Genomic DNA, 57,671 nt, shown 5'->3' with positions numbered 1-57,671 from the left:
TTGTATCAAAAAGTGTTTTGATAGCAGCTTTGTCTAAGAATTCATATCCATCTGCATTGTCTTTGAGAAGGTCAGACCAAGGAAATGTTTTTGAAGATTTGATATTTCCTTCGAATGGGACAAATGTTTGGTTTCCAGCAGATGCAGAAGGAGCACCAGAAGATTGATAAGAAGTTGTGATATAGGCTTCATTTGTTGGATTCGCAACAAGGGCATTTCTTGCTACATTCAATCCATCTGCCGTCCCATTGTATTGTGTGGCTGGCCTTGCATCGATAATCTGTTGTTTGGCGGTTAATCCTGAAAGATTTGCATTCCCATTCGTTTTAGCTATCTCGTAAATATCTTCTAATCCAAGCGTAAGGACCGTGTTATCGACTCGCAGTTGTTTCACTGAAAATCCAGCATTCCGTTCTAGGTTGATACCAGATCGAGATGTAGAAAGCGGAATCCCCGCACCAGTTGCCTTTTTGTTCAGGTTCCCATTGAGGATGGCAAGATTTTTGATATCGGCTCCCCAATATCGTAACCAATATATTGCTCGTGTTACATCTTGTACAGCACCTGCTCCCACTGCTTTCGCTGGATAAGCGCCACCGGAAATTCCATTCCCTGTTCCGACAGTAAAAACAACTAAGTCTTTCGATAGATTGATTCCAAATGATTTTAACCAATCATCCACAAACTGTCCATTGGCTTGGTAACGAACTGAATTAGAAAAGAGTCCAGTATCCCTTGTTTGGTTGAATCGAAATCCTCCATTTGGCAAATCAGTAGTTTTATAATCATCTAATAGGTATACATAGACACCTTGGTTTGGATTTTCTGCGATATAGGGAGAGGTTGCACCTCCAGCAACACGATCAGCTGCATCGGTTTGTAAGATGATGAGGTTTCCTGTGATATGGCTCGGTCTGTTTGCCGGCCAGTTATTCACAAATCGTGCTAAAGTTTGAGGAGTGATGAGCCCCCAATTGTTTTGATTGTAGTCTGCTGCCGATTCGTTTACCAAATCGCTTGCTGTACTAACTTTAATTTGGTTGGCCGCAAATAGCAGTAAACCTGCCAGTAATGTATTATTGTCTTCTTTCTTTTCTGCACAAGCTATGGAGAAGGAAAGTAGGAGGAATGTTGTGATGGAACGGATCCATTTTTGAATCATGGAGTTCTCCTTATTTTTGATTCTTAGGGATGATTTCGTAATCACGAACGGAAAGGGGAAGTTGTTTCTGCTATAGCAGAACATAAATCCGCTAAAATGGAGTAAACCATTGGAAAACAAGTCAGGATTTTGGAAATCGCTTAGGTTCTTTGGATATGGACCCGGTTTTCTAGGGGAATCGCAGGAATTTAGTTTAGATTAATTTTGGTTAGGTGATGTTAGAATCATGTCAAAGGTTTCAAGAGGAAAATAATCTATTTAGACTTGCCAAAAATTCCGACAATTTCATTTTAAAAAAACGCTAGGCGTACATATATACCTAGCGGAAAACGATTTAACACTTGCCCCACTGTACACAGTGGCCTGGAGGATATAAAATGGCAGATTTCGATAAAATTAAGTCAATCATCGTAGAACAACTTGGCGTTGACGAGTCAGAAGTAACACCTGAAGCTCACTTCATCAATGATCTTGGTGCTGACTCTCTTGATACAGTTGAGCTAGTAATGGCTCTTGAAGAAGAGTTTGGTGTGGAAATTTCTGACGAAGACGCAGAAAAAATCCAAACCGTAGGCGATGTAATTAAATTCATCGATAAACTTAAGGGGTAATTCCCAATCCAAAAACCGGGTTCCCCGAATAGAGGAACCCGGATCTTTGTACCTTGTCCGATTTAATTCGTATCAAACTCCCTCCCGAAAGAATTTCCACTCTCAAAGAACTTCAATCCCTCACTAAAACAAAATTTAAGGAAATTTCTCTTCTTCACCTAGCATTTGTTCATAGGTCTTTTGCCAACGAAGACTCAGATCGTTATTTATCTGATAATGAACGTTTAGAGTTTTTAGGGGACTCAGTCCTCGGAATCCTCGCTGCAGAATTTTTATATAAGTCCTTACCCAAGGGAAAAGAAGGAAAACTTGCTAAATTAAAAAGCAAAATGGTTTCTGCTCCAGCCATAGCCAAATTAGCCCGCTCATATAGGTTCACTGAGTATTTACTCCTCGGCAAAGGCGAAAGAGAGAAGGGAGAGGCCAATCTCAATCTCCAAGCAGACTGCTTTGAAGCCTTTCTTGGTGCTTTGTATTTGGACCAAGGGTTAGAGAGCTGTCGCACTTTTCTTACGCCTCATTTTCAAATGATGGAAAAGGCTGTTGAGGATGCAGAGGAAACAAAAGATTATAAAACCATTTTGCAGGAATTTTGCCAAAAGAAATGGAAAAAATTACCCGAATATTCTGTTATGAAAGAAGAGGGTCCTGATCACAACAAAGAGTTTCTGGTTTCTGTTGTTTGCGAAAAACATTTCCAAACAAATGGAGAAGGCAAAAATAAACGTCGGGCAGAACAGATGGCAGCGAAAGCCGCTTTACGTTTTTTAAAAATACTATGATCGATTTTCTATTAAAATCTAAATCGATGAGAGTTCGAGTTGCGGCTCTCATTCAAGATCCCAAGGGCAAAATTTTGCTTGTACAACAGCAAAAAAAACAATCTGGGTATTGGTTACTTCCTGGTGGTGGAATTGAATTTGGAGAGTCAGGAGAAGAAGCTCTCAAACGAGAACTAAACGAAGAACTGTCTCTAGAAGTGAGTAAAATCGATTTTTTATTTTTAAATGAATCCATTGATCCAAATAAAAAACGCCACCTCATTCAAATTGTATTTTTGACAAAGGTCAAAGATCTGTTACCCGTTCTCAATCCGAAAGAAAAAGCCATTTCTGGATTTGGTTATTTTACAACCAAAGAAATTTTGTCTATGGACATTCGTCCTGATATAAAACATTACTTCCGCGCAAAAACTTCAAATAAACCTAGATATATTTCCAGCCCATGGGTGAATGAACCATGAAGTTGTCAGAACGGGAAATTGTAGGACAGGGGTTTCGTTACCCGATTGAGTTACACGAAGACTTCCAAGGCCTTTCTGAAAATTTAAATTCTCTACCCAAAGTTTCTAAAATTTATGTACTTACAAGTCGTGAAATTGCGGGAATTTATGAAAAATACATTACCAAAGAATTAAAGTCTTTAAACGTACCTTTTTCTTTTATATATCTGAAACCAGGTGAAAAAAACAAACACATTGATCGAGTGAAAAAAGTTTACAACCAACTCATTGAAACCGATGCAGATCGAAGAGCCGTTATCATTGCATTTGGTGGTGGAGTTGTAGGCGATTTTGCAGGTTTTATTGCGGCAACCTACCAAAGGGGCGTACGATTTGTTCAGGTTCCAACAACTCTACTTGCATGTGTTGATTCTTCTGTTGGTGGGAAAGTGGCAGTGAATGTGGATTCGGGAAAAAATATGGTGGGTGCATTTTACCAACCAGAATTTGTTTTTGCCCCATTATTTACACTTTCTACTTTACCTGAAAAGGAATGGAGTTGTGGTCTTGCAGAAATTGCAAAACATTCATTCCTAGATGGTGGAGAATTTTTTGAAAAAATATCAAATTCAAATCGATCCGAATACTCCCCTGAATCATCAATTCTCCGTTATGCGATAGAAGAATCCGTTCGAGTAAAATCAGGGATTGTTGGCCAAGATGAGAAGGAATCTGGATTACGTGCTGTTTTGAATTTAGGCCATACCACTGGTCATGCCATTGAATCATTAACACAATACAAAAAATATTCCCACGGGGAGGCTGTTTCAGTCGGTCTTGTTACAGCATTATTGTTATCCAAAGAGTTAGTTGGATTTTCAGAATCAAATTTTCAAAAGGCAATCACCCTTATGAAAAAACTGGAACTTCCCACTCGTTTAGAGGAAAAACCAGAAGAAATTTTGAAACATATGGAACATGATAAAAAAAAGGAAGGTAGTTCCTTGAAGTTTGTTCTCTTAGAGGATTTCGGAAAACCTAAATTTGGCGTTCCTGTGGAAAGAAAATTGATCCTCGAAATTTTAAAACGCCAAAAAGGAAAATTATAGAATGGGTAGGGGAAGCCTAAAAGAATTCTATTTGGATTTGAATCCATTAACTTTACTCCGAAGCACTAACCGTGATTTTGCGGAAACCATGATATTGTTTGGGTACATGGTCGTTGTTGCAATATTTTGTTATAAAGTTACAATGATTCTTGTGGAGAGGATCAAACCCGCTCCTGACGCAGTCCATGAATACAATCGTAGAAAAGTAGCTCGTATGGGTTTCCTTTTGGTTTTTGGGATTGCATACCTACCAATAGTTTTCTCCAGTTTGTCTTTGTTGCCAACAGTACTTGGTCTTGCAGGTGCCGGGATTGTCATTTCATTGAAAGAAGTATGGTTGAATATGGTCGGTTGGTTTATGATCATGGGTGCCAATGGATTTAAGGTGGGAGACCGGATAGAACTTGATAATATCAAGGGTGATGTTGTTAATATTGGTTTTTTTAAGTTCACTTTATTAGAAATTGCATCGGATCCAAGGTTTGAACAATCAACAAACCGTCTCATTCACTTTCCCAATTATAACATAGTCTTATACCGATTCTTTATCGTTTCAGAGACTATGGATTTTGTTTGGGATGAATTTAAAGTGTATTTGGAGTTAAACTCCAATTGGGAAAAAGCAGAAAAAATTTGTTCTCAAATTCTTCATGAAGAATTGGTTTTGGCACCAGAATTAGTAGAATCAAAAATTAGAGAGATGTCTAAAAACTATCTGGTAAGACTTGGCAAAACAACTCCCATCGTATATACTTCTTTAGAACCAGAAGGAACCATCCTTATGTGTTTACGTTATTTAACACCAATTAGGTCAAAGCGTCTGAATCGAATTCTTATCTCTAAAGAAATTCTAACAAAGTTCAAAAATGAAAATGACATCCACATCCACACACATTAAAGACAGTTCGATTTGGATCTATGTATCCTTATCTATGATTCTAGTTTCCAGTTTATTCTTTGGATCTTGTAAAGCAACAATCACAATGCCTGGTTCGATTCCCGAAAATGCTAACTATGAGAAAAAAACGAATCTCTACCAATTGGCTGAAAATGGATTTTATCGCGAATGGTATGAAAATGGGAAGCTGATTACCGAGGTGCCGATCAATCCTTCGGGTGAACTAAACGGATACGGGAAAAAGTTAAATTATCTAACTGGGATTACCATCTTGGAAGGTAACCTGATCAATGGGGATAGGGATGGTCTTTGGAAGTTTTATTTTTCTGACGGGAAGTTATACATCGAACAAAATTATAAAGCGGGAAATCGCAAAAAACAATTATGGATTCGGTCAGCAGAACTCGGAAATGAAACTGGCTCTTATCACCGTTACTTTCGGAATGGCAGGTTGAATGAAAAGGGATTTTTTGATGGTGGGCTTCGTACGGGAGATTGGGTTCGTTATTATCCAGATACAAAAGTAGAAGAAAAGGGAAGTTACGAAAACGATAAGAAGGTGGGTGAATGGTTTTATTACTATCCTACTGGCGTAAAGGAGGCCTCAGAAACCTACTCTAACGAAGGAGAATTGATTTCAAGGTCTACATACTATCCAAATGGAAATGTTTGGTGTATCGTGAAAACAGGAAAGGAACCTGAGTGCCATTAGGCACTCAAAACTCAGTAGCTTTTCCGAATAAACCCAAATGATTTTGGATCAGATCTATATTAAAAAGTAACAAACTGAACAAAAACGTTACGAAGAAAACAATAAGAATGGTGCTAAATATAGATAGAAATCCGTTCCTTAGAAAACGAAACTGTAAATAAGCAAAACTAACTGCTAAGTTTTTCCAATTGCTACTGTTTGGTTCTCCACCCACTTTTTTGTAATTGAAGATATAAAATAAAGATAAAATCCCAAGTAAGAAGAAAATGAAATAACTGAATTCAGTTACATAGTGTTTTTGTAATAAAAACAGTGGGATATAAATCAAATTTCCAATTAGGATTCCAATTAAGATGATGATGGCCACATGAAACACTGGAGCAAAAATTGATCCTGTTTTTGTGTTACTTGGTGATCTTCCTTCTTCTTCCAAAGAGGATGAAAACTGTAAGGATTGAAATCCTTCCGCCAATTCTTTGTTTTTCAAAATCAATCGGTAGGAAATAATACTAATTCCGTATGTGAAAATTAAAAATACAAAATAGAAATAAGATAAAATTTCCATTTGTATTGCCAGGTTAAGTTGATAAAAAACTTTTGGGGCCAAAACCAAAAAGGAAACTGGATAAAACACATTTGCTAATGTTTTATGAAACCATGCTCTGTATGCATAGGAAACAGCAGTAGAAAATGCTAATAACAAATAGAACAAAGAAAGTCCGAGTAATAACTTTTGCCCAACTAAGACTCGTTTGATATTTTCTTTAGTATCTTCTTGTTCCGTATCTACGGGAAGTTCCCTTGATTCCAGCTCAACCAAAAAAGATTCTAAATAGGAGATTCGATTCAGGACTCCATTTTCAGCGACTACTTGTGGTTTCATCGATTCCATGGCTGCTTCTGAAGATTCAGTAGCGATATAGTCAGGAAACTGAACCGTGTAATCAACAAAAAGGGAATGGATAAGAATGATGGCAATAAATGCCGAAGTAATGATCGGGAGGCGTTGTTTTAGTTTTTCCATAGAAATTTATAAAATCACAAAAATAGTCATCATACCAATCGCAAGGACAATTAACATAATGATATAAGGCATTAAATGAAAACTTTCATCTGCAGAAAGTTTTTTGCTCTGTTTTGCTTTTGTTACAGCAGCAGTGGGGGAAGCAACAGAACTCATGATATTGGCGGCACCTTGTTGTGCATCCGTCGTTTTGATTTTTACAGAGTTCTCTTCTTCAATGATTTTGCCATAAATTTGTTCATTGATTTTGATGACTACTTCCGAAAAATTTTTGTTATTTGATATATTTACAATTTTTGCAGGAACTTGTTTGATTGCTCCGGATTCTTCTTTAAGTTCCAAACTTCCAATGATTGAATCGGTGATTGGATCACCAGGCACCAAACGAATGTATACATTGTCACCTGCTTTCAGTTCAACGAGCGGAACCCCATTGACCGGGGAAAGTTGGAATTTGAATTGAACAATTTGTTTGTCCGCAGGTATTAAAAACCCAGAAGCTTGTGGAACAGGTGTTGGAGGAGGGGCTTCTTTTTTTGCAATTTCCTCCTCATCCACGGTTGTCTTTGTCATTTCGCTAGGATCGATGAGTTCAAAATGGATTTCTACCTTTGGTTCCGAGTTTCCCGAGGTTCTTTTGTGAATTTCGCTAAAAACAAAGTCCAAACGATCTGTTAGATTGTGATCCATGTAGTGAAGGATCTCTTCCAAAAAACTTTCAGAGCCAAATTTGGTTTTAATGAGTTCTTGGAGTGACTTGGTAACGTTTTTCTGTTGTTCCCCTTTGTAAATGACCCGCTGCATCCGGTTATAAAAGTCCTGAAATGTGGACCGAACAGGCAAAAGGGACAGTGGGCTTGTACACGAAACTCCCTCAAACTTCACCGATTTGGTTTCAACCGGGTCAATGACAGCAGCAATCATGGTGTAAACCATATTGGCTTCGTCTCGAAGGTTTACTTTGACAGAATAATAGTTTGGTGTCTCAGGCATAAGGTTCTTTTTTGACAGTATCCATCTTTAGAAGAAAGCTGTCAAAAAGATTAGGTCATCATGGGAATCGTCTCTTTAATCACAATCCGTTACATCCGAGGGTCCAGAGTACTAGGATTTCTCTCCATCAAATCCAGGCTGTCGTTTATTGTTATGGCAGTGGGAGTGGGACTCCTAGTAGTAGTCCTCTCCATTTTCAACGGATTTCAAAAACAAGTAAAGGAATCTCTTTGGCAAGGGGGTCCTCATATCACCATTGAGAACTCATATGGGTCTGGGGCGATCTACGATTTTGAAAAGGTCATCGCTCACCTTAAGGATGACCCAAAACTTGCAGAGTCTTTTGTTTCTGTTGAAGGAAATATCACAAGCCATGGTCTCATCCAAAGTAATAACAACTTTAACCCAATCATGATTCGTGCGGTTCCAATCGATTCAGTAGAAAAATTGGTTGAAAATGGATTACCAAATTTCCCGCGGATCTTGCAGTACGATCGCGACGCCATCCAATCCATCAACACTCAGAAATTGGTTGTGGTGGGAAAAGAAATGAGTGCTATTTACGGATATGGGCTTGGACGTGAAATCACGATGGCAGTTCCCGGTGGTAGATTTACTGTGGAACGTGGAGTCCAAGTCAACGTACAAACCTTTCGTTTGACCGGACTTTTTAAAACTGGTTATTATAATTATGATTCTAAGTTTGTGTTTTTATCTCTCCCACAAGCCCAAGAATTTTTTAAAATGAAAGGTGCAGTCAACCAGGTAGCCATTAAGGTTCGATCCTTAGATGATTTAAAACTCACCAAACATAGAATCTTATCTAGGTTAAACGAAGACAACTGGAACAAAAAAATTCAAGATGAAACTTCATGGTCTGTTCGAACCATTGCTGAGGAACAAGAAAACTTTCTTGCTGCACTTCGTTTGGAAAAAACAATCATCTCCATCATTGTATTTCTTTTTATTGTTCTTGCCGCACTTGGGATGGTAGCAACGGTTCATTCACTCATTCGAGCCAAAAGAAGATCCATTGGAACCTTGAAGGCACTTGGTCTTGCTTCTAATGATATACTTTTAATTTTTACTTTAAATGCTATGATTGTTGGAATACTATCATCGCTCGTAGGTGGGATGGCGGGAATTTTTATAGCCACTAAATTAGAAGTGATCATTAACGTAATTTCTGAGATCATTAATGGCATTGGTGGATTACTCAATCCTGGGGATTGGGATCCTGTGGAACTTGTACCAAAAGATATTTATTATTTTGATCATATCCCTGTGGATATTGATATTTCTTTTATCTTTATGGTGACAACGGCAGCGACCATTCTCTCTGGACTTGCTGGTTATTTCCCTGCCCGTATGGCTGCGAATTTAAACCCTGTGGATACAATACGAAATGACTGATATGAATTTAAAACCAACTGTTTCTGTTCGCAAATTAGAAAAATACTACCAGGTTGTCGATAAAAGATACCATATCATTTCCGGCCTAAATTTTGAAGTATTACCTGGGGAAATTGTATCCGTTGAAGGAGCTTCAGGTGTGGGGAAGTCCACACTTCTCAATATCCTCGGCGCTATGGATTCGTTTGACGACGGTGAGGTGGAAGTATGTGGAGTGAGTCTTAAGAACCTAAACGAAAAACAAAGAGAAAGTTTTCGTGCCGAAAAAATTTCTTTTATCTTCCAACAACACCTTCTATTACCTGATTTTACGGCCTTAGAAAATGTAATGATGCCATTACTCATCGCTAGGATGAATCCAAATTTGGCAAAACAACAAGCCACTGAAATTTTGAAAAAGGTTGGTCTTGGTGAAAGGACAGAAAGTTTCCCATCCCAACTTTCTGGAGGAGAAAGTGCTAGAGTCGGTGTGGCAAGAGCACTTGTCGGAAGAAGGCAACTGATTTTAGCAGATGAACCAACAGGGAACCTTGACCGAGATAATTCACGTCATTTGATGGATCTAATCAAAGAACTGCAGAATGAATTTAAATTTTCTTTGATTCTTGTGACTCATGACTTAGAGCTTGCCTCTATGGCTCATAAAAGAAATCGGATTGTATCTGGACAACTAACTCCCGTTACGTAAAATGATTTATTGTCGTTTTTGCGGAACCAAAGAAGTTCAGTTTCGTAAAAGCGGCAAGTTTGGTTGTGTCCACTGTGCCCAAGTTTTTGAATTCAAAAAACCAAAACAGATCAAAATCATTCCAGAAAACCGAATTCTAGTTTTAGAAAATTTTGTAAAAGAAAATAGAAATCATATTAATTTATTGTCATTACGGACGCGCATTACAAGAAATCTAAACTCAAATTTGTTTCCATTTTATGATCCCTTAATTGAAAAGTCAAAACAACTGTTAGTTGATTTTGGGATGGGTCCATTTCTAATCCCCAAGTATGAACAAGAGAATGAAAACCAGGAAAAAATAACTAATTGGGAATTTGGTTTTTATTTAGGATCGGAAGACCATATACGTCTCGAATCAATCAGAATGCCCTCTCTTAAAAATTTCCCAATTTCTCTCTTTGAAAAAAAAAGGAAAATTTCGATCTTACGATTTTTATTCCAAAAATCTCATTGGGCCTACCTTCCGGAATTGGGATTTGTTTCCTCCTGTCCCACGAATCTGGGTTTGGGGAGGCGAGATTCGATCCTTTTGGAAATTGATTCTGATGTCAGTTTTGCATTTTTTTCAATTTTACAAACATTGTCTGAATTTGGTATAGAATTTGCTCCTTCCACCGATCATAGATTTAGGAACATCGGAAAAGACCGGGTCCTGATCGTAAAAATCTCGTGGAAGAACGCTCTGGCGGTCCAAAAACGTCAGTTTTACAAAATTCTTGGTTTACTAGGCTCGTATTAAACCGGTACGGTCATGTTGGGAACAAAGAACGTTCGTCTAATTAACAAAGGCAGGGTGCGGCATGTTGGAATTCACAAAAAGAGCAAAAAGAGTCATCAACGAAATCGCCCAAGATGAGGCAAAACGTTTGGGTTCCGATTTTATCGGTCCTGAGCACATTCTACTTGGGCTTCTCCGGGAGGAGGACTCTGTCGCGATTAAGATTCTTACGAATCTAAATATCAATTTAAACGAACTTCGCAAAGAAGTCGAAAAAAGAACTCGTGAGGGTTCTGGTGCCTTGCTTTTGGATGTAAGCCAAGGCCAAGACAAATACCAAAAAATGATCGAAGTTTCTAAAGAGGAAGCAAAACGCCTCAAACATAACTATGTAGGAACCGAACACATTCTACTGGCATTACTACGCGATAACAATAATATCGCAGGTGGATCGTTATCATCTTTCAGTGTAAATTATAACGTCATTAAGTCAGAGATTTTGCGTCTTTTGGGAGCGCCACCATCGGGTGCTGTGGGCGGAACGACTGGTACACAAGGTACCACTCAAGGCCAAACCCAACAACAAACCACACCTAGACAGGAAAAGAGTAAAACTCCTATTTTGGATGAGTTTGCAAGGGATCTAACACAACTCGCACGTGAGAAAAAATTAGATCCCGTGATTGGTCGCTCGAAAGAAATCGAACGTGTCATTCAAATCCTTTCACGTAAAACTAAAAACAACCCAGTTCTCGTGGGAGAATCAGGTGTTGGTAAAACAGCAATTGTCGAGGGTCTTGCCCAGGCCGTAATTGAAAAGTTGGTTCCCGATTTACTTTTCGATAAACGAGTGTTATCTCTTGATTTGGCAAGTCTCATTGCGGGAACGAAATACCGTGGAGAATTTGAAGAACGATTGAAAAAAATTATGAAAGAAATCGTTACTTCACAAAACATCATCATCTTTATCGATGAGTTGCACACTTTGATTGGTGCGGGTGCGGCAGAAGGTGCTGTGGATGCAGCAAACATCTTAAAACCAGCTCTGGCTCGTGGGGAACTACAATGTATCGGTGCAACCACCAATAACGAATACCGTAAATACATCGAAAAAGATTCTGCACTGGAACGTCGATTCCAAATGGTGAAAGTTCTAGAACCTTCTGTGGATGACGCAGTTCTTATCTTGGATGGTTTGAAAAAAGCATACGAAGCTCACCATAAGGTTCGTTATACGGAAAAAGCCATTGAACAAGCAGTGAAGTTATCTCACCGTTATATCAACGATCGTTTTTTACCAGACAAAGCTATCGATATCATTGATGAAGCAGGTGCGAAAGCTCGTCTTGCAAATTGCCAACGTCCTAACGAAATCAAAGAAATCGAAGAGGAAATCAAAGCACTTTCTGTTAAAAAAGAAGATTTGGTTCGTAGTCAAGAGTATGAAAAGGCAGCGGCTGTTCGCGATGAAGTGAATCGTAAAAAAGGACAGTTGGAAGAAAAAACCAAACAATGGCAAGAACGTATGGAAGGTTATGCCGTCTCCATTGAAGAAGAAGATATCCTATCTGTTGTAAGTCTTTGGACTGGAATTCCATTGAAAAAAATGGAGGAGTCTGAAAACACAAAACTTCTCAATTTGGAAGAAGACATTAAAACTCGAATTGTTGGCCAAACTGATGCCATCGAAAAAGTGGCACGTGCCGTCAGACGATCTCGCACTGGACTAAAAAGCGAAAAACGCCCTACTGGATCGTTTATTTTCCTTGGACCAACAGGTGTAGGAAAAACGGAACTTGCGAAAGCACTCGCAGAACAACTGTTTGGATCTGAAGACAATATGCTCCGCATTGATATGTCGGAATATATGGAACCTCATGCAGTATCCCGTTTGATTGGTGCTCCTCCAGGTTATGTAGGATATGATGATGGCGGCCAACTCACAGAATTTGTCCGAAGAAAACCATATAGTTTGGTTTTACTCGACGAAATTGAAAAGGCACACCATGACCTTTTTAATATCTTACTGCAAATTATGGAAGAAGGGAACTTAACAGACACAAAAGGTCGTAAGGTAAATTTCCGTGATACAATCATCATCATGACTTCGAACATCGCAGCGAAAGAAATTTCGAAAGGTGGTCGATTGGGTTTTGAAGATTTTGCAGAAGAAAGAGAAACTTACAAAGCTGAACAAGCCCGTGAACAGTTAAAAAAACATTTTAATCCAGAATTCCTCAACCGTGTTGATGAAGTGGTTTACTTTGCGCCTCTCAAAAAAGAAGAAATTGTAAACATTGTGGATATCATGTTGAAAGACTTTAACAAACGTTTGACTGAAAAGAAAGTCATCGTGGATCTTTCATTAGCCGCAAAAGAACATTTTGCTACTATTGGTTACGACCAAAACTATGGAGCACGTCCACTCCGACGTGTATTCCAAAGAGAATTGGAAGACTATATGGCAGTGCAGTCTTTGAAAGGTGTTTATGACAACCCAACAAAGATCTTAGTTGATTTTGCAGAAGGTAAACTAGTGTATTCCGAATCTCCTTGGTCTGAATATAAAGAACCTCCTAAAAAAGATGATGGATCTTCCCCAAATACTGAGGAAAAAGATTTGGCTCTCGTTTAGAGAGCCTTTCGGAAAGGCGAACGGAAATGGCTATCCTCATTCCCCTCGTCTTTCTGTTTTCTTATTTTTTCATCCGCAAAATTTGGTTCCAACTCCGAAAAATACGTACTGTGGGCACCATTGAACGAATCGAATTAGGATTCATTCGTCCCAATCTCATCCTCCCTGAAGTCAAAATTTACTATAAATACTACTTCCAGTCGGGCCTTTATTTTGGATCAGGTTATCTCAATCTTTCCGATTTTCTGCCTAACCAAGAATTTCATGTCCATATGGGTCCTGGAGAAAATCCGATTCTTTATGTTTCCGATTCCGAAATCGTCACGGAGGAACATATCGAACATTACTTGCTTTCCAAGGGGGGAAGCGTTTTCCTATACCTGGACCCCATCGAACCTTACCATTCTAGGATTGATTCGGTCAATTTGAACTCCATTACAGTTCCATCGGACCTTTTATGAAACATTTGATTCACATTTTTGCTGTTACTTGCCTTCTCGTAACATCCCTTCACTCTCAAGAAAAAGAACAAGTTGGATCGGCTTATTTTCAAGCTGTGGATGAATATAAGGTTAAAAATTATAACAAGTCAATTGAACTTGTCAAAAGCCTTCTAACCGATGGTAAATCATCTTATGAATTCTATGCATTACTTGCCTTTAACTATGATAAGTTGAACGACTTTGAAAATTCTTATAAAAACATTTTGGAAGCAAGAAAACGCAAACCTGACGATGAAGACCTTCTACAAGCAAGTATTGCGATTCTAACACGTCATAAAAAATGGAAACCGGCGATCGAACTGGCTGAAAAAACAATACCATTGTATCCTCAAAATCCTGAGGTTAGGTATCTCTATGCATTGGCACTTTCAGAAAAAGGTGCATCCAAAACAGCTCTTTCACAAATTGAAAAAGCAAAAGCAGGTAGTCCGAATGACTTTCGGATGTTAGAGTTAGAAGGGAAAATCTATTATAACTTAAAAAATTATGATAAAGCAGATGTAAGCTTAAGATGGGCATCTTCTATCAATCAAAATTCTGCTGAAATCTGGAATAACTTGGCTTTAGTTCAAGAATCATTATATAAAACAAATAAAAAGTTGGGGAAAAAATCCCAAGCAAACACCTATTTGACGGAAGCAAAGGAATGTATCCAAAAAGCCTCTGGTCTCAATGGGGAAAGTAATACGATCAAAGAAAATTCTAAACGGATTGTAGCACTAAACGAACTGTGAAAATAAAATTTCATACTCTTGGCTGTCGGTTGAATTTTTTTGAAACCGATGGTATGTATTCTGTATTAAAAGACAAAGGGTTTTCTCTGGCGGAAGCACAAGAAGAAGCCAAGTATATTGTAGTTAATACTTGTACCGTGACCAATAAAGCGGATGTAAAGAATCGAAATATCATTCGTAATGCAATTCGCACAAATCCCGGTGCCAAAGTATACGTAACTGGTTGTTATGCGGAAACCGATAAAGAAATTTTACAAAATATCCCCGGAGTTTTCGGTGTTTTTGGGAATTCAGAAAAAAGTGCTCTTCCATATAAAATTTTAGAAGATTGGGAAGGGAAAGATAGTTATCCAGAAAAAACACTCGATCGTTTTGCTTATTCCGATGTTCTACCAGAAGGTCATACTCGTTCTTATCTAAAAATTCAAGACGGATGTAATAGGAAATGTTCTTATTGCAAAATCCCTGCCGCTCGTGGAGTCGGAGTTAGTCGAAATTATAATGATGTTTTGGATCAAGTGCGATACCTACAAGACAATGGGGTTGGAGAAATTCAATTAACGGGAGTTAATTTAGGTTGGTATAGGCTAGAGAATGGTGAAAAAGGTTTTCTAAATCTATTGGAAGATATTTTGAAAATTTTAGAATATTCGAGAATTCGACTTTCCTCCATTGAACCACCAGACGTTGGATCAGGATTACTTGATTTGATGAAACATCCAAGGTTTTGTAAATTTTTGCATGTTCCCATCCAGAGTGGAAGTCGAAAGGTTTTAAAAGATATGCGTAGGACCTACCATCCGGATGCTTTTCGCACAAGAATCGAACTCGCAAAAGAAAAACTTCCCAACTTGTTTCTCGGTACCGATGTGATCGTTGGATTTCCATCGGAAACGGAATTGGAGTTTCAAGAAACAAAGGATTTGTTGGTAGAACTTGGATTTGCAAAGTTACACGTGTTCCCTTATTCGGTCCGGAAAGGAACTACAGCTGAATCTTTTGGAGATCCCATTCCTGGTGATGAAAAAAAACGCAGAGTATTAGATTTAATGTCTCTTAGTTCCACTCTACATACCAAATATGCAGAATCCGTCATCGGTAAAAGCTATGAAGCCATTCTTGAAAGTGATGGTAGGCTCGTGACCGATAATTATTTGAAGGGTAGATTACAAGATTCTTCGATTTTTCACACACTACAAAAAGGTCAGTTCGTAGATGTTAGGTGTCTAGAATACAAACCTGCCAAAGACAAAGAAGGTGAGTTTGTTTTTGGTTTGTCCCTCTAGTTTTTTGTAGAAAAAGAATTTTCAAAAACTTTCGATCATTGACTATTGGGTCATCATGGATCGAAAAAAGTTATCTATTATTGCTTTCACCTTTGTAATCGTTCTAATCGTTACATCTTACTTTTTTTTTAGAAATTCTCAATCCAATCGTTTAAAAATAGAAAGGGGTTCTCTTGTGGAAGCGGTCTATGCTTTGGGAACTGTGAAACCTGTCGAAAGTTTTAGTTTGAAATTTGGTATAGCCGCTTCTGTAAGAGAAATTTTCGTGGAAGAAGGGCAAACGGTTACAAAGGGTCAGGCACTCCTTACAAATGATTCTGGAATCACATTTCGTTCCCCATTTACCGGCACCTTAACCAAGTTAAATGTGGCTAAAAATGAAACTGCGATGCCAGGGCTTCCTCTTTTAGAAATCCAGAATTTAAAAGAAGTCTATATATCTGTTTCCTTGGACCAAGAATCGGCATTACGAGTGAAACCAGGCCAGATCGTCCAACTTAGTTTTGAATCCATTCGAGGGAATGTATATAAAGGAAAGGTCGAACGAATTTATCCATCCAATGGTCAGTTTTTAGTGCGCATTGAACCTCATGAACTTCCACAAGGAATTTTACCGGATATGACAACAGATGTTGCCATTGAAGTTTCATCGAAAGAAAACGTCATCTTGGTCCCGTTAGTTGCTGTGGATCGAGGAAAATTAATTCGTTTTCGTGATGGGAAACGCGATAAAATAGAAATTCGAATAGGGGCAATCAATTCTGAATTTGGTGAACTCATCCAAGGAGATCTGAAAGAAGGCGACGAAGTATTGGTTAAAAACTAATATGTTATTCCTTGCGATTCGACAAATCCTTTCAAGACCACAACAATCGATTTTGACTTTGATTGGGATCGTACTTGGTACTGCGGGTTACATTGTATTTTCAGGAATTATGTTAGGATTCCAAGCTGTCATTACTGATCAATTGGTGAACTCGGATGGACAAATTAAAATTTCTCCCAAAGACGAACTCATTACGGAGAGAACTTTTGAAGATGTGTTTTTTCAAAACAAAACTGTTCGTTGGTTATCACCTCCTTCGGGAAGGACTGATAATTCCCGTTTAACGAATGTTCTTGGGTGGATGGACAAACTTTCGAATGACCATAGAGTTGTATCTTTTGTTCCACAGTTGACAAAAGAAGTGATTTTTGTGAATGGAAAAGCAACAGCACCGGCACGGTTTGTAGGAATTGATCCAAATATCCAACCCAAAGTTACCAATTTGAGTGATTATATTGTAGAGGGGAAACTCTCGGATTTGTCAAGGGGGACTTCTCTTGCCATCATGGGTGAAGGAGTTCTGAATAAACTGGGTGCAAAAATTGGTGATACAATTTCTGTGTATATTCCTGGAACGGATTTAATTCCTGTTAAGGTAGTTGGAATTTTAAGTACCGGAAACAGATTAGTTGATGATGTAACAGTTTATTCTTCTTTATCATCCGTACAAAGTATCACCAAATCCAGTGGAGAAATTTCGCAAATCATTGTAAAAATTAAGGATATCCGGATGGCCGCCGCCATTGCTGAGGACTTTCGCTACTTTAGCAAAGATAAGGTAGAAAGTTGGGACGAAGTAAACGCCAGTATTTTACAGGTGTTTAAAACCCAGGATATCGTCAGGAACTCAACGACATTTACTATCATTCTTGTTGTTGCATTTGGAATTTATAATATTCTAAATATGGTTGTGAACCAAAAGAAAAAGGAAGTAGCGATTCTTCGCTCTATTGGGTTTGATGAAAAAGATACGATCCAACTGTTTATTTTCCAAGGTTTGTTTCTGGGAACACTTGGTGCAATCATAGGAATTTTTGTTGGAATACTTGGGTGTTATTATATTGATGGAATTCCCATTGGAGATCCAAAACACAATTCGAAAGCACTCATGAAAACTATGATGATTTCTTGGGACTGGATGATTTATGTGAAAGGATTCTTTATAGCAGTCCTCAGTGCATCCATTGCAAGTTATATACCTGCACGTATGGCAAGTCGTCTTTCTCCTGTAGATATCATTCGTGGGGCAACTTAAATGTTAGGAATCGAAGCCAATCATATTTTTAAATCATTTGGTGAGCCACCTCAAGATGTGTTGAAAGATGTGTCTTTAGAAATTGGTGTGGGAGATTTTGTTGCACTGACTGGAAAATCTGGGTCAGGAAAATCTACTTTGCTTTATATTGTGAGTGGTCTTGATAACCCAACGAGAGGAGATGTCAAACTGAATGGAAGTTCCCTTGTAGGTATGGGAAGTAAAGAAATTCATACTTTGAGAAACCAATCGATTGGTTTTGTATTTCAATTTCACTATTTACTTCCCGAACTCACTGGACTTGAAAACATAACCATGCCAGCGAGAAAAACTGGATCACATAAATTGATCGAAGAATATGCTCTACATTTAATGGAGAATTTTTCAGTTTTACATTGTAAGGATAAGTTTCCAAGCCAAATGTCTGGTGGGGAAGGCCAGCGTGTTGCCATCGCACGTGCACTTGTACAAAAACCAAAATTTCTTTTTGCTGATGAACCAACTGGAAATTTAGATACGACTAATGGTGATAAGGTGATGGAAATTTTCAAAAAGATCAATCAAGTGGATGGAACCACAATTTTGTTTGTCACTCATGATCCCGATTACGCGGGTCTTGCCAGTCGTCGCGTTCATATGGTTGACGGTAAAATTGCAGAAATTTCTTGAAAATTCCGCTATATTAGTTTAATTCCGATTCTATAGCAGATATTTTCCAAAAAAAATGATGTGTTCGAACGTTCATCGCCAAACTTGGTAGAAGTATGTTTGAACACTTTGAAACTGACGCCATCCGCATCCAAACCAAAAGAACCGGGGAAAAAGAACATTCCACCCCGCTATTTTTAACTTCCAGTTTTGTTTTTGATGGTGCAGAACATGCGAGGGCGCTTTTTGCAGAAGAAGTTACAGGTAACCAATACACTAGGTTTTCCAATCCCAATACCACAGAGTTAATTGATAAAATGTGTTCTTTGGAACATACAGAAGATGGAATTGCCACTGCTTCGGGAATGTCTGCGGTTTTTACTTCAGTATTTGGTCTGGTTAAAGCTGGAGATCACATTGTATCTGCTCGGGCTATCTTTGGATCCACACATCAAATTTTTGCAAACATATTACCTCGATTTGGTGTGACCACTACTTATGTTGACATCAACAAACCAGAGTTATGGGAATCAGCATTCCAAGAAAATACAAAAATTGTTTACATTGAAACACCTTCCAATCCAGGACTTGATATAGTAGATTTAGTATGGGTTGCGGCGTTATGTAAAAAGAAAAAAGCAATTCTCATTGTTGATAATTGTTTTTGTTCTCCATATATCCAAAGACCCGCTGATTTTGGAGCCGACATTGTAATCCACTCTGCAACAAAATATTTGGACGGTCAAGGTAGAGTGATTGCTGGTATCATTTTAGGAAAAAAAGAATATATCCAACCAATTCGATATATGGCAAGAAATACTGGCCCATCCTTATCTCCAATGAATGCATGGATTATCTCAAAAAGTTTAGAAACTCTTGCGGTAAGAATGGATAGACATTCTGAAAACGCAATGAAGTTGGCCGAATTTTTAGAACAATCAGCCGATGTTGAATTAGTTAGGTATCCTTTTTTGCCAAATGATCCTGGTTATGCGATTGCCAAAAAACAAATGAAATCAGGTGGAGGAATTGTTTCTTTTGTCATTAAAGGCGGAGTGGAAAGAGCAAGAAAATTTTTAGATTCTTTAAAGTGGTTTTCTCTTACGGCAAACTTAGGAGATACAAGAACCACTGTGACTCATCCAACATCAACGACTCATTCAAAACTAACGGAAGCAGAAAGGCAAGCAGTAGGAATTTTGCCAGGGCTCATCCGAGTGTCTGTTGGATTAGAACATATTGATGATATCATTGCGGAAGTGAAACAGGCACTCGCCAATTCAAAGTAAACAATAGGTAACGAGAGTTCTTTTTTTCAAGGAGGGACTCTTCTAATATTTTTTTCGAATGTTTGGAGAGTAAATTTTTTTTTGAAGTTAACTGTTCTTCGAAACTTCGAATGTACTGTTCATCAGGATTTACTTCAATTTCCCAAAGGAATTCTTGGATTGAATGGTCTCTTGGTTTGTATTCAAATTGAACCAAAAGACTTCCATTCGGTTTGATCCTTGTATCAAAATATTCTTCATTTAAATCTGTATTTACAAATCTCCCTATCATTGACTCATCTAAAAGAATCCGAGTGTTTTGGTTTGTAATCGCATAAAAACGTAAATAGATCTTTGGAACCACATACGTTGGAAACATGTGACCAACCCCGACGGATTTGAGTTCGGCTTTGACAGAATAAGTTCCATCTTTCTCTGTGATTTGCCAATGAGGTAATACAGAGTTTTGCACAAAAGTTTTATCATGGATTCCTTTCCAGGAATGTTCCCGGTTAGGCATATGACAGTTTTGACACTGGACTCCATTTTTTGCAAATTGACTATTTTCCCATTCGGAATATACCTCCATCAGCTTTTTCCCGTTTAAAATCACTCCGTCTTTTTTACTTTCATGGCAGGACTTACAAAAATTTGAAGATTCAAATTCAGTTTTCACCACATATCCGTTATGTGGAAGTTTATCATTCGGTTTACTGTTGTTTGTGGCTAAGTTTGTTTTTGGTGGTGGGCCAAATCGAACTTGGTTACGGATATGACAAGAGGCACAAATGATTGATGGGTTTTTGATTCCATCGGGAAAGTTATGGATTTTTGAATTTAAAATCTCTTTAGTTTGGTATCCATTGGAAAGTTCTGCCTTGGTCTCAGGGAGAGGAGAGTGACAATGAAAACAGGAATTGTATTCTTTCTGAGGTAATATTTCTTTTTGCCATAACAATCCTTTTCCAATAGATTTTGCGTGAAAACTTTTTTCCCAATTTTGAAATTGTTTTGTATGACAAGTGCCACAAGCGTTTGGAACCATATTTTTTTCTAAAGGAGAAAAGTGAGAAGGAGGAATTCCTTGTGTTTGAATGGGATGATTCCAGTGTGATTCGATAAAATTCGAATCGGAACAACTTACGAACATTGTGGTCAATAGAAAAATGTTCGTAAGTTGGAAGTTTAAAAATCTCATACCTATCCGTAAATAATAGGAATTGGATTATCCTCCGCAAGCATTTCCACCACCACCGGAAGGAGCTCCACCGCCACCGCCAGAAGATCCACCGGATGATGAACCACGTAAAAATGCTTTGTCTTCTGTTCTCAATTTATTTGCAGTCTTTGAATACTGTCTTGAAATATCGAGTTGGAAATTGGGAACATTGTTGTCTGCATTTGCTGTATTATTCTCCGAAAGAGTGACAATGTCTGTCCTCCAATAAGAAGCCGGTTGTGTGATGGCACTGGGGCTTGAACCTGACGCAGGAGTTCGTAGGCCGAGAGCACCAAATTGTTTCCATCCACCTTCATACAATCTTGTTGGTTTTCCAAGTATTTGGTGTAATACAAACCAAACAAGAGATCCTTTTGTTGCATCTTCCCCATAAACATAAATTTGTTTGTTCGTTTGGTATCCTGTATTGTTCAGATATGTTTGGAGTTGTGCGAAGGATTTGAATTGAAATGTAGTTCCGTCATACAAATCAGTAGGAACTAAATTAGAGGCAGACTTAACTCGTCCTTCATAAGTAACCACGCAAGTATTCGTAACAAAGGTTGAATTTGTTTTAGCTGTACAGTTTGTATACTTTGATCCAGATGCAGTTGAGTTGGTAGTTCCTGTATAAGAAGCATTTGGTCGACCATCAATGATGAAAAAACCTTCAGACGGAATAGGGTCAACTTCTTCTAAGTTGGTGTTTCCGTTTTTAATTGCATGGATTAAATCTCCGATTGTCAGTTGCAAAACAGTTTGATCGCGATAAAGTGTTTTGATACTCCCTGCACGATTACTATTTGCGTAGGTATAGGATGGAGTTGTAAATATACTACTTGCCGCTGTTAAATCCGCAATGGAACCATTAAGGATGGCCAACCTTTCTTTTGGGAACCCCCAATATAGTAAGGAATAATAAGCAAAAGTTGCAGATGAAAGATTTGTTAGAGAAGACGTATCTTGTGCAAATACTATATAGTCTATTGCTGGATCAATTCCGTATATTGCAAAAAAATCAGATATTTTTTTTCCTTTTGGGACTACTCCATCAATTGCTAAAACACCATCATCTCTCGTGTCTGTCAGTAACTCAGGCAAATTTGCAATTGGATATGCATATGTTTGTTTTCCATCAAAGAAAACATAACGTCCACTCGCTCCAGAAGTTTGAATTTGAAAAACAACCAAATTCCCTGAAACTCCAGTAGGCCGGTTATTGCTCCAGTTTGATAAAAAACGAGAGAACTTAGTTGAGGTAATGATTCCGCTGTCATTTAAATTAAAATCAGAATTGGATAAAGTCGCAAGCTCTGATGGCAAATACACTCGAAATAAAAATGGAGTCAGATCAAGTTTCAAACTCTGTGGTAAAAACAGATATTCTGGTTGACCGTTGCAACCAAGAATTTGGAAAAATAAAACAGTGAGTATTGTTAAGTATTTAAGTTTCATAGGTAACCTCAAAGATTGTATGGAAGTGTTGCAGCAAAACCCACAGTTTTTAATCTCGCTGTGTTGTAGCCCGCAATCGTTTCAGAATAAAACAATGTATAAAAATTTCCAAAACTGTCTGAATAACTCAGACCAACTTCGGCGTTATGGAAATCTTCCTTTCTTCCCCATGCAGGCCGTTCATTCTGTACGTAAAGATCATAAGGGTTGATTCCATAGATTGATGGTTGAGGGTAACGGACCATATTCAACGGAGGTTGTTGTCTTGGATCTGCATAAGCATAACCACCTTGTCCCACTTGGCCACGTAAACCAACCGTCAAAAACAGAGATTCAAAGAATCGTTTATAAATAGCGGAGTAGTAAAGTATATCATCGGGCACTGGATTTTCTCTTTTCCTATAGGAAAATTCACCTAATGATCCAAGTCCCCAAACTCCAAAATCTTTTGCTAAGTATAAATTTACCTCACCGCCACTTGCACCATCTCCGAGAGATTGTGGGTTACGATCATAATCTCCGCGTTTGATACCGCCTATACGAAGAGATATAGTAGGCATCCATCTATATTTTGAATCGAATTCGTCTAGAATTTTATAACGGAGACCAAATCTTGTATCCATAAATCCGTATTTATCTGGAACATCTGGTGTTTGTTGTAAACCTAAATACCTGTTAAAAACTCTATGGCGTCCAAGTTTACCAAATCCTAAAGTTAGATCTGCTGTAAGTCGATCTGTGATTCCGTATTCCAATGCTAAATTTGCAACCGACAAACGAACGTTATCATCATACTTGGCTTTTTGTCCCGCTAAAAAAGCACTATCGTATTCGGAGTGAATAAAAACTGGACGAACCCAAAGTTGCCTCTCATATGGTGCCCATGCTTGTTGGGCATAGATACTTGAAGTGGCAAAGAATATTAAAAATGAAACAAATTTTATAATATTAAAGAAAGATTTCATAACTTACTCCTTCTTTTTTTCTGGAAGTTTCACATTGAATCTAACTTGAACAAAATATTCGAGCGCCTGAAGTTGTTCTTCTGTAAGTTTTCCCGAAAAGTCAGGTAGATTGACTCTTCTTTTTTCAGTGTTTGGTAAACTTCCCTGTAAGTATTCCAAACGTTCTTCCTGTTCAACTAACTTAACGTTTGCTTGTTTTTCTAAAGTAATGTCTTGATTGTAAACGGCTTTTCCGAGGTGGTATTTTTCTCTATCCTGGCCTTGAGGAATATTAGCAATTCCTCCTCCACCAATTCCTCCGGATGCACTTACGGATGTGATTAGTATCAACTGAATTGATATAAGTTTTAATAAATTCTTCATATAACTTTCCCTGTTGTATCGATTTATATATTTTGCTTCGAGGGATAATGGAACATCCCCCGAACTTTGTTTTTCTATGTTTGTATTAGCGTTTGTAAGCTTTGTCTTCTTCTACAATCTTTCTTGAAGTTGTTGCGAAGGTATTAAGATTTGTCGGAAGACTTGGATCAACATCGCCTGCTACGTTATAGGTGATCACTTCAGATAATTCTGGAACATCAGTTCGGAATGGAGAATCCGAAGGTAATTTTGGAGCAGGTCCACCACCTGTCAAACTACCCCATTCAATCCAACTTCCATCATAGTAGGTAGAAGGATATCCTAGGATGGCAACGTAAGAAAATCCAGTCACCTGCGATCTGTTATTTGTTCGGCAAAGCTGAATAGCAGTTTGTCCAACTTGGTAACCTTTGGAATCGTAATATGCTTTTAGAGTAGCTTTTGGCAAAAAGCGAAATTCTGTGTCGAGTAAATCAGTCCACTTTACTTCTTTTGCACCTTTAATTCTTCCTTCAAAACCTACATATTTTCCTGCAACTTCAGAAGCGGTACTTTTAATCACACCGTTGTATTCATTGCTTGTTCCTGATGATGACCGTGCATCAGAAATAAACACGCTAGAAGTAAGCCCGGCAACAGTGACATTGTTAGGTGCCTTTACAGCTTTGATTACATCTTCCAAAGGCAACATAAGAATTGTATTGTCTACTCTTAGCGATTTGACAGAGTAACGGTTTGTAAAACCTGGAGGTGTATTGGTAGTGGAACTGAAAGGAACAAAATTTCCATCAGTGACTGCAAGCCGAGGGAGTGTGCCATTAAGGAAAGCTAAGTTTTTAGCATCAAATCCCCAGTAACGGAACGTATAAAATCCACGCAGTGTTCCCTGCACATGGCTATTAGCGTTGGCAGAAGAAACAAAAACAACTAAGTCATTGATTGGATCGATTCCATAACGATTCAAAATCGAATCAACTTTTGTTCCGTTTGCAATAATGGAAACTGTATCGCTAAGTCCACTATTCCTTTTTTGACTAAATCCATCACCGCCATCAAGGGCACTTGCTCCGTCAGCAAACGTAAAGCTATAGACAACGACATTGTCTCCGTTTCCGGCAATGTATTCTTTACCAGAAGTGGCGCTGGGCCCGTTTTGTAAGATTACTAATTTACCATTGATTCCTGCGGGTTTGGTTCCAGCCCAATTGTTTACCCACTTACCTAAAGTAGACGGTGTGATGAGACCATACTCATTTAGATTGTAATCGTCGTTTGATTCTTTGGCTAACTCGGCCGCAGTGTTCACCTTAATTCCAGAAGAAAGGGCTAGGGCTGCTAAGAGTAAACTTTCAGCATTGTTATTTTTATTGGCTCCACCGCAGGCTCCGATGAACCCCGCGGTAATAAGAGCAATCAGTTTGGAAACTAGATTGGTTTTCATTTGTAAATCCTTAGATTGTATTCCTGTTTTTCCTTTGTAGGGGTTGCACCAGAGGCAAAAACATGGTAAGGACAGCTAAAAAAAATGTGAGAAAAGCAAAAACTGTAAATCTTATATATTGAACATAAAGTCTTTTATAACGTATAATATATTCTCGGGATGTACAGTCTTTTGATTGTGGCGCTTTTGGGAAAATTGGAAAGTCAGTGGGCTCCTATTGAGATTCTATCTTGTTTTTTTGGAAGCGATCCAAAGAAATTTGGACTCTTCTTGGAAATCATTTTCGATCGATTCCAATTCCGAAATTGGAAAGAAAGCACTATCGGATGTTTCTAATAATAACTCTTTTGTTTTAAGTTTGATTTTCGATTGGCCACTGACTTGGTAGATTTTGATATCGAATGCGGTAGGCAAATGTCCAAATTGTGTGACCTTTCCCGTTGTTAGTTTCCATTCAACAATGCTCAAGCGGTCTCTTTCTTCCTGGTAAAAAATACGAGATTCTGCTGTATTTTTCGGAGAAATCCAACGCCTTCCTTCGTTTGATCCGATGAACCTGGGGGATTGGGCAAATAAATCTGGTATCATTTCACCAATAGGAATTCGTAATGACTTGGACAATTTCCATAAGATTCCAATGCTTGGAGTGGTTTTTCCCGATTCGATCAGTCCTAGCATTCCTCGACTTACAGTTGATAGCTGTGAAAGTTTTTCCATAGATAAACCTAATTCCAGCCTTCGCCTTTTTAAGGTTTCTCCTAATACAACTGTCAGCACTTCATCTACATTTCGTTCGTTTTCTGTTGTGGCCGAAAAACTATCTATTTCTGTTTCCATACCCAATACTTCCCTTTGGGGATATGTTTGATATATTGGATAGTTTGTAAAGTAAAATGAATATTTGTTTGAAATACAGTGCTAGACAAAACAGTGAAACAGTGGCTTCCATGAGGAGGATTTGGTCCGGAATTTCGTAGAAATAGGTAAATTCTAACCCCAACCGGATTTTCGTTAGATACGATAACTGTGGAATTGCGATCAAAACCCATGGGAGGATGGTTCGGGAAGGGTTGGTGACCAAAATAGGAACAAGAATTAAAAAATACCAAGGGTTGTTTACGGGAAGCAAACAAAGGAATAAATAACTATATAAAAAGTAGAATTCATAATGGAGGATAATTTGTTTGAACTTTTGGAATCGATTTTTTTTCTCTAAGGCAATCAGAACATAAACTGTCATCGTAAGTAACTGTAATAAAAATGGAAAAACCTTTAAGTCTACCGTTCCAAATAATTTCCAGAATGGTTCATAGAATTGATTAAATTTAAAATATGCGCCAAACTTAAGTAAATTGGAAACTCCAAAATCGAAAGTATTCGGAAATAGAATGTAGTAGATTAAATAAAAAACAAAAAATCCAATACAAAAAGTAAGTATAATTTGTATCCATGTGACAAGATTTTTTTTCCATTCCTTAAACTCAAATGATGAAATTAAAAAAAGTGTATAGAGTAATGAAAATATTTTAATGTGGACACCTAAACCTAAAACAAAACTTGCGAGGTATTGTTTTTTTTCTTTTATCAATTGAAAAGAAACTAAAGACAACGATATTACTAAAACCTCAAAATGATAATTTACATAAACTTCTTTGATTAGGATTGGAAAAGTCCAATACAATAGCATTGGTTTGGTGAACTTTCCTTTCGAAAAAAATAAAAAACTAAAAGTTTCTAGAAAGAGATAACTAAATTTTAAAAAAAATCCAGAAAAATCAACGGAAAATAAGGCAAAAAATAACAAAACAAAAGGACTATAGATAGTGGTCCAATCAGGATGATTGATTTGAGATAATACTTCTATTTCGTTCTCAGAAATATTCGGATTTTGAAAATGAGTTAGAGGAGTGGTTTCGTAAGGTGATTCTCCATTTCGAATGAGATTTCCTTCCCATAAATACCGCGACCAATCGTCTTCCCAAATGGGAGAAAGAAACATACACAGGATTCTGATTGCGAATCCAAAAACAAAAATTAAAAGAGACTGGTTTCTAAAAAATTTTTTAGGTAAGGTTACCATCCCAAAAAAGGAAATGGTAACCAATAAAAACAATGAGAAAAGAAACCATTGTAACAATGTTTTTTACAAACTTATTTATTGAAGTTTAGGTTATTACATCGTTCACAAATTTCCACTGGAATCACACCCAGCTTCATCAATAATCCGAATGCAAAACAACCAGCGCACCAACCTAAAAAGGATTCCAGTGATGCAAAAAAAACGAGTGTCGCAAGAGTGATTTGGTAAGCCAAGGAATAACCCAAACTATAAAATACAATCGCACTAAGACTAAATAAAAATCCAATCAATTGCGCAAATCGTTTTGGCGGCCCCGCCGTTCCCACAAAAGAAATGCCTAGCCATGGCACTAAGTATCTAGAAGTGAAAAAAGCAAAAGGTTCAAACTTGGGTCCATAGCTGAGTCTTAATAGAAAACCTAATAATAGGAGTCCAAGTACATATACATTGGGAAATAAGATGGAAAAAACACCTAGGAATACGACTGTTGAAGCAACAATCCTTGTGACATTTTCATTGACCACGTCCGGATAGTATCCAATTTTCATATTGCCCTCCATTTGCATCCAAAGTACGGAGAGGGTAGTTATGGACAAGGAAAATTCGCTTTATTGGATGAAATATTTATTTTATTGACGAAATTTCGTCTTAGAAGAGAAAGATTTTAAAAAACAGGAGGGTATCTTCGTGAAAGTACTACGTGGCTACGGGATTTATCTATTTTCTTTGTCTCTACTTTGGGCTTTTTGGCTCCAACTCAGCGCAGGACCCAAAGCACAACCGCAAGAAATCAAAGACACTCCTTGGTTTATTTCAAAAGAATCTTCAATTCCATTCTCTAAGTATACAATCCTTGACACTCGGTCTTCCATTCACCGGTGGAAAGATAAGGTTCCTGGTTCTAAAGTCATCACCTGGGAGGAACTATCTAGAACGGATGCTCCGCATAAAGGCGAATTGTTAGAATTAAAATTGGTTCGTAAAAAAATAAATGATCTTGGAATCAAAACAAATGACAATATACTTGTATTAGGTGATGGTGCAAGCGGATGGGGTGAAGAAGGGCGAATTGTTTGGAGTTTACGGGAGACAGGTTTCTCACAAGCCTACTGGTTAGAGGGAGGATTTGATACTTACCAAAAAGAAATTCTAAAGAAAACAGATACGAAACCTAAAGATAACCAAGAATTAACAACAGAAACATCAAAAAGAAATTCAAACCAAACGTACCTGATTCAAAAAGAAGAAATTGTAAAAGGATTACCATTAAAAAAGTACCAAATCCTTGATACTCGGGAGCCAAGAGAATATTCGGGAGCCACTCCATATGGGGAAACCAGAGGAGGTCATATCCCTGGTGCAAAGTCTCTGTTTTACCAAGAATTATTTGATGCCAAGGGAAATATTAAATCGAAAGAAGAAGTGGATTTATATTTAAAACGTTTGGGAATCCAAAAAGAAAAACCTGTTGTGGCTTATTGTACGGGAGGGATTCGTTCTGCTTTTGTCGTTGGAATTCTTCGTACGTATGGTTATAATGCTTACAACTATGCGGGTTCTATGTGGGAATGGTCTTACGATCCGAAACTACCTTTGGAAATTGGAAATTGAAACGAAATATTTACATCTCTTTTTTTCTTTTTCTTGTTTTAAGTGCATTTGTTTTTATTTATCTCAACCAAAGAGAAATCCCCATTGAACAGGTGTTTCCTGGAAGAGTTTGGGCTAAACCAATTGAAAATCTTCCTGATTTAAAAGCGGTTGGAGCTCCCACTGCCAAAAATTGTGGAAGCTGTCATGTCGAAATTTATGAAGAATGGAAACGCTCTACCCATGCCAACGCTCTTTCTGATATTCAATTTCAGTCTGAATTAGCAAAACCAAGTTCGCCAAAATGGGTCTGTTTGAATTGCCATATTCCTATCCAAAACCAAAGGGAAACGATCATCACTGGACTAAAAAATGGAGATTATTTCCGACCAATAGAAATTGCAAATCCCAGTTTTAACCCAGAAATGAAAGAAGAGGGAGTTACATGTGCCACTTGCCATGTACGTACGGATTCTGAAACAAATCAGAGTTATGTGATTGGAGGGACAGGTGGAACCTCACCTCCTCATCCTGTAAAAATTGATCGTCAACAATTATTAAGTCGTTGTTATGATTGTCACAACGAGACGTATAAATTAAATGAATCACTTGTTTGTTCCTTCCAAACTGGCACTGAGTTAAACGCAACTAAGTCAAAAGAATCTTGTTCTTCTTGTCACCAGCCTGAAGTTCGCCGGTCTTTCGTAAAACCATCCTTACACAAACCAATACGAACTTCACACAAACATGGATTTATTGGAGGAGGAGTTCCTAAATCTTTTGACTTGTATTCTGATCAAATTCGATTAGGTTACAAACCTGGATTAGCTCTTTCAAACATAAAAATAGAAAACAATTCTGTCGAGTTGATTCTAACTAATGTTAATGCAGGTCATCATGTCACTACGGGAGATCCTGAAAGATTTTATCGACTTACACTTGTTGGTCTAGATAAAACTGGTAAAACAATTTTAAAAGAGGAAACCACTATAGGTCAAGAATGGTCTTGGTCTCCTTCGGCAAAAAAAGTCAGTGATTCTCGGATTCCATCTGGAAAAGAATTTGTTTGGAAATTTAGTCAGACTAATCCTTCTATAGAAACTTATCTTTTCCAGGCAGTTCATGTTCGTTTAAAAGATAAAACATCTGACTATATGATACTATCCTCAGGGTACCTTTCCTCCCCTTATAAAGAAAAAGTCGAAAACATAAAAGATTTGTATCCTCATAGTTCCATTGTCATTGAATCAACTTACCAATTGAAAACCAAATTCAGAAAAGATACTCCATTAGAAGAATTATTTCGAAGGAATCAGCAGAGAAAGGGTGAATAAAGTTCTTTGTATCATACCAGCAAGGGACGAAGAAGAGGGCATATCACGTGCGTTAAATGGTCTTATTTCAGGTTCGGGATTAGATAAATCTCAGTTTATCGTTGTAAACAATGCTTCCAAGGACAAAACGCCGGAGATTGTGAAACAATTGGGTTTATTGTTACTGGATTGCCCGGAAATTGGATACGGAAATGCCTGTTTGGTGGCAATAAATTGGATCAAAAATTTAGAACAGGAACCTAAATACATTTTATTTTGTGATGCCGATGGTTCTGATGATCCCTCTGACATTCAAAAATTAATACGAGTGATTGAGGAATCAAATGCAGATTTAGTGATTGGTTCCAGAACCATTGGAACTGTTGAAATAGGGGCATTGTCTCCAATTCAAATCTTTGGAAATGCTCTTACTTGTTTTTTGATATTCTTGTTTTTTCGACTCAAATTTACCGATATGGGTCCACTTAGGATTGTAAAATATTCTGCTTTTCAAAAATTACAGATGCAAGATCCAACTTGGGGATGGAATATTGAAATGCATGTAAAGGCTTTGCAATTGGGTTTCGATGTTCGTGAAATTTCTGTGAATTATCGAAAACGATTTGCAGGTATTTCAAAAATTTCGGGAACCTTTTCTATGTCTTTTCGTGTTGGTATTAAAATTTTATACACTTTTTTTCGGTTGTTAGTTTTTCGTGCCCATTAGTCGCCAAATATTAAAAATTCTATTGTTTTTGATTTATCCAATCCTTCTATATGTTTCGGTTCATTTTGGAAATCGAAATGATTTCGGTGTTATCTTTGCAGTGGCTTTTGTTTTGCCTTTGTATTTTTATTTTTTATCAGACATTGTCTCTTTATTTGGGAATCGATTTTTACTTTTTTGGTCGTATGGAATTTTTTTGCGAGTTGTTGTGATTGGTTCTCCGGCAGTATGGAGTGACGATATCTACCGATATTTATTTGATGCAAAACTTTTATTGAATGGTATCTCTCCTTATCATCATACTCCCAGAGAAATTATGGGATTGCATAATACATCCAATCTCGGATTAGATTTTTTGTTTCTGAAAATGAATAGTCCCGATTATTATTCCGTATATCCTTTGTTATTGCAGTGTTTTTTTTCATTAGGAACCTTGGTTGGTTCGTTATTTGCAAATAGTTTGGTTGGCGTACAAATTATGTTTGTTCTGTTTGAATGTATTAATTTGTGTTTTATTCGAAAGTTATACCCGGATAACAATAATAAAACGTATTGGTTGTATTTTGGAAATCCGCTCGTGATCATTGAAGGTGTTTCACAAATGCACCCAGAAATATTACTTGTCACTGGATGTTTATTTTTATTGGTTATAAAGATTTATCGTTTTGATTTGTTTTCTTTTTTTCTTTTAACACAATTGAAATTTAATGTTTTTTTATTTGCCTTAGGTTTTCGAGGAGATAAAAAAGATAGGACCATCTTACTTCTTCTGATCATTTTTTCTCTTTTGATTTGGAAGATAACTGTGTTTTCTGAATTTATGTTGCAAGGAAGTGCAGGGATTGGACTTTTTTTTCATTCCTTTCGATTTGCTGGAATTTTAGAACCTTTTTTCTACTTCATTCTTTCTTTATTCCGGGTTGAGTATTTGTCAGGGGTCATATCTTTTTCCGTTCTTGGATTAACGATCGTTTATCTACTCAAACAAAATTTTTTCAAGAAGTTCACCCTGGTTCATGTGTTTTTGATACTTTATTCAATGTTTCTTTTGTTTTCCCCAGTGGTTCATCCTTGGTATTGGATTCTATGGGTATTTTTTTTGGTGGGAAACAACAAAGCAGAGTGGATTGTTTCAATCATTGCCTTTTTAGCATTTTTATCTTACGGATTGTATGTATATTATAGTTTTGTTTACATCCATTGGATGATTTCAATTTTGATTTTAGGGTTTTATGGATACAAACAAATTAATCATCTTCGCAAAACAACCTGAGTTAGGAAAAGTAAAAACACGTTTAGCCGTTAGTATTGGCGATTCCAAAACATTACAAATTTATTTTGAACTTCTTGAAATTACAAAAAAGGTAACATCCGTTTTTGAAGCAGAAAAAATAGTATATTGGGATCATTTACATCTTAAAAATTCTTTGAGATTTGAATTTGGGTATGCAACGAAAGTCCAAGCGGAAGGAGATCTTGGATTTAAAATGAAAGTTGCCTTTCAGAATGAATTTCAAAATAAGTTAGGAAAGATTGTGATTATTGGAACCGACTGTCCTTTCTTGACAAAAGAAATTTTTGAAAAAGCCTACTCGGCTTTGGATGAATCTGATTTTGTAATTGGTCCCGCAACGGATGGTGGCTATTATCTTTTGGGAATGAAAGAATTTTATCCCTTTGTTTTTAATTCTATTCCCTGGAGCACAAATGAGGTTTTAACTCTAACTCTACAATCCATACAAAAAAACAAAAAAACTGTCACTTTATTATCAGAACTAAATGATATTGATGATATCGATGACCTTAAAAATTGGAATGAGTCTTATTAAGGAAGGGCTTGGATTTTTATCTCTACTCGCCTGTTGAGTGCTTGGTGTTCTTTCGTTTTGTTAGGTGATTTTGAATTCCCATAAAACAATCTTCTGATTTGGTTTGGTTCCACAAAATGAATCAAAAAGAAACGTTCCACTTCTAACGACCTTTTTTCGCTAATGGAAATATCATCCTTGGCGGTTTTTCCTTCATTTGCGTGCGCATAAATATATACTTCATAATTTCGATTTTGATTTAGATAATCTGCTGCTATTTGTAGCCGAACTAAATCTGATTTGGATATTTTTGAAGAATGATTGGAAAAGTAGATTGTAAATGACTTTTCATCAACAGCCTGATCTGTCTTTTGATATGGGTTTTCAAAGACAAATCCATCTTGCGCTACTAAACTCTCCGTGAATAAACAATATTGAACGGTGTAAGTTAACAAAAGCAAACGAATGCTTTTCTTTAAAAGTAGATGTCGCATAGTCTAATCATCGGATAGTTTGAAAATTATCAATATGATAGATTTTAAAAATGTGATTGAAATATGTCCCTTCCAATTATTTTTCAAGTGTAAGGTGTTTGAATGAAACTAAAGGAATTAGCTGAACAATTAGGTGCAAGTTTCACCGGCTCTGGTGATTTAGAGATCAATGGAATCAAAGATTTGGAGCACCATACTCCTGTAGATCCCAATAGTATATATTACGTAGCATCCAAAAAATATTTAGCAAAACATAAAAAAGCATCGGACGTAAAAGTGGCTTTAACTGTCGACTCACTTGCTTCACAATTTCCTAATGCAATCATTATCCCTGAAGAAGGTTCTAAAGTAAAATTCATTCAAGTTGTATCTTTGTTTGAAAAAAAACCAAAATACACTTCTTTTATTTCTCAAAAAGCCAGCATCCATCCTTCCGCCAAACTGGGAAAAGATGTAACAATTATGGATTTTGCCGTGATCCAAGAGAATGTAGTCATTGGAGACAAAGCAGTCATTTACCCTAATGTAGTTTTGGAACCAAATGTAGAAATCGGAGACGAGACGATTTTAAAATCGGGAGTTGTTGTTTATTACAACTGTAAGCTAGGAAAAAGAAATTTGATCCATTCTAATACTGTCATTGGTGCCGATGGATTTGGTTTTTATGACTATGCAGGAGTGCGATACAAAGTCCCTCAGATTGGAAATGTCGTCATTGGTGACGAAGTGGAAATGGGTGCTCATTGTACTGTGGATAGAGCAGCTCTTGAATCCACCACCATCGGGAATTTTACAAAATTTGATGACCATGTCCATGTCGGTCACAATTGCCGTGTCGGTAATTATGTTTATATCGCAGGTGCCACTGTCCTTGCAGGTTCTGTCACCATCGAAGATGGATGTTTTCTTGCCGGGCAGTCTGCTGTTGCCGAACACCTAACAATGAAAAAAGGTTCGATTCTTATGGGACTTTCAGGTTTAACGGAAGATTCTAAAGAAAAAACAGCTTACTTTGGAATTCCTGCAAGGCCAGCCTTGGAAATGCATAGAATTCACAGTTCTTTACCTGCTTTACCTGAAATTGCGAAGGATTATTCAAAACGAAAAAAATTGGAGTCTTAAAGACTTCTTCTTTTATTTTTTAGATTCTAAGATCCATTGTTTCCAGACATCTGGAACAAATCCGATGGTGGCACGTTTCCCATCGCGAACGATTGGTGTTTTGAAGAGAAGGGGGTTTGTAAGTAGAGCCTCTTCTTTATCGTATAACATGTATTTTAGATTTTTGTCTTCGTAAACTTTGGATTCCGTATCAATCAAGTCATCTAAACTCACACTGCCTAAAATGGAGCGAAGTTCCCCTTTGCTCATTTCTTTTTCTTGTAAGTTGATAAACTGAAAAGTCACACGACGTTCTTGGAAGAACAACTGTGCCTTCTTAGTTTCTTTGCATTTTTTTGTTCCGAAGATTTGGAGATTCATCCAAAAATAGACTTTTTGAAATCTTCTAAAAGAGGTTCTGGACCCGACAACATCAATTCGATTTGGTCTTTGTCCAAATCATACATGACATGTGCTTGTAGGTATAAAGTGAATTCTTCTGCAGAAACTTTTTTGGCATCGAAGTTTTCTTTTAGAAAGTTATACCAAGCAGCAAGGATGACTTTTTGGTGAGCCAGTTCTTTGATACCAATGGTAATGATTTTAGAAGGTTTCATGTAATTTTGTTAAAATTGATACTTTAAGCAATGGATCGTCAATCTAAAAACCTTTGGAAGACTGAAAAATAAAGAATCCATGAACCCGTGTTCATATCTAATCTTCGAAAAGTTTGTGCAGTGCTCACAGTGGCATCAAGGATTCGAGTGTCATCAATCACTCCTACTTTCCCATCTGCCCGAATATAGAAGCTTGAGGTTTCTCCATTATAATTCCCGCTGAACTTATCAATGGCGACATGGTGGTATCCAAGACCAATTTGAAAAAAAGTATTGTCGTATAACCGGTGATTGATGGCTGTTTCTGCTCGATAAGCAAGCCCACTCCCTCGAAGTCTACCTTTTTGATTGAAGTATTGGGTATCGGGTGCAAGTTCACCTACAGAATATCCTCTTATGTTCCAATCGGCAGAGGTAAATCCAATTCCCAAACCATTTTCCCATTCCCAATTTCGAAAGATGGGCATTGTAAAGTAATACATTCCGAGAACATGGTAGGAGTAAATTTCAGACCTTAGTTTCGTATAATAGAGGTCGCTTGTAACTTCGGTTAGGTGAAGCATCTGCCAATCATTTCTTCCTACAACAAATCCAACCCTTGACCTTGAGTCTAAAAGAAAACGAACAAAACCTTCATACAAATTGGTGGATTTTCCTCCGCTCAAACTGACATCAGAAAACACCAATGGATTGAAGGTGGAAGAGAACTGTTTTAGGTCACCATCAAACCGACCAGGAATTCTTTCTCCAGCACCATAACGCATCCCCACTTCGATCCCAGAGGGTTCGGCGACCAAGTTGCCGAGGACAAGAGAAGAAATCATAAAAACCAGAAGCGAAAGGATCACAATACATCTTGACATAACAATTTCATCCAATTTCGTGAGGAAGAACCAATATGGAAACACTCTTTCAAAACGGATCTACGTTTAATCTGATTTTAGGATCGGACATTCTCAGCCCCTATTTTTACCTCATACTGATTGCTTCAGTGTATTTGAGCTTTCGGTTGGGCTTTCCACAAATTCGTTTTCTATTCCTTGCTCTAAAAATTCTTACGGGCAATATGGATTTCAAAGGTTCCAAGGGACAATTGGTTCATTCACAAGCCTTTTTTGCTGGAATTGGTTCATCCTTACTTGCCGGTTCCGTCATCGGAACCGCTCTGGCCATCGCCTATGGTGGAATTGGCGTTCTTTTTTGGATTTGGGTCATGAGTTTACTTGTGATGCCCATTCGTTTTGTATCCTCAACCCTTGCCGTCAAATTCAGAAACCAACTTCCGAGTGGTCGTTACCTTTCGGGACCAATGTATTTTATCGAAAAGGCATTGCGGGCAAAATGGCTTGCTGTGGCCTTTTCTCTTGCAAGTTTAGTAACAGTACTTTTGTTTGGTGGAATTTTTCCTTATGTGGGACTGACATACATCACCAAAGAAGGTTTGAGTTTATCCGGTTTGTCAGGACCCATTTCCATTTCAGTAATTTTACTCTTCATAGTAATAGGTGGCGTTAGGCGAGTGGGGCGTGCTGCTTCCATCCTTGCACCGATTGGAATCATCCTTTTTATTTTTGGTTATGTGTCATTGTTCTCAGGCGGAATGGTTTCCTTTTTTGGATTTTTGTCCGATGTCACGAAGGAAGCTTTTTCCATCAAGGCTTTACAAGGTGGAGGTGCATTTGGAATTTTACGGGGGCTTTCTGTCTCCTTAAGTACTTTCTTTTTGTCGACCGAAACTGCAGTGGGAAAATCATCAGGAATCGCTGGTGTGGTTCGGACTGATTATGCCGCAAAACAAGGGTTAGTGAGTATGCTTGCTTCCTTCTTTGAAGGTTTTGTTATGGCAACACTCGTTGGTTTTGTTTTGTATTCTTATGGTGCAGTCAATTTAGAAACAATCCTTTCTTTCCCCGATCGGATTTTGGAACACAAGGATTCGATCCCAGCTATTTTATTTTTTATTTCCTTTCTTTGTTTTGGTATTCTGAGCCTCGCTGGTTGGTTTTATAGTGGAGAACAAAATGCATTTTATGTATTTGGTGAAAAGTTTTCCAATTTTTTTCGAATGTTGTTTATTGGATCAACTCTCGGTTTTGCTTATCTTTATGTAAAATATGGAATCGAAGTTTTTATTTTTGTTATGCACTGGGGTTACATTGCGGCAGTCATCACCAGTGTGCCTTTGTTAGTTTCTCTAATGTTACTTGGTAAATCTGCCAATTTTGAATTAAAAAAATACCTTTCTGAATCAGGTGCTCGTTACGAAATTTTCAAAGACATTTACCTTTTGTTTTTGACCTTACTACCTAAAAACCTGATTTCCAAACTGTTTGGATACTTCTCCATGTTTAAGATGCCAAGATTTATGATGATTCCCATCTTAAAGGCATTTGCAAAGGCATACAAAATTAATTTGAGCGAAGCAGAACTTGAGATTAAAGAATACGCATCTCTCAATCAATTTTTTACTCGTGCCCTTCGTGCAGAAGCTAGGATCATTGATTCAGCTGCCAACGCCGTGGTTTCTCCTACAGATTCTAAAATCACAAGTTTTGGTAATATCAGTCAATCAACTATCATCCAAGCAAAAGGGATTGATTACTCCGTAAAAGAATTGTTAGGTTCCGAAAAGTATTATCCATTTTTCACAAATGGTAAATACATCACCTTTTATTTATCTCCGCAAGATTATCACCGCATCCATAGTCCTTTTGCTGGGCAAATTTTAGGATACTATTATGAACCAGGGAAACTTTTCCCTGTGAACGATTTAGCGGTTCTCAATATCCGAGGGCTTTTTCCAAAAAACGAAAGGCTCATCACTTTCTTACAAACGGAATACGGCAAAATAGCTGTTATCAAAGTTGGTGCGTCTAACGTTGGTAAAATTCGTGTTACGTATGACAATAAAATTGTAACAAACAACTGGATTCGTTTTGCAAAGGAACACCATTACAAAGACGTATCGATCATGATTGAGAAAGGGTCGGAACTCGGACGTTTTGAAATGGGATCCACAGTCATTCTTGTATTCGAAAATGACACCATAGACTTGACAAACATAACCCTCGGTGACAAAATTCAGTATGGAACTACCGTTGGAAATTTTCGTTCCAAAACGACAAAACTCCCGGTGAAACCTTAAAAATGTCGAATTCGCAGCTTGCCACCTTCCCGAAAGAAATTTCCTTCGATGATGATTCGCTTTATATCGAATGGAAGGATGGCCATGGGTCAAAGTATTCCCTTCTTGACCTGCGTAAAAAATGCCCTTGTGCCACTTGTCGGGGTGGGCATGGTGGGAAAGTCGGAGATGCCACTGGACATATCCAGTCCATCAAACTGCTTTCTTGGACTAAAGTGGGTCGTTATGCGATTTCCATAGTTTGGAGTGACTACCACAACACGGGAATTTACTCGTATGACAACCTCCGTGCCTATTCGGATGGATTTGCCAGCGCATTCGACTGATCTTTTTACTTTTTGTCAATTCGGAAAAAAACTGAGTGACAAAAAGATTCATATTATGTCTCATTATCCTAAGTTTTCCGGAGATATAAGGGTATGGGTGAAGGTTCACTCTCACAAGACGAGATAGACGCATTACTACAAGGTGCGGATGATACATTCGACCTCTCTTCCTTAAGTGGCGCCGCAAGTTCGTCATCGGACAACCTATCTCCAATTGACCGCGACATTATTTCTGATGTGATCGGCTCTGCATTCCAGGTGGCGGGGAACACACTTGGCACGATCTTGGCAAAAAACACTCGTTTTATGAACCCTGCCACCGAATCGAGCTCCTCAGCTGACATTCAAAAGGAACTTGGAACAAAATCCGTTAGTTTATTCTCCACCATTAGCGGAAGTTTGGCGGGACGAGTTTGCCTCATTATGGCGCAAGAAAACGCTGCAAAAATTGCTGGTGTGATGATGGGTGGAATGACTCCTCCAGGCCAACTAGACAATGCACAACTCCAAACTTTAAAAGATTCCTTGTCACCAATTCTTGGAACTGTGACAGCACAAATCGGAATGAAACTTGGTGGCACCATGTCCGGTAGCCCACCAGAGATTGCGTTGGTGAATTCAGGCCGTGATTTACAACTACCAGATGACAGCAATTTGGTGAAAACCTCTCTCAGTTTGAATATTGATGGAGTAGGTTCTTTTAAAGTATATTATGTAATCGCATTGTCTATGGCAAATTCCGTTTTGGATATCCAAAAGGGTGGTGGCCAAAAACAACAACAACAGTCCGGCGGAATGAACGTCAACATGCAACCCAATATGGGAATGGGTGGCGGCCAAGGGTCTGTTGGAATCAAAGGTGTTAATTTTCCATCTCTTGCGACAGCAGGTGGTGGCCCGGGACAAACAAACCTCAACCTCCTCATGGATGTGCAAATGGCACTAACAGTGGAACTTGGAAGAACCAAAATGTACATCAAAGATATTTTGGGTTTGGGTGAAGGTTCCATCATCGAACTAGATAAGTTAGCTGGTGAGCCAGTGGATTTACTTGTAAACGGCAAACTCATCGCGAAAGGTGAGGTTGTGGTCATCGATGAAAACTTTGGGGTTCGTGTTACCGATATTGTAAGTCCAACCGATAGACTCAAAGGCGAAAAATGATTCGTAAAACCGAGAGGCCACAAAAACGAAAGGGGCAAGTTATGTACTTTTGCCTGATTCTCGTATTTTTTGTTTCTCCTCTTTTTTCTCAAAATGCAGAAACTAAGGAATTGGACCAAATCCTTCGCCAGGAATTGGGTGATTCCAAATCTAAACCTGCCGATGCCAATAATTCAAATTCTCCACCTAGGTTTGAAGGACCATCTAACACTAACAAAACGAATGTGGGAGAGGTTCCTAGAGGGAACGAAGAAACTAATCTAATCCAAGAGCGATATGCAGAAAATCCGGATGATTCCCCTTCTGCCACTTGGATTTTACTAAAAATTTTATTTATTTTAAGTATTTTAGTGGGTGCAGGATATTTTCTCATCTTGCAAATGCAAAAAACAAAGTCGGCAAAATATCCTGTCAAAGGGTTTATGAAAGTTTTGTCTAGTTTGTCACTTTCTGCTACACAATCAGTTCAAATTGTCGAAGTGGGCGGTCGTACGCTTGTGTTAGGTGTCGCTGATGGATCTGTGAGTTTACTCACTGAAGTGACAGCACCCGACGAAAAATCACAAATTCAAAAAATGAAAGAGGAAGCGGACCCGTACGTTCCTAATTTTTTGGAAACTGTCCTCGAAAGTTTACAAAGCAAAGCACAAAGAAAAATTCGCATCAACCCTTCGAAGATGGAAAGTTTGGAATTTGATGGGGCAGCAGAGATCCAAAGGAAAGCGAAAGAAGGACTGGAGCGCCTACGCAAACACCGTGAATTGTTGGAAGGAGGGGAGTCGTGAAATTCCGTTTTTTATCCTTCCTTAAGAGACATAAATCAATTATTTTTCTCATTGGGATTCTGTTTCTAATCACTGCGGGTGGGTTTACTGGGCTTATGGCCCAAGATAAAGGAACAAGAATTCCTATTCCGAATTTATCGTTTAATGTAAATGAGGCGAAAGGTCCAAAAGAAACAAGTTTGTCTCTGATGATCCTTTTCCTTGTGACCATTCTTTCGTTGGCACCGGCAATTGTGATGAGTGTCACTTCGTTTACGAAGGTGGTGATTGTGTTTGATTTTGTGAGACGAGCACTTTCTTTACAAAACTTACCACCAAACCAAGTGATGATGGGTCTTGCCCTTTTTGTTACTTTTTTTATTATGGCACCTACCATTGGTAAGGTGAATGATGAAGCCCTCCAACCATACTTAAATGGAAAAATTGACCAAACGGCGATGATGGAAGGATCTATGAAACATCTTCGCCAATTTATGATTCGCCAATTGGGAAAAGATGGAACAAAGGATGTTGCTTTGTTTCTGAAAATTGGGAAAGTTCAAAATGTAAAATCCTTTGAAGATGTACCTTCCTATGTTTTGGTTCCCGCTTTTATGTTAAGTGAAATCAAAAAGGCTTTTATTATTGGTATTTATATCTTCATTCCGTTTATCGTGATCGATTTGATTGTTGCATCTGCACTTCTTGCTATGGGTTTTATGATGTTGCCGCCGGTGATGATTTCACTGCCACTAAAACTGATTCTCTTTATTCTGATTGATGGATGGAACTTGCTTGTTTTAGAGCTTGTAAGGAGTTACAAATGACAGAAGTCGATGTAGTCAATTTACTCCGAGAAGCATTCATAGTCACATTAAAAATATCTAGTCCCATCCTGATTACTGCACTTGTAGTCGGACTAATTGTTGGTATCCTGCAAACAACTACCTCTATCCAAGAACCAACTATAGCTTTTGTACCAAAACTTGTTTCTATTTTTGCCGTGATTGTTTTTTTTTCGGCATGGATGGTTCGAGTGATGACAGACTATACTCGTGAAATTTTTTTTATGATAGAAAAGATATGATATGGAACCATTTGTTTTACACTTTCAATCTTTTCTCTTTGTCTTAGTTCGACTGCTCGGACTTTTCCTTGTTGCACCTTTTTTCTCATCAGAATCGATCAATTTTTCACTTCGAATGATCTTTTCTTTTATGGTTTCGCTGATTGTTTATCCTGTTGTAGCAACGTATATGCCACCTGTCCCCGGCCATATGGTCAATTTCGGGATTCTGATAATATCGGAAATGTTAGTTGGTGTGTTTATTGGATTTCTCGTCTCACTTGTGTTTGCTGCCTTCCAAATGGCAGGGGAATTTTTTAACAACCAAATTGGATTTGGATATACGGAGATTTTAGATCCAGTCACACAAAATTCACTCCCTGCCATTGGTACTATGAAAAACTTAATGGCAACAGCTCTCTTTCTTGTTATTGGTGCCCACCGGTTTCTCATTGAAACACTGGCATATTCCTTTGAAAAAATTAAAATCATTTCTTTCACTGGGAAGGTAAATGCTGGTTTGTATCGTTTGATGGAAGAAGCCATTGGTGCTATGTTTGTGGTGGCTTTTAAAATTGCATTACCTGTGATGGGAATTTTGTTTTTGGTTTCACTTGCAGAAGGCCTAATGGGGAAAGCAGCACAACAAATGAATGTGATGTCCATGTCTTTCCCACTCAAAGTATTTATTGGAACTCTTACTCTCATTGCAACTCTAACTTTTATTGCAACACAAATGGTACAAGGGATTCAAATTTCTATGGATAAGGCGAGTTTACTCATTCGGGAGTGGCCAAACCTATGAAAGATTGTATTAAAAATGTATTGGGTAATGAAAAGATCGAATTTTTTTCTTGGGTCAGATCATTGTTTGGTGGATTAGAAATTTTTTCTATCAATTCAAAACCTGAGTCGCATATAAAAACTCTGTCAACTTCCGCTTTTTTTTCCACTGGATACTATGAAATCCAACTCCAACTCTTTGCTGCTGCTGACGAAGGGAGAACGGAACCACCAAGTGAACGTCGTAGGCGAGAAGAAAAAGAGAAAGGGAATGTACCTAAATCAAACGAAGTTGCTTCTACTTTGGTTCTGTTAGGTGGAACTGGCGTATTGTTTATTCTAGGTGATACATTTATTAGAAATACTGCAATTTTTATCAAAAAATACCTGCCTATGGGAATGAAACTAGACCGGTTTGGGGCTGAAGAGTTCCGGGTGATTCTCTCTGGTGTATCCCGTGATTTTTTTAACCTGCTTTGGCCTGTTCTTGCGATTACTCTTGTCTTTGCAGTTGTTGGAAATGTGGTTCAAGTTGGGTTTATGTTTTCACCGAGAGCTTTGTCTTTTCGTTTTGACCGTATCACACCTAACTTTAAACGTGTATTGCCGAATCGCCAAACATTGTTTAATTTAGTGAAGTCGCTCGCAAAAGTAGTGTTAATCGGAGTGATTAGTTATATTTTAATTTCCGGAGATTTTCTAAAAGTCCTTTTGACGGGAAATATGGGTATGATGCAGGCAATTTCCCTTATCACCTATTCTGGATTTAAGATTATGATGGCGGTAGGACTTTTGCTTTTGGGGATTGCCGTTGCTGATTTCTTTTTTCAAAAGTCTGAATTTGAAGAATCATTAAAACAAACGCCTTCGGAAGCGAAACGTGAAATGAAAGAAGATTCAGGGGATCCTGTGATGAAAAATCGTAGGATGCAACTCGCACGTGACATGATGCAGGGGAATATGCTTCGTGAAGTTCCAAAGGCTGACGTTGTCATAACCAACCCCACACATTATTCAGTAGCACTATCCTATGAAATGGGAAGGGATTCTGCACCTCGTGTGATTGCGAAAGGAGAGAATCGCCTAGCATTAGAAATACGAAGGATCGCTCGCGAAAATGATGTTCCGATCGTTGAAAGCCCTAAACAAGCACGCCTTTTATATGCGCAAGTGGAAGTGGGAGAAGAAATCCCGCAAGAGTTCTTTCAAGCAGTGGTGCAAATCCTTATCACTCTTGAGAAGTTTAAAAAAAAAGTAGGAATGGCATAAGCAAATGAACTTTAGAGATATACTCAAACAATCCGATTTGATATTAGGAGTGGGAACACTTCTGATTTTGGGAATGTTGATTGTCCCGCTGCCGGGCTTTGTCTTAGACATTCTCATTGTTGTGAGTATTGGACTCGGGCTCCTGATCCTCATGACTGCTTTGTCAGTAACGGAACCCAGTGAATTTTCGATTTTTCCTAGTATCCTACTGATCACCACGTTATTTCGATTAGCACTAAACGTATCAACAACAAGACAAATTTTATCCAAAGGCCCTGCAATGAATTCCAGTGTCATTGAAGCATTTGGAACCTTTGTGGTGGGTGGAGAATCGGGACTTGGTAAGTATGTTGTTGGTCTGATTATCTTTATTATTCTTACCATTGTACAGGTGTTAGTCATCACAAAAGGTGCGACACGGATCTCGGAAGTGGCAGCAAGGTTTACACTCGATGGATTACCACAAAAACAAATGTCCATTGATATGGAACTTAATAGTGGTGCGATCACTGAAGCAGAGGCAAAGGTAAAACGAAAAAAAGTCCAACGTGAAGTTGATTTTTATGGGGCTATGGATGGAGCATCGAAGTTCGTACAAGGGGATGTAAGAGCGGGATTAATCATCACCGCTATCAACTTACTCGGTGGAATATTGATTGGTTCCACAATTCGTGGAGAGTCCTTTCTTGCTTCGATAGAAACGTATGGAAAGTTTACGATTGGGGATGGACTTGTTTCGCAAATCCCAGGATTACTATCGACAACTGCAACCGGTATCATTGTCACACGTTCGAGTTCAGAAAAAAAACTCACAGTGGAAATCAAAGATCAACTTTTTGGAAACGCAAAAACTCTGTATGTGGTTTCAGGAGCCCTTGGTCTTTCTAGTTTGATCCCTGGACTGCCATTTTTCTCACTACTCTTTTTAGCGGGAGCCATTGGTTATTTGGGATATTCTATTGAACAAGTGGCAAAAGAAGAAATCAAAAAAATTGAAAACGTTGCCCAGGAAAAAGTCCAAGAAAAAAAACCAGAGAATTATATCAAAGAAATTTCTGTCGAAGCCATTCAGGTGGAACTTGGCCGCGATTTACTGCCGTTAGTTGACGCTTCGTCAGGTGGACATTTACTGGAGCAAATTGCGAACACACGCAAAAAATTTGCAATCGATTTTGGACTCGTGATCCCAGCCATTCGAATCATAGACAATTTAGAAATCCCTCACGATAATTATAGTATTCGAATCAATGGAGTGGTTGTTGGACAATCTGCAGTGCGAGCAGACCGTTTGATGGCTATGAACAATACAGCACGTAATTTGGAAGCCATTGTGGGTGAACCTTTTACGGAGCCAGCCTTTGGATTGAAAGCCACTTGGATTGATCCAAATGATAAAATTGAAGTAGAGAACAAAGGTTATTCGGTCGTGGATCCATCTACGGTCATCATCACTCATTTAAAAGAACTGATTTCTAATTATGCTTCGCAACTCCTTGGAAGAGAAGAGGTGAAAGCCCTTCTTGAACATTTACGTCAAACTCATCCCACTCTTGTGGGAGAATTGGATTACGATAAACAAGGTCGCCTTGGGATCATCCAACAAACCTTGCAGAATCTTTTGGCAGAAGGATTGTCGATTAAAAACCTTCCAAAAATTATGGATGCCATTGCAAATCATCTTCCACGAACCAACAATCCTTTTGATTTAGCAGAACATGTTAGACAAGCATTATCTCGCCAAATCATCAATGACTTCCTTTCACCAGATGGAAAGTTACATGTGGTCACCATTGATCCACGGATCATTGATCGTATGAATAAAAGTATCACTCTAGATGAAACGGATGGAAGTAAACTCATCATCCTGCCTCATGATGTTCGTGTGAGAATTTTGGAATCGGTATATAACGAATTACAAAAGGCTTTGGATGAGAACAGGTTCCTGATCTTTGTGGTTTCTAGATACCTAAGACAAGCCTTTGCATTCTTTTTGACAAAGGAACTACCCCCCAGGAACTTTGCAGTAATTGCTTCTGAAGAAATCCATAGAGGGGTTCCCACAGAAATCGCTTCTGTTTTAAGCCTTCCATCCAGAGAGGAACACCCGCAAGAAGCATAGGAGAATTTTTTTGACAAGTCCCGTTCCATCGTACCGCATTTCTGTTGCCCCGATGATGGACTGGACCGACAGGTATTTCCGCTTTTTTATGCGGATTATCTCCAAACACGCGTTACTCTATACGGAGATGGTGACCACAGGTGCCATTCTTCGTGGAAAAGACAACCATCGATATCTCGATTTTTCAAAAGAAGAACATCCCATTGCACTTCAGTTAGGTGGAGATTCTCCTTTGGCACTTGCTGAATGTGCCAAAATTGGGGAAAGCTGTGGGTATAACGAAATCAATTTGAATGTAGGTTGTCCTTCGGACCGAGTACAAAGTGGCAGTTTCGGTGCCTGTCTTATGAAAGAACCAAACCTTGTGGCGGAGATGGTTTCTTCTTGTAAAGCAAAGGTCAAAATCCCTGTGACCGTCAAACACCGGATTGGTGTGAATGGAAAAGAAACATACGAAGATTTATACCATTTTGTATCTAAAATCAAAGATGCAGGGGTCGACCATTGTATCGTACATGCAAGGATTGCAATTTTAGAAGGACTTTCACCCAAAGAAAATCGAACGGTTCCGCCTCTCCGTTATCAAGACGTATACCAATTAAAAGAAGATTTTCCTAGTTTAACCATCACGATCAATGGGGGAATTAAAACCCATTCAGAAATTAAAGAGCACCTAACCAAAGTAGATGGAGTGATGATCGGGCGAGCCGCCTACGACAATCCATTTTTGTTTCATGAAGTGGACCAATTTTACTTTGGTTCCAAGGAAAATCCTCTTTCTAGAGAAGAAGTGCTTACAGAACTAATCTCTTATATTCGGCTTGTCCTAAAAAAAGAGGGAAAAGTGCACCATATCCTTAGGCATATTTTGGGTCTTTATTATGGAGAAAAGGGAGCCCGGGAATATCGGAAATTTCTCACTGACCGAATGCATCTAACAGGTGCCAATGAATCTATTTTAGAGGATTATTTGAAGCGTTAAGGATCCGGAGGGCGTAAGGCCAGCGGATCGTCTAACGACGAGAAGCTGGCGGGAGCGTAAGCGCACCCCGGAGTGAGCCTGACCCTTGGAAATTTAGAGTGGGAAACTAAAATCCCATTGGGAACGCCCATAAAAACAAAATCAGTCAATCTAAAAAAAATAATAGAAAAGGTATAGAGTAACTAAGATTAGACGGTTGGTTACTCCACTTTGTTCCAAATATTCTGGATTTGCCTGAAAAACACGTCGAAAACACATCGAAAATCTATTAAAATCAAATGAGTTGACAGGGCGGTTTCTCTTCCCAGCCTGGTTAAATTGAGAGGGAATACCATGACCAAGCCACTCACCGTACAAAGTGATAAAACAATGCTTCTTGAGGTGGATAACCCAGAATTTGAAGCCTGTCGGGACCTCATTGCCAAATTCGCAGAGCTTGAAAAAAGCCCGGAATATATGCATACCTATCGCATCTCTCCACTCTCTTTGTGGAATGCAGCGTCTATCAAAATGACTGCCGAAGAGATCATTGAAGGATTAACAAAGTTTGCTCGTTATTCCGTTCCAAAGAACGTAATGAATGAAGTGAGAGAACAAATTTCTCGTTACGGAAAAGTAAAACTGGTAAAAGAAGAATCCGGGGAATTGTATATCATTTCCAATGAAAAAGGATTCATCACAGAAATTGCTAACAACCGTGCCGTTCAACCCTTTGTGGATGGAATGGAAGGTGATAAAATTCGTATTAAAAAAGAATACCGTGGTCACATCAAACAAGCGTTAATCAAAATTGGTTTTCCAGTGGAAGACCTTGCAGGTTACGATGAAGGGAATAAATATCCATTCAACTTACGTCCTGTTACCATCAGCGGAATTAAATTTGGAATGCGTGATTACCAAAGAGCCTCTGTAGAAGCCTTTCATGCCGGTGGGCGGAATGAAGGTGGATCGGGTGTGGTTGTATTACCTTGCGGTGCGGGAAAAACAATCGTTGGTATGGGAGTCATGCAAATTGTCGGAGCAGAAACTCTGATTCTTGTAACGAACACTTTGTCCATTCGCCAGTGGAGAAATGAAATTTTAGACAAAACCGATATCCCAGAGTCTGACATTGGTGAGTATTCGGGTGAGATGAAAGAAATCAAACCCATCACAATTGCAACTTATAACATCTTAACTCATAGGAAGAAAAAAGGTGGGGACTTTACACATTTTCATATCTTCAGTGCCAACAACTGGGGACTGATTGTGTATGATGAGGTTCACTTATTACCAGCTCCTGTTTTCCGTATGACATCGGAACTTCAAGCCAAACGCAGGTTAGGTTTAACGGCAACTCTTGTGCGTGAAGATGGACTCGAAGAAGATGTGTTCTCCCTCATCGGTCCTAAAAAATACGATGTACCTTGGAAGGAACTCGAAGCCAAGTCATGGATTGCGGAAGCCAATTGTGTGGAGATCCGTGTTCCTATGGAAGATGACCTTCGTATGAAATATTCTGTGGCGGATGACCGTGAAAAATTCCGTTTGGCATCAGAAAATCCTGAAAAACTTCGGGCGATTAGTTATATCCTAAAAAAACACTCCACTAACAACATTTTGGTGATTGGACAGTACATCAATCAGTTAGAAGAGATTTCCAATACTTTCAAAATTCCTTTGATTACTGGAAAAACTCCTCTTCCTGAAAGACAGGAACTCTACCAGGCCTTCCGTACAGGACAAATCAAACAACTTGTGGTATCTAAAGTGGCAAACTTTTCTATCGACTTACCAGATGCAAACATAGCCATTCAGGTATCGGGAACCTTTGGTTCGAGGCAAGAAGAGGCGCAGCGTCTAGGAAGGATCCTTCGTCCGAAATCCCAAGACAATACAGCTATATTTTACTCGTTGATTTCGCGTGATACTAACGAAGAGAGATTTGGTCAAAACAGACAACTCTTCCTCACCGAACAAGGGTATGAATACGAAATTTATACTTTGGATCAGTTTAAAGAAACAGTTCCAGAGGAATCACTCACTAAATAGAGGACAAAATGAAACTTGTAGCAAAACGACTGGATGTCGTAGAACCTTCTCCCACTCTCGCGATCACTGCCAAAGCCAATCAGTTGAAAGCGAGTGGACTTGATGTGGTTGGATTTGGAGCAGGGGAACCTGACTTTGATACACCTACACATATCAAAGAAGCTGCTAAAAAAGCAATGGACCAAGGGAAAACCAAATACACTCCAGTGAGTGGAACGGTTTCCTTAAAAGATGCCATCATTCGTAAATTTGAAACCGAAAATGGTTTAAAGTACGAAAAGAATCAAATCATTGTGGGTACAGGTGGGAAACAGGTTCTCTACAATTTTTTTATGGCAACTTTGAATCCTGGCGACGAAGTCATTATTCCTGCGCCGTATTGGGTAAGTTATGCGGACATTGTTCGTTTGGCGGAAGGAACTCCTGTGATTGTAGCTACTGATATTTCTAGTGGATTTAAAATCACAGCGGAACAATTGGAAAAAGCCATCACTCCGAAAACTAAGGTATTTATTTTTAATTCCCCATCCAATCCAACAGGGGCAGCTTACACTCGTTCGGATGTCGAAGCACTCGTAAAGGTTTTGGAACCAAAAGATATCATTACAGTTTCTGATGATATCTACGAAAAAATCATTTATGATGGATTGGAATTTGTAAATCCTGCAATGATCTCCGAGAAGATGAAGGAAAAAACTTTTGTGATTAACGGAGTGTCAAAAGCCTATTCCATGACTGGATGGAGGATTGGATACGGGGCAGGGAATCCAGAGATTATAAAAAACATGGACACCATGCAAGGCCAGTCCACAAGCAATGCTTCTTCGATCTCGCAAGCTGCTGCAGAGGCCGCTCTTACTGGTGACCAAACGCCTGTATCCGAAATGTTAAAAGCTTTTGACAAACGACGTAAACTCATTGTGGGACTTTTACGTGAGATCCCGGGTGTGGAATGCCGGATGCCGGAGGGTGCGTTTTATGCCTTCCCTTACATCACTGGTGTGTATGAAACTCCCGGGTTCAAACGCCTTTTTCTTGAGAAAAAAGAATCTTCTTACTCAAAACTATTTTGTGATGTTTTACTCGATAAATACAATGTGGCAGCAGTGCCAGGCATTGCTTTTGGAGATGATAAAGCCATTCGTTTGTCTTATGCGTTAGGTGATAAAGACATCGAAAAAGGTGTGGCTCGCATCAAACAAATGGTCGAGGATTTACAAAAATAAAATGAAGTCCGCCCCTTTACCGAAATATTTTCGAAGAGGGGCTGTGTTTTTTTACCGAATGGCAAATTGGAGAAGAAAGGTTATTTTTCGTTCCCTTTTCTTTAGTATTTCTTTTCTTTCAATTTTGATAGTCTTGCTGATGAAAACTGGTTCTTTGGAATCTGTTCCAACCATCCAAGAAAAATCCAAACAATCAAAACCTTCTGAACTAGTCAAAAAGGATTCCGAGTCACAAATTGTCATTCCAGTGATTGGCCTCAACTTGCATCTGTTTGCTGACCAGAAAAGCGATGTTTTGCGCAAATTAAAATTTGGAGAACCTGTTTCCTATGATAAGGATTCTCTCGAAAGTCCCAAAGAAGATTGGATTCCTGTGAAGTTAGAAGATGGACTTTCTGGATTTATCAAAAGATCCGTAGTCCGCTCCGTTTCACCAAAACAATACCTATCTACTTTGTTATTTGAAGCAGAACGAATGATTCTATCAAAAAACATTGAATTTGCAGCAAAACAAGAAATTACTGATTCTATTTTTTCGATTTCTTCGACAGGTAAATTTACTGGTGACGATTTTATATTCATACGAGCAAAGGCTGGGTTTTTCCTAAAGAAAACGGTGGACCTAATGAATGAAAAGGGAATCAAACCAGACAATGATCCGGGGACTCTCGAATTTTTAAAACGCCACCAGTCTCGTTTATTGTATGATTATAATTCAGGAAAATACTATGTTGATTCCAATTATTTTTGGAAATTATTAGAAGCCTATCCTAAAACCAAACATTCGGATTACGCAGGTTATTTGGCTACTGAAAGTATGCCGAGTACAGATTGTAATACGGATTTAAAATGTCGTCTAGAAGAGATGAGAAAAGGAAAACTTCGTTATATTTATCTTTTTCCTACTGGCAATTATATCAATTTGTATACCAAAGATTTAGTTTCCAATTTACAATCGATGACAAAAGATCCTGATTCCATTCCTTGTTTTGCGCCGGTTGGTGAAGGAATTAAATCTGAAATTAGTCAGATGATTCGATATGCATCTGAAATTGGGCCTAGGGAAAAAAAACAAATCCTTCCTCATTTACAAATCTTAAAAAAAGAATGTTTTCGTTAGCTCTGATTTGAACTTTTAGGAAAGTTTTAATGAAATTAAGTTACAAACTCTATCCTTTTCAACCTACTTCAGAAATTAAAAAAAACAAGGGCGATGTCGTCATCTTACACGGGTTATTTGGGTCGTCTAAAAACTGGGTCACAGTCGGGAAGTATCTATCAAACTTTGGTTCTGTCTATACAATCGATCAAAGAAATCATGGAGATTCTCCTCATACAAACGAACATTCCATTAAACTGATGTCAGAGGATTTGGAAGAATTTTTTTCCGATCATCAAATTCAAAATCCAATTTTAATTGGTCATTCTATGGGTGGACTTGTTGCCATGTATTTTGATTTAACCCATCCAGGATTTTTGAAAGAACTCATCATCCAAGATATTGCACCCAGGTCTTATCCTTTTGCTTATGATAAAGAAATTCAGGCGATGTCGTTTCCTTTGGATGGATTTTCTTCCAGAAACGATATTGATGCGGAAATGGCGAAGTATTTACCTGATACATTCATTCGTCAGTTTTTGCAGATGAGTTTGGAAAGAAATGACGATGGAACTTACCGATGGAAATTGAATGTTTCCGGTCTAAATCGTGCACGTAGAGTGTTTGAGGATGTCTTTTCTTATGACAAAACTTCAGAGACGAAAACATTGTTTTTGTTAGGTGGAAATTCGGAGTATATTAAAAGTAGTGATTGGGCTGTTATGGATCATTTTTTCAAAAACAATCAAAAAGTAAAAGTTGATGGCGGAGGCCATTACATTCATTTCACTCATCAGGCGAAATATTTGGAAATATTAGGTAAAGAGTTATCTTAAATTCCTAAATCCGATTCACTTTTTTGCGAACCAAGGAACAGTAGCCTAGTTTTGACTACTGCTCCTAGAATTTATTCTTCGAGTAAGGATCGTAACATCCAAGCTGTTTTTTCATGGATGTCTAATCGTTGTGTGAGTAGATCTAATGTTGCTTGGTCGTTTCCTTTTTCAGCAGGAGCATAAGCTGCACGAGCGGTGCGTATCACAGCTTCATTTCCTTCCACTAAATGTTTGATCATATCATGGGCTTTGGGAACTTCTTTGTCTTCGGTGATACTAGAGTATTTTGCAAACTCCCAACCACCCATGGGTGCATAATAACCTAATGATCTGATTCTTTCTGCGATGGGATCAATTGCATTCCAAAGTTCCGTATACTGAGTCATAAATAAAATATGCAATGTTTGAAACATAGGTCCAGTAACGTTCCAATGATAACTATGTGTTTTTTGATACAAAGTGTAAGTGTCAGCTAAGAGTTTTTTTAAAGATTCAGAGATGGCACTTCTTTCTTCTTCTGGGATTCCAATATTAATTTTCATCATTTGTCCTTTTGATTTAAAATAATTTATTTCTTTAGTTCCGATACAATACGTTCCACTAAACTCTCTGCAACAAAGTCATATTGGCTAGTGGTTAATAGAATGTCTTCGCGACTCCATATAAGTCCAAGTCCCAAACTGTATTGGATGAGTTTTCCTATTGTCCAATCAGCACCTGGTTTTTTGCGAGCGTTGACAATAACCTGGCCTGATTCGATATGAACGATTTTCAGAGAAACAGTATCAACTAAATTAGGGATGAGTTTTCCCTTTTCATCGTATTTTTTCAGCGCAGAGCCTCTGCCAAAAACCAATGCATCCACACCAAGGACTTTCCCTAGACGAACAGCCGTTTGTGTATCAATAATTCCTGTTTTAGAAAAACTTTGTTCGTTTACCACTTTTGAAAGTTGTTCTCTTTCTATGACTCTGATCGGAAGTAACTTTGCAATTTGTAAAGAAACTGCATCAGTAAACTCATCTCCCCATTTTGCCTCTTCGATGTCAAAAAGTAGAACGGCAACTTTTGAAATTCCCAAATCCGTTTTTCCTGATTCCGGGTATTGGACGGCAGCATCCATGGTGCGACAATTTGCAAAGGATAAACAGAGGAGGAGGGATAGTGACGCTAAATATAGTTTCATAGATTTCCTTAAGAAATGAGGGAAGGATGACAAACAGGCAATTCTTTTTCGGTTCAAAAACTGCCATTTTGGAAAATTCGCTTTTCCTATTGTGGTCTCTCCTAGATTTTTCCAACTAGGTCCTTTAATGAAAAAGATTCTCCGTACATTTATCATTGTTTTCACCTTTTTTTTGCTAGGCGCAGGTTATTATTTTTCATCATCTATCGTTTCCTTTCCCGTCACAACCTTAGAGGAAGATAAGACGAAATTAAAGATCAATTCCATTTCTGATTTTGGACTCCCTGAGCCTGAATCCATACGTTTTCAGAATGGTAACCTTCGTTTGCGCGGTTGGTATTTTAGAAATCCTAAAAAGAAAAAATGCGGTGTTGTTTTACTCCATGGACATACAAGAACCCGCTTTAGTGTTTTGAAATACGCTCCTTTGTTTTGGAAACGAGGATGTAGTTTGTTTTTATATGATGCTCGCCACCACGGTGAAAGTGCAGGAGAATACGGAACGTACGGATTTTATGAGAAACTAGACTTGGAGCGAGCCATAGAATATTTTTCAGAAATCAGTACGGTTCCAGAAGAGCAGATCGGTGTTTTTGGCGCATCGTTTGGTGCAGCCACAGCTTTACAATTTGCAGAGGGTCGAAATGATTTTGCCTTTGTGATTGCTGATTCACCTTATATGGATATGCGTTCGATCGTGGAAAAACGAGCAGTTGATTTATATTCACCTTTGATATTGTTTCTTTCTCCTATTGCCCTTTCTCTAGCAGAACTTCGTGCTGATTTTCTAGTCGATGAAGTCTCTCCTAAAAAAGCTGCTAAATCTATTTTTTTGCCAGTACTATTGATTCATTCCAATACAGATGAGTTTACTCCTGTATTCCATTCTGAGGAAATATTTCAGAATTTAAAATCAAACCACAAACAACTGGTAGAAACTGATTGGGGGGCTAGCCACTGTAAGTCGATTGATGTTCGGCCTAGTGAATATGAATCTATTGTGAATTCTTTTCTAAAAGAACATACTTCCTTTCCGAAATGATTTGTTTTGGAGGATGATCGAATTGTTTTTAATGCGAAAACAGAGATGTAATCCATTGGATTCTATTTTTAAAAATTAAACGGAGGTCCTCCTTTTGAATTTCCAATTCCTTACACCAGGATTTGGGGATGTTTTGGATCACTTTCTCAAAATCAAATTGTAGAATTTTGCGAAGGTATTGATTGTTTTGAATGGATTCAGAAGCGAAGATATGATTGGATGGAAGTGTTTTTGATTCTTTCATAATTGACTCATTTAAAAATTCACAACTTCCGTGATCTATGATCCAAAGTTTTCCTTTTTGATCTTTTAAAAAATTATGACTTTGTAAGGTTCTATCGAAATTTTTAAAAAAGAAATCAATTGCCATTATTTGGTTTTTAATTTCTACACTCATTGAGTTTGGTTCTAATTTGTGTGTTTCTGTTTGGTTTTCAATATAATCTAGGATTAAGTTAACACCAAAACTCTTTTTTACTAAATCATCGAATTCATCGGTTCCAAAATCCCATGGGAACTTATCAGGAAGGAGTATGGGGTATGCATTCGGAACGTTGAACCCTAAGGAAAAACAAACTCGATTGACAAAAAACTCTTGGATTAGGCTTTTTACTCCGTTCCCAGCGCCTTTCATTTTGAGAATATAACTTTCGGAATCGTTTGCAATGATTCTTGTGGGAAAGGAACTTCCTTTATACAATTCTAGAATTTTGAAAACCGTTAACATAAAATAATTGGGAGTTTGTCTGTTTACCACCTATCGATAGATAGGTGATTGATTTTAGCGTATTTTGATTAATCTAGGTAGAGCTTCCCAGTTTCCATCATCTTGTGTGAATCGAGTGAGGTAAATTGGGAAAAAACCAACGCCAGTACCTGCGGAGATTGCATAGCTATAGTTTAATTTTCCATTGGCCGATTGAAGTTGTTCTGCATTGGAAATCCCCGTGCTGTATGTTCCTGGAAATCCTGGTAATAGAGTAACGCTTCCTAAAGAATCTGTGCTACGAAAAATTTCGATGGTAGGTGTTGAAAAAGTAGGATTACTAGAAAGGATAAAATAATCTGCGTTCCCAGAGCTTTTTACAGTTCTCAGAATTCCACTAGTGCCTGAATTAATAATGGAAGAATTGAATCCTGAAATTGGCGAGGCATTTCTTACCAAAGTTGGATTTGGTAAGAAGTAATTATCTGCATTGAATGTATAACCAATAGGTGCAGTGCCAAAGGTGGCAACAAACTTCCCTCTGACAAAAACAGGAAGTGATTCAAAATTCTGTGTTCCATCGAAAATGACAACACGATTGCTTATCGTATTCCCTTCAATACTTCTAACCTGAATAGGGGAAGTTAACGATGAACTAGGGCATTGAAGGTATTCAGTTCCACCGATAGTCACAATTTGAAAGCCGACTGAGTTTACTATTGAATTAGCAAGGTTACAGCTATAGCTAGAATTTAAATCTTGGTTTACTGAAAAATCAGCATTCAGGAGGATTGGTTTTGTTTCTACCGCACTATAGAATGTCGGCGAGATGAGATACCGACCATTGCCAAAATAAAAAGCCGGATACATCCAAGGAAAATTGTCAGGTCGATACAAAAAAAATGTTGGGTCTAATGTAAGTCCAGTCACCGCACTAGAGTTAGGTGTAAAAAATGCAGGAATCCGCAATGCTAAGTTACGAAATCCAAGTATATTTGGTGGAGGACCCACAAAATCATGTTTTTCTTCAGCAAGAAAAAATACATATTCTGATCCATTAAAAACCGGTTTTGATATTTTTAATACTACCTCATAGCCTACCCCTTTTTCAATGGTTACCCCGTCAATTTTTGTAACCAAATCATAGTTCTCTCCATCTGACGAAGATGCAATATATCCGATGGAAGTATTTTGACTAGGGGAGACATAGGAAGTTAGAACTTCTAAATAAATAAACTGCCTTCCGTTTGCAGAACCAAGTGGAGTGAATGTAGAATTCGATGCCAATCGATTTCGATAATTGGCAATGTCTTCTAAAACGAACTGAACAATTCCTCCTTGGGTCAATAAAGAAAATGATTGTTTTGTGATCCCGTTGTATATGCGAAAGCTGGCTGCGCCGACAAGAGTTCCTCCTGAGTTGGCGACGAAAAGGTTCGCAATCCCACGCTCGCTGAAGTATAAAAAACCGCGACCATTGGCATCGAGAGTGACGGTATAGGATTGGACATTTCCAGATTCTCCAAAGGGTGAAGGGGTTATTCCGTTTTCGTCTGCTTCGTTAAAAACAGAATAAGTGACGACCCCGTTGATGTATGGATTTCCACCGGGATCGGTAAACTTCATAAAGACGACAGTTTGGCTATAGGTATTGAAAGCATCGGCTAAGCTTAACAAGCGAAGCAAGGATTGTAGCGAACCTAAGTCTTCAGAGGGATCAAGGTTGGATGGTTTAAAAATTTTGCACTGAAAAGAGAATAGTAGAAGTAAGATGATGCTGAATAAATTTTTCATTTGTATGTCCCTTAAAATAGAATAGAATAACGAACTTCTGCATACACTGAATTCATTTGTGGTCGAATGCCCGTGATGGAATAAGGTCTATCCCAACCAGAATCCCAGTCGAAACCTTCTCTGATTTGTTTGCCTCCAGTGCTGACAGAAGGGCGATCGGGATACCGGTCTCTCCCAATCATATAGGCATGGATGACATTAGTGATGTAAATGATACCTGCTGTTCCGAGCCCAGCCAAATATTTGATATTTGCTTCTTTGGCATTGTTTTTACTTTTTGTGATTAGATCTTCCGTAATGGAAGTCTCAACAAATCCGCCAATAAATTCAGAAGGCAAACTCACATTTTGTGCATTGAATCTGGTACCTGGTCCTCCAATTTGGTTGAGTAAGACCATTGTATCATAATGGGACTTTGCATTTTGTTCTTCGGTGCGTAGAGGTCCAAGTGAATACATAAGAGTTCCAAAAAACAAAGTACCAAAAGTTCCTGCTGATACCGTATAACCACCACAATACTGTCCCCAGCCTGGGATTAATGCAGATCGCCAAATCAAAGCTAATCGGCCACCACATTGGGCTGCTGCCGGAGAGGGACCTAGTTTTCTTGTTGCGAGCCATTCTGCTTCGGCTTTTGCTTCTTTTTCTGCTTGAGTTTCGACATTTTTTTCTTCCAAGAGTCTTGCCTGTTCTGCAAGTTTTGCTTCCTCTTCTAGACGTTTTTGTTCCTTTGCTTCTGCTAGAAGTCTCTCTTTTTCCAGTTTCGCTTTTTCTTTCTCTTCTTTTTCTCGTAATTTTTTTTCTTCAGCGATCCGGATTTTTTCTGCTTCTTGGTCGCTAACATCTTTATAGATTACTTTTAATATTTGGGATTTTGTAACGGTTTGTGGTCCCTCTGTAGTTTGTAATGTAAGTCCTTGTTCGTTTTGATTGGTTACTTTTCCTTTTAGAGTCTTGCCATTTTTTAGAATGACGGTATTGATTGCGAGAAGGGGGAAGGTAATGAGGTAGAGAAATATTATAAAAAGTGTTTTTTTCATACAAAGAGCATTTATTAGAGATTTATAAAAATCTTACATTACTTCAAGAAATTGCAAGAGAATTTTGGGAGGTTTGTTTGGTGAATGATTTCAGTGGGCCAGAATTCACGCGAAGGCTATGGTTATCTGCAGTTTAACGTACGGTATTAGAAAGTAGATTTCCCCGCCCTAAT

Annotated in this window: 58 protein-coding genes (1 of these 58 running past the window's edge); 38 read left to right on the top strand and 20 right to left on the bottom strand. The window is 38.2% G+C overall.

Annotation, left to right across the window (positions count from 1 at the left end; genetic code table 11):
* Nucleotides 1-1,162 carry the 5' portion of a sulfurtransferase gene (locus CH364_RS13560; protein WP_100744392.1) on the bottom strand. The gene continues 332 nt to the left of window position 1, outside the view, so the window shows 1,162 of its 1,494 coding nt (coding positions 1-1,162); the start codon lies at nt 1,160-1,162; the stop codon falls past the left edge of the window.
* Between the two features lie 377 nt (nt 1,163-1,539).
* Between CH364_RS13560 and acpP the strand changes: the two genes are divergently transcribed.
* The 6 genes from acpP to CH364_RS13530 are packed head-to-tail and all read left to right on the top strand — an operon-like array spanning nt 1,540 to nt 5,714.
* Nucleotides 1,540-1,773 carry an acyl carrier protein gene (acpP, locus tag CH364_RS13555; protein ID WP_100744393.1) on the top strand — a complete coding sequence of 78 codons (234 nt, stop codon included), beginning with the start codon at nt 1,540-1,542 and terminating at the stop codon, nt 1,771-1,773.
* A gap of 53 nt (nt 1,774-1,826) precedes the next feature.
* Nucleotides 1,827-2,555 (top strand): ribonuclease III, encoded by a 729-nt coding sequence (rnc, locus tag CH364_RS13550; protein ID WP_100744394.1) that lies wholly within the window; start codon nt 1,827-1,829, stop codon nt 2,553-2,555.
* A complete protein-coding gene (locus tag CH364_RS13545; protein ID WP_100744395.1) occupies nt 2,552-3,016 on the top strand; it encodes an NUDIX domain-containing protein in 465 nt (154 codons plus the stop codon). Before rnc ends, CH364_RS13545 begins: the two co-directional genes overlap by 4 nt.
* On the top strand, nt 3,013-4,104 hold the full coding sequence (gene aroB, locus CH364_RS13540) for a 3-dehydroquinate synthase (RefSeq protein WP_100744396.1): 1,092 nt from the start codon (nt 3,013-3,015) through the stop codon (nt 4,102-4,104). Before CH364_RS13545 ends, aroB begins: the two co-directional genes overlap by 4 nt.
* A gap of 1 nt (nt 4,105) precedes the next feature.
* Nucleotides 4,106-5,002: a mechanosensitive ion channel family protein gene (locus CH364_RS13535; RefSeq protein WP_100744397.1), complete on the top strand. Its 897-nt coding sequence runs from the start codon at nt 4,106-4,108 to the stop codon at nt 5,000-5,002.
* Entirely contained in the window at nt 4,977-5,714 is a 738-nt protein-coding gene (locus CH364_RS13530) for a toxin-antitoxin system YwqK family antitoxin (protein WP_207762269.1), read from the top strand. The genes CH364_RS13535 and CH364_RS13530 overlap by 26 nt, the downstream gene beginning before the upstream one ends.
* 4 nt (nt 5,715-5,718) lie before the next feature.
* On the opposite strand, the gene CH364_RS13525 is transcribed toward CH364_RS13530, so the two are convergent.
* Both CH364_RS13525 and CH364_RS13520 read right to left on the bottom strand, forming a co-directional pair.
* Entirely contained in the window at nt 5,719-6,738 is a 1,020-nt protein-coding gene (locus CH364_RS13525) for an LIC_10230 family protein (protein WP_100744399.1), read from the bottom strand.
* 6 nt (nt 6,739-6,744) lie between these two features.
* Complete coding sequence (locus tag CH364_RS13520) at nt 6,745-7,731, bottom strand: hypothetical protein (protein ID WP_100744400.1); 987 nt, start codon at nt 7,729-7,731, stop codon at nt 6,745-6,747.
* Between the two features lie 60 nt (nt 7,732-7,791).
* On the opposite strand from CH364_RS13520, the gene CH364_RS13515 reads away from it, so the two are divergent.
* The 11 genes from CH364_RS13515 (at nt 7,792) to CH364_RS13465 (ending at nt 19,768) form a co-directional block, all read left to right on the top strand.
* Nucleotides 7,792-9,144 carry an ABC transporter permease gene (locus tag CH364_RS13515; RefSeq protein ID WP_207762270.1) on the top strand — a complete coding sequence of 451 codons (1,353 nt, stop codon included), beginning with the start codon at nt 7,792-7,794 and terminating at the stop codon, nt 9,142-9,144.
* On the top strand, nt 9,137-9,832 hold the full coding sequence (locus CH364_RS13510) for an ABC transporter ATP-binding protein (RefSeq protein ID WP_100744401.1): 696 nt from the start codon (nt 9,137-9,139) through the stop codon (nt 9,830-9,832). The genes CH364_RS13515 and CH364_RS13510 overlap by 8 nt, the downstream gene beginning before the upstream one ends.
* A 1-nt stretch (nt 9,833) precedes the next feature.
* The gene (locus tag CH364_RS13505; RefSeq protein WP_100744402.1) at nt 9,834-10,613 is read left to right on the top strand and encodes an ATP--guanido phosphotransferase; all 780 of its coding nucleotides are present in this window, start codon (nt 9,834-9,836) and stop codon (nt 10,611-10,613) included.
* Between the two features lie 61 nt (nt 10,614-10,674).
* Nucleotides 10,675-13,227, top strand: a complete 2,553-nt coding sequence (locus tag CH364_RS13500) for an ATP-dependent Clp protease ATP-binding subunit (RefSeq protein WP_100744403.1) — start codon at nt 10,675-10,677, stop codon at nt 13,225-13,227.
* A 26-nt stretch (nt 13,228-13,253) separates the two neighbouring features.
* Complete coding sequence (locus CH364_RS13495) at nt 13,254-13,688, top strand: hypothetical protein (protein WP_100744404.1); 435 nt, start codon at nt 13,254-13,256, stop codon at nt 13,686-13,688.
* Nucleotides 13,685-14,464, top strand: coding sequence for a tetratricopeptide repeat protein (locus tag CH364_RS13490; protein ID WP_100744405.1), 780 nt, complete (start codon nt 13,685-13,687; stop codon nt 14,462-14,464). The genes CH364_RS13495 and CH364_RS13490 overlap by 4 nt, the downstream gene beginning before the upstream one ends.
* Nucleotides 14,461-15,750 carry a tRNA (N(6)-L-threonylcarbamoyladenosine(37)-C(2))-methylthiotransferase MtaB gene (mtaB, locus tag CH364_RS13485; RefSeq protein WP_100744406.1) on the top strand — a complete coding sequence of 430 codons (1,290 nt, stop codon included), beginning with the start codon at nt 14,461-14,463 and terminating at the stop codon, nt 15,748-15,750. Before CH364_RS13490 ends, mtaB begins: the two co-directional genes overlap by 4 nt.
* 55 nt (nt 15,751-15,805) lie before the next feature.
* Complete coding sequence (locus CH364_RS13480) at nt 15,806-16,576, top strand: efflux RND transporter periplasmic adaptor subunit (RefSeq protein ID WP_100744407.1); 771 nt, start codon at nt 15,806-15,808, stop codon at nt 16,574-16,576.
* Nucleotide 16,577: 1 nt separating this feature from the next.
* A complete protein-coding gene (locus CH364_RS13475; RefSeq protein ID WP_100744408.1) occupies nt 16,578-17,831 on the top strand; it encodes an ABC transporter permease in 1,254 nt (417 codons plus the stop codon).
* Nucleotides 17,832-18,500 carry an ABC transporter ATP-binding protein gene (locus CH364_RS13470; protein WP_100744409.1) on the top strand — a complete coding sequence of 223 codons (669 nt, stop codon included), beginning with the start codon at nt 17,832-17,834 and terminating at the stop codon, nt 18,498-18,500.
* 95 nt (nt 18,501-18,595) lie between these two features.
* Nucleotides 18,596-19,768, top strand: a complete 1,173-nt coding sequence (locus CH364_RS13465; protein ID WP_100744410.1) for a trans-sulfuration enzyme family protein — start codon at nt 18,596-18,598, stop codon at nt 19,766-19,768.
* On the opposite strand, the gene CH364_RS13460 is transcribed toward CH364_RS13465, so the two are convergent.
* From CH364_RS13460 to CH364_RS13425, 8 genes are all read right to left on the bottom strand, one after another.
* Nucleotides 19,728-20,945 (bottom strand): multiheme c-type cytochrome, encoded by a 1,218-nt coding sequence (locus CH364_RS13460; protein ID WP_243401396.1) that lies wholly within the window; start codon nt 20,943-20,945, stop codon nt 19,728-19,730. The genes CH364_RS13465 and CH364_RS13460 overlap by 41 nt on opposite strands.
* A gap of 27 nt (nt 20,946-20,972) precedes the next feature.
* Nucleotides 20,973-22,421, bottom strand: a complete 1,449-nt coding sequence (locus CH364_RS13455) for a rhodanese-like domain-containing protein (RefSeq protein WP_100744411.1) — start codon at nt 22,419-22,421, stop codon at nt 20,973-20,975.
* Between the two features lie 8 nt (nt 22,422-22,429).
* Nucleotides 22,430-23,386 (bottom strand): hypothetical protein, encoded by a 957-nt coding sequence (locus tag CH364_RS13450; protein WP_100744412.1) that lies wholly within the window; start codon nt 23,384-23,386, stop codon nt 22,430-22,432.
* A 3-nt stretch (nt 23,387-23,389) separates the two neighbouring features.
* Nucleotides 23,390-23,749, bottom strand: coding sequence for a hypothetical protein (locus CH364_RS13445; RefSeq protein WP_100744413.1), 360 nt, complete (start codon nt 23,747-23,749; stop codon nt 23,390-23,392).
* Between the two features lie 85 nt (nt 23,750-23,834).
* Nucleotides 23,835-25,190, bottom strand: coding sequence for a rhodanese (locus CH364_RS13440; RefSeq protein ID WP_100744414.1), 1,356 nt, complete (start codon nt 25,188-25,190; stop codon nt 23,835-23,837).
* A gap of 225 nt (nt 25,191-25,415) precedes the next feature.
* On the bottom strand, nt 25,416-26,027 hold the full coding sequence (locus CH364_RS13435; protein ID WP_100744415.1) for a helix-turn-helix domain-containing protein: 612 nt from the start codon (nt 26,025-26,027) through the stop codon (nt 25,416-25,418).
* Nucleotides 26,008-27,189, bottom strand: coding sequence for a hypothetical protein (locus CH364_RS13430; protein WP_243401397.1), 1,182 nt, complete (start codon nt 27,187-27,189; stop codon nt 26,008-26,010). The genes CH364_RS13435 and CH364_RS13430 overlap by 20 nt, the downstream gene beginning before the upstream one ends.
* Before the next feature lie 152 nt (nt 27,190-27,341).
* Entirely contained in the window at nt 27,342-27,818 is a 477-nt protein-coding gene (locus tag CH364_RS13425) for a DUF4395 domain-containing protein (RefSeq protein WP_100744417.1), read from the bottom strand.
* A gap of 139 nt (nt 27,819-27,957) precedes the next feature.
* On the opposite strand from CH364_RS13425, the gene CH364_RS13420 reads away from it, so the two are divergent.
* Genes CH364_RS13420 through CH364_RS13400 form a run of 5 tightly spaced genes read left to right on the top strand, consistent with a single transcriptional unit; the run spans nt 27,958 to nt 32,729 of the window.
* Nucleotides 27,958-28,881, top strand: coding sequence for a sulfurtransferase (locus CH364_RS13420; RefSeq protein WP_100744418.1), 924 nt, complete (start codon nt 27,958-27,960; stop codon nt 28,879-28,881).
* Entirely contained in the window at nt 28,839-30,194 is a 1,356-nt protein-coding gene (locus CH364_RS13415; RefSeq protein ID WP_100744419.1) for a multiheme c-type cytochrome, read from the top strand. The genes CH364_RS13420 and CH364_RS13415 overlap by 43 nt, the downstream gene beginning before the upstream one ends.
* Entirely contained in the window at nt 30,187-30,900 is a 714-nt protein-coding gene (locus tag CH364_RS13410; protein WP_100744420.1) for a glycosyltransferase family 2 protein, read from the top strand. Before CH364_RS13415 ends, CH364_RS13410 begins: the two co-directional genes overlap by 8 nt.
* Complete coding sequence (locus tag CH364_RS13405) at nt 30,890-32,173, top strand: MptA/MptB family glycosyltransferase (protein ID WP_100744421.1); 1,284 nt, start codon at nt 30,890-30,892, stop codon at nt 32,171-32,173. Before CH364_RS13410 ends, CH364_RS13405 begins: the two co-directional genes overlap by 11 nt.
* A complete protein-coding gene (locus CH364_RS13400; RefSeq protein WP_100744422.1) occupies nt 32,133-32,729 on the top strand; it encodes a TIGR04282 family arsenosugar biosynthesis glycosyltransferase in 597 nt (198 codons plus the stop codon). The genes CH364_RS13405 and CH364_RS13400 overlap by 41 nt, the downstream gene beginning before the upstream one ends.
* Here the strand turns inward: CH364_RS13400 and CH364_RS13395 are convergent.
* On the bottom strand, nt 32,726-33,202 hold the full coding sequence (locus CH364_RS13395; protein WP_100744423.1) for an OmpA family protein: 477 nt from the start codon (nt 33,200-33,202) through the stop codon (nt 32,726-32,728). The two genes, CH364_RS13400 and CH364_RS13395, sit on opposite strands and share 4 nt — an antisense overlap.
* Nucleotides 33,203-33,304: 102 nt before the next feature.
* Between CH364_RS13395 and lpxD the strand changes: the two genes are divergently transcribed.
* Nucleotides 33,305-34,324: a UDP-3-O-(3-hydroxymyristoyl)glucosamine N-acyltransferase gene (lpxD, locus tag CH364_RS13390; protein ID WP_100744424.1), complete on the top strand. Its 1,020-nt coding sequence runs from the start codon at nt 33,305-33,307 to the stop codon at nt 34,322-34,324.
* Nucleotides 34,325-34,336: 12 nt separating this feature from the next.
* Here lpxD and CH364_RS13385 read toward each other — a convergent pair whose 3' ends face one another.
* Genes CH364_RS13385 through CH364_RS13375 form a run of 3 tightly spaced genes read right to left on the bottom strand, consistent with a single transcriptional unit; the run spans nt 34,337 to nt 35,783 of the window.
* Nucleotides 34,337-34,684 carry an arsenate reductase family protein gene (locus CH364_RS13385; protein WP_100744425.1) on the bottom strand — a complete coding sequence of 116 codons (348 nt, stop codon included), beginning with the start codon at nt 34,682-34,684 and terminating at the stop codon, nt 34,337-34,339.
* Nucleotides 34,681-34,920 carry a hypothetical protein gene (locus CH364_RS13380; protein WP_100744426.1) on the bottom strand — a complete coding sequence of 80 codons (240 nt, stop codon included), beginning with the start codon at nt 34,918-34,920 and terminating at the stop codon, nt 34,681-34,683. The genes CH364_RS13385 and CH364_RS13380 overlap by 4 nt, the downstream gene beginning before the upstream one ends.
* 38 nt (nt 34,921-34,958) lie before the next feature.
* Nucleotides 34,959-35,783, bottom strand: a complete 825-nt coding sequence (locus CH364_RS13375; RefSeq protein WP_100744427.1) for an LIC_11366 family protein — start codon at nt 35,781-35,783, stop codon at nt 34,959-34,961.
* A gap of 35 nt (nt 35,784-35,818) precedes the next feature.
* On the opposite strand from CH364_RS13375, the gene asd reads away from it, so the two are divergent.
* From asd to CH364_RS13305, 14 genes are all read left to right on the top strand, one after another.
* Nucleotides 35,819-38,065: an archaetidylserine decarboxylase gene (asd, locus tag CH364_RS13370; protein WP_100744428.1), complete on the top strand. Its 2,247-nt coding sequence runs from the start codon at nt 35,819-35,821 to the stop codon at nt 38,063-38,065.
* Between the two features lie 2 nt (nt 38,066-38,067).
* Entirely contained in the window at nt 38,068-38,391 is a 324-nt protein-coding gene (locus CH364_RS13365; RefSeq protein WP_004787162.1) for a DUF971 domain-containing protein, read from the top strand.
* A 93-nt stretch (nt 38,392-38,484) separates the two neighbouring features.
* On the top strand, nt 38,485-39,555 hold the full coding sequence (gene fliN / locus CH364_RS13360; protein ID WP_004784465.1) for a flagellar motor switch protein FliN: 1,071 nt from the start codon (nt 38,485-38,487) through the stop codon (nt 39,553-39,555).
* A gap of 41 nt (nt 39,556-39,596) precedes the next feature.
* Nucleotides 39,597-40,340: a FliO/MopB family protein gene (locus tag CH364_RS13355; protein WP_100744791.1), complete on the top strand. Its 744-nt coding sequence runs from the start codon at nt 39,597-39,599 to the stop codon at nt 40,338-40,340.
* Nucleotides 40,337-41,146, top strand: a complete 810-nt coding sequence (gene fliP / locus CH364_RS13350; RefSeq protein WP_100744429.1) for a flagellar type III secretion system pore protein FliP — start codon at nt 40,337-40,339, stop codon at nt 41,144-41,146. The genes CH364_RS13355 and fliP overlap by 4 nt, the downstream gene beginning before the upstream one ends.
* A complete protein-coding gene (gene fliQ, locus CH364_RS13345; protein WP_002974890.1) occupies nt 41,143-41,406 on the top strand; it encodes a flagellar biosynthesis protein FliQ in 264 nt (87 codons plus the stop codon). Before fliP ends, fliQ begins: the two co-directional genes overlap by 4 nt.
* A 1-nt stretch (nt 41,407) precedes the next feature.
* Entirely contained in the window at nt 41,408-42,190 is a 783-nt protein-coding gene (fliR, locus tag CH364_RS13340; RefSeq protein ID WP_100744430.1) for a flagellar biosynthetic protein FliR, read from the top strand.
* Entirely contained in the window at nt 42,187-43,437 is a 1,251-nt protein-coding gene (locus CH364_RS13335) for an EscU/YscU/HrcU family type III secretion system export apparatus switch protein (RefSeq protein WP_100744431.1), read from the top strand. Before fliR ends, CH364_RS13335 begins: the two co-directional genes overlap by 4 nt.
* 4 nt (nt 43,438-43,441) lie before the next feature.
* Nucleotides 43,442-45,556, top strand: coding sequence for a flagellar biosynthesis protein FlhA (locus CH364_RS13330; RefSeq protein ID WP_100744432.1), 2,115 nt, complete (start codon nt 43,442-43,444; stop codon nt 45,554-45,556).
* Between the two features lie 10 nt (nt 45,557-45,566).
* Nucleotides 45,567-46,538, top strand: coding sequence for a tRNA dihydrouridine(20/20a) synthase DusA (dusA, locus tag CH364_RS13325; protein ID WP_100744433.1), 972 nt, complete (start codon nt 45,567-45,569; stop codon nt 46,536-46,538).
* 333 nt (nt 46,539-46,871) lie between these two features.
* Nucleotides 46,872-48,569: a DNA repair helicase XPB gene (locus CH364_RS13320; RefSeq protein ID WP_100744434.1), complete on the top strand. Its 1,698-nt coding sequence runs from the start codon at nt 46,872-46,874 to the stop codon at nt 48,567-48,569.
* 8 nt (nt 48,570-48,577) lie between these two features.
* A complete protein-coding gene (locus CH364_RS13315) occupies nt 48,578-49,795 on the top strand; it encodes a pyridoxal phosphate-dependent aminotransferase (RefSeq protein ID WP_100744435.1) in 1,218 nt (405 codons plus the stop codon).
* 139 nt (nt 49,796-49,934) lie between these two features.
* A complete protein-coding gene (locus CH364_RS13310) occupies nt 49,935-50,915 on the top strand; it encodes an SH3 domain-containing protein (protein WP_243401398.1) in 981 nt (326 codons plus the stop codon).
* Nucleotides 50,916-50,944: 29 nt separating this feature from the next.
* On the top strand, nt 50,945-51,730 hold the full coding sequence (locus CH364_RS13305) for an alpha/beta fold hydrolase (RefSeq protein WP_100744437.1): 786 nt from the start codon (nt 50,945-50,947) through the stop codon (nt 51,728-51,730).
* A 71-nt stretch (nt 51,731-51,801) separates the two neighbouring features.
* On the opposite strand, the gene CH364_RS13300 is transcribed toward CH364_RS13305, so the two are convergent.
* Together CH364_RS13300 and CH364_RS13295 are read right to left on the bottom strand one after the other, a co-directional pair.
* On the bottom strand, nt 51,802-52,275 hold the full coding sequence (locus CH364_RS13300; protein ID WP_207762271.1) for a Dps family protein: 474 nt from the start codon (nt 52,273-52,275) through the stop codon (nt 51,802-51,804).
* Between the two features lie 23 nt (nt 52,276-52,298).
* Nucleotides 52,299-52,916, bottom strand: coding sequence for a CsgG/HfaB family protein (locus CH364_RS13295; RefSeq protein WP_243401399.1), 618 nt, complete (start codon nt 52,914-52,916; stop codon nt 52,299-52,301).
* Between the two features lie 127 nt (nt 52,917-53,043).
* Here CH364_RS13295 and CH364_RS13290 point away from each other — a divergent pair, with 127 nt between their 5' ends.
* Nucleotides 53,044-53,958, top strand: a complete 915-nt coding sequence (locus tag CH364_RS13290) for an alpha/beta hydrolase (RefSeq protein ID WP_100744439.1) — start codon at nt 53,044-53,046, stop codon at nt 53,956-53,958.
* A 28-nt stretch (nt 53,959-53,986) separates the two neighbouring features.
* Here CH364_RS13290 and CH364_RS13285 read toward each other — a convergent pair whose 3' ends face one another.
* From CH364_RS13285 to CH364_RS13275, 3 genes are read right to left on the bottom strand one after another with little or no spacing between them, the layout of a single operon-like run.
* Nucleotides 53,987-54,685: a HipA family kinase gene (locus CH364_RS13285; protein ID WP_100744440.1), complete on the bottom strand. Its 699-nt coding sequence runs from the start codon at nt 54,683-54,685 to the stop codon at nt 53,987-53,989.
* Between the two features lie 54 nt (nt 54,686-54,739).
* Nucleotides 54,740-56,458: a hypothetical protein gene (locus tag CH364_RS13280; RefSeq protein WP_100744441.1), complete on the bottom strand. Its 1,719-nt coding sequence runs from the start codon at nt 56,456-56,458 to the stop codon at nt 54,740-54,742.
* 11 nt (nt 56,459-56,469) lie between these two features.
* Complete coding sequence (locus CH364_RS13275; RefSeq protein ID WP_100744442.1) at nt 56,470-57,498, bottom strand: LA_0442/LA_0875 N-terminal domain-containing protein; 1,029 nt, start codon at nt 57,496-57,498, stop codon at nt 56,470-56,472.
* Between the last annotated feature and the right edge of the window lie 173 nt (nt 57,499-57,671).

This window comes from Leptospira harrisiae (assembly GCF_002811945.1).
Taxonomy (GTDB): domain Bacteria; phylum Spirochaetota; class Leptospiria; order Leptospirales; family Leptospiraceae; genus Leptospira_A; species Leptospira_A harrisiae.
Note: the sequence above shows the minus strand (reverse complement) of the source record. Positions and strands in the feature narration are given on the sequence as shown.

Coding starts and splice junctions, on each gene's coding strand:
- CH364_RS13290 (WP_100744439.1), top strand. CDS start 53,044: ATGAAAAAGATTCTCCGTACATTTATCATTGTTTTCACCTTTTTTTTG.
- CH364_RS13460 (WP_243401396.1), bottom strand. CDS start 20,945: ATGAGATTTTTAAACTTCCAACTTACGAACATTTTTCTATTGACCACA.
- CH364_RS13495 (WP_100744404.1), top strand. CDS start 13,254: ATGGCTATCCTCATTCCCCTCGTCTTTCTGTTTTCTTATTTTTTCATC.
- CH364_RS13490 (WP_100744405.1), top strand. CDS start 13,685: ATGAAACATTTGATTCACATTTTTGCTGTTACTTGCCTTCTCGTAACA.
- fliR (WP_100744430.1), top strand. CDS start 41,408: ATGGAACCATTTGTTTTACACTTTCAATCTTTTCTCTTTGTCTTAGTT.
- CH364_RS13530 (WP_207762269.1), top strand. CDS start 4,977: ATGACATCCACATCCACACACATTAAAGACAGTTCGATTTGGATCTAT.
- CH364_RS13435 (WP_100744415.1), bottom strand. CDS start 26,027: ATGGAAACAGAAATAGATAGTTTTTCGGCCACAACAGAAAACGAACGA.
- CH364_RS13285 (WP_100744440.1), bottom strand. CDS start 54,685: ATGTTAACGGTTTTCAAAATTCTAGAATTGTATAAAGGAAGTTCCTTT.
- CH364_RS13365 (WP_004787162.1), top strand. CDS start 38,068: ATGTCGAATTCGCAGCTTGCCACCTTCCCGAAAGAAATTTCCTTCGAT.
- CH364_RS13380 (WP_100744426.1), bottom strand. CDS start 34,920: ATGAAACCTTCTAAAATCATTACCATTGGTATCAAAGAACTGGCTCAC.
- fliQ (WP_002974890.1), top strand. CDS start 41,143: ATGACAGAAGTCGATGTAGTCAATTTACTCCGAGAAGCATTCATAGTC.
- CH364_RS13445 (WP_100744413.1), bottom strand. CDS start 23,749: ATGAAGAATTTATTAAAACTTATATCAATTCAGTTGATACTAATCACA.
- CH364_RS13310 (WP_243401398.1), top strand. CDS start 49,935: ATGAAAACTGGTTCTTTGGAATCTGTTCCAACCATCCAAGAAAAATCC.
- CH364_RS13275 (WP_100744442.1), bottom strand. CDS start 57,498: ATGAAAAAAACACTTTTTATAATATTTCTCTACCTCATTACCTTCCCC.
- CH364_RS13475 (WP_100744408.1), top strand. CDS start 16,578: ATGTTATTCCTTGCGATTCGACAAATCCTTTCAAGACCACAACAATCG.
- acpP (WP_100744393.1), top strand. CDS start 1,540: ATGGCAGATTTCGATAAAATTAAGTCAATCATCGTAGAACAACTTGGC.
- CH364_RS13510 (WP_100744401.1), top strand. CDS start 9,137: ATGACTGATATGAATTTAAAACCAACTGTTTCTGTTCGCAAATTAGAA.
- CH364_RS13395 (WP_100744423.1), bottom strand. CDS start 33,202: ATGCGACATCTACTTTTAAAGAAAAGCATTCGTTTGCTTTTGTTAACT.
- CH364_RS13525 (WP_100744399.1), bottom strand. CDS start 6,738: ATGGAAAAACTAAAACAACGCCTCCCGATCATTACTTCGGCATTTATT.
- CH364_RS13515 (WP_207762270.1), top strand. CDS start 7,792: ATGGGAATCGTCTCTTTAATCACAATCCGTTACATCCGAGGGTCCAGA.
- CH364_RS13480 (WP_100744407.1), top strand. CDS start 15,806: ATGGATCGAAAAAAGTTATCTATTATTGCTTTCACCTTTGTAATCGTT.
- CH364_RS13330 (WP_100744432.1), top strand. CDS start 43,442: ATGAACTTTAGAGATATACTCAAACAATCCGATTTGATATTAGGAGTG.
- CH364_RS13535 (WP_100744397.1), top strand. CDS start 4,106: ATGGGTAGGGGAAGCCTAAAAGAATTCTATTTGGATTTGAATCCATTA.
- CH364_RS13335 (WP_100744431.1), top strand. CDS start 42,187: ATGAAAGATTGTATTAAAAATGTATTGGGTAATGAAAAGATCGAATTT.
- lpxD (WP_100744424.1), top strand. CDS start 33,305: ATGAAACTAAAGGAATTAGCTGAACAATTAGGTGCAAGTTTCACCGGC.
- CH364_RS13400 (WP_100744422.1), top strand. CDS start 32,133: ATGGATACAAACAAATTAATCATCTTCGCAAAACAACCTGAGTTAGGA.
- CH364_RS13430 (WP_243401397.1), bottom strand. CDS start 27,189: ATGTTTCTTTCTCCCATTTGGGAAGACGATTGGTCGCGGTATTTATGG.
- CH364_RS13500 (WP_100744403.1), top strand. CDS start 10,675: ATGTTGGAATTCACAAAAAGAGCAAAAAGAGTCATCAACGAAATCGCC.
- CH364_RS13385 (WP_100744425.1), bottom strand. CDS start 34,684: ATGAATCTCCAAATCTTCGGAACAAAAAAATGCAAAGAAACTAAGAAG.
- CH364_RS13520 (WP_100744400.1), bottom strand. CDS start 7,731: ATGCCTGAGACACCAAACTATTATTCTGTCAAAGTAAACCTTCGAGAC.
- CH364_RS13280 (WP_100744441.1), bottom strand. CDS start 56,458: ATGAAAAATTTATTCAGCATCATCTTACTTCTACTATTCTCTTTTCAG.
- CH364_RS13305 (WP_100744437.1), top strand. CDS start 50,945: ATGAAATTAAGTTACAAACTCTATCCTTTTCAACCTACTTCAGAAATT.
- fliN (WP_004784465.1), top strand. CDS start 38,485: ATGGGTGAAGGTTCACTCTCACAAGACGAGATAGACGCATTACTACAA.
- CH364_RS13320 (WP_100744434.1), top strand. CDS start 46,872: ATGACCAAGCCACTCACCGTACAAAGTGATAAAACAATGCTTCTTGAG.
- CH364_RS13375 (WP_100744427.1), bottom strand. CDS start 35,783: ATGTCAAGATGTATTGTGATCCTTTCGCTTCTGGTTTTTATGATTTCT.
- CH364_RS13355 (WP_100744791.1), top strand. CDS start 39,597: ATGTACTTTTGCCTGATTCTCGTATTTTTTGTTTCTCCTCTTTTTTCT.
- CH364_RS13545 (WP_100744395.1), top strand. CDS start 2,552: ATGATCGATTTTCTATTAAAATCTAAATCGATGAGAGTTCGAGTTGCG.
- asd (WP_100744428.1), top strand. CDS start 35,819: ATGGAAACACTCTTTCAAAACGGATCTACGTTTAATCTGATTTTAGGA.
- aroB (WP_100744396.1), top strand. CDS start 3,013: ATGAAGTTGTCAGAACGGGAAATTGTAGGACAGGGGTTTCGTTACCCG.
- CH364_RS13300 (WP_207762271.1), bottom strand. CDS start 52,275: ATGATGAAAATTAATATTGGAATCCCAGAAGAAGAAAGAAGTGCCATC.
- CH364_RS13315 (WP_100744435.1), top strand. CDS start 48,578: ATGAAACTTGTAGCAAAACGACTGGATGTCGTAGAACCTTCTCCCACT.
- CH364_RS13450 (WP_100744412.1), bottom strand. CDS start 23,386: ATGAAATCTTTCTTTAATATTATAAAATTTGTTTCATTTTTAATATTC.
- CH364_RS13425 (WP_100744417.1), bottom strand. CDS start 27,818: ATGAAAATTGGATACTATCCGGACGTGGTCAATGAAAATGTCACAAGG.
- CH364_RS13505 (WP_100744402.1), top strand. CDS start 9,834: ATGATTTATTGTCGTTTTTGCGGAACCAAAGAAGTTCAGTTTCGTAAA.
- CH364_RS13295 (WP_243401399.1), bottom strand. CDS start 52,916: ATGAAACTATATTTAGCGTCACTATCCCTCCTCCTCTGTTTATCCTTT.
- CH364_RS13470 (WP_100744409.1), top strand. CDS start 17,832: ATGTTAGGAATCGAAGCCAATCATATTTTTAAATCATTTGGTGAGCCA.
- CH364_RS13415 (WP_100744419.1), top strand. CDS start 28,839: ATGGTCTTACGATCCGAAACTACCTTTGGAAATTGGAAATTGAAACGA.
- CH364_RS13455 (WP_100744411.1), bottom strand. CDS start 22,421: ATGAAACTTAAATACTTAACAATACTCACTGTTTTATTTTTCCAAATT.
- CH364_RS13465 (WP_100744410.1), top strand. CDS start 18,596: ATGTTTGAACACTTTGAAACTGACGCCATCCGCATCCAAACCAAAAGA.
- CH364_RS13440 (WP_100744414.1), bottom strand. CDS start 25,190: ATGAAAACCAATCTAGTTTCCAAACTGATTGCTCTTATTACCGCGGGG.